The organism is Bosea sp. (in: a-proteobacteria), assembly GCF_023953965.1.
Lineage (GTDB): Bacteria > Pseudomonadota > Alphaproteobacteria > Rhizobiales > Beijerinckiaceae > Allobosea.
In genome coordinates this window covers 1-56255 of the sequence record NZ_JAMLIX010000001.1, presented here as the reverse complement: position 1 = coordinate 56255, position 56255 = coordinate 1, and the positions used below count along the sequence as shown (strand labels likewise).

At 70.0% G+C, this 56255-nt stretch carries 48 protein-coding genes and 1 pseudogene; 27 read left to right on the top strand and 22 right to left on the bottom strand.

Translation table 11 applies throughout. The annotated features are described in order from the left end of the window. Nucleotides 1-229: 229 nt before the first annotated feature. On the top strand, nt 230-826 hold the full coding sequence (locus tag M9917_RS00245) for a CarD family transcriptional regulator (RefSeq protein WP_297250181.1): 597 nt from the start codon (nt 230-232) through the stop codon (nt 824-826). Nucleotides 827-977: 151 nt separating this feature from the next. On the opposite strand, the gene M9917_RS00240 is transcribed toward M9917_RS00245, so the two are convergent. From M9917_RS00240 to M9917_RS00230, 3 genes are all read right to left on the bottom strand, one after another. Continuing rightward, entirely contained in the window at nt 978-1847 is an 870-nt protein-coding gene (locus M9917_RS00240) for a dienelactone hydrolase family protein (protein ID WP_297250179.1), read from the bottom strand. Nucleotides 1848-1944: 97 nt separating this feature from the next. Further along, nucleotides 1945-3372 carry a M48 family metalloprotease gene (locus M9917_RS00235; protein WP_297250177.1) on the bottom strand — a complete coding sequence of 476 codons (1428 nt, stop codon included), beginning with the start codon at nt 3370-3372 and terminating at the stop codon, nt 1945-1947. Between the two features lie 62 nt (nt 3373-3434). Then, complete coding sequence (locus tag M9917_RS00230; RefSeq protein WP_297250175.1) at nt 3435-4181, bottom strand: hypothetical protein; 747 nt, start codon at nt 4179-4181, stop codon at nt 3435-3437. Between the two features lie 184 nt (nt 4182-4365). Here M9917_RS00230 and M9917_RS00225 point away from each other — a divergent pair, with 184 nt between their 5' ends. Genes M9917_RS00225 through M9917_RS00215 form a run of 3 tightly spaced genes read left to right on the top strand, consistent with a single transcriptional unit; the run spans nt 4366 to nt 6860 of the window. Then, a complete protein-coding gene (locus tag M9917_RS00225) occupies nt 4366-5244 on the top strand; it encodes a transglutaminase-like domain-containing protein (RefSeq protein ID WP_297250173.1) in 879 nt (292 codons plus the stop codon). A gap of 22 nt (nt 5245-5266) precedes the next feature. After that, entirely contained in the window at nt 5267-6175 is a 909-nt protein-coding gene (locus M9917_RS00220) for a diacylglycerol/lipid kinase family protein (RefSeq protein ID WP_297250170.1), read from the top strand. A 34-nt stretch (nt 6176-6209) separates the two neighbouring features. Beyond that, the gene (locus M9917_RS00215; RefSeq protein WP_297250168.1) at nt 6210-6860 is read left to right on the top strand and encodes a phosphatase PAP2 family protein; all 651 of its coding nucleotides are present in this window, start codon (nt 6210-6212) and stop codon (nt 6858-6860) included. A 6-nt stretch (nt 6861-6866) separates the two neighbouring features. Here the strand turns inward: M9917_RS00215 and M9917_RS00210 are convergent, their stop codons facing one another. After that, nucleotides 6867-7355 (bottom strand): pyridoxamine 5'-phosphate oxidase family protein, encoded by a 489-nt coding sequence (locus tag M9917_RS00210; protein ID WP_297250166.1) that lies wholly within the window; start codon nt 7353-7355, stop codon nt 6867-6869. A gap of 172 nt (nt 7356-7527) precedes the next feature. Here M9917_RS00210 and M9917_RS00205 point away from each other — a divergent pair, with 172 nt between their 5' ends. The 3 genes from M9917_RS00205 (at nt 7528) to M9917_RS00195 (ending at nt 9596) form a co-directional block, all read left to right on the top strand. Next, the gene (locus M9917_RS00205) at nt 7528-7680 is read left to right on the top strand and encodes a hypothetical protein (RefSeq protein WP_297250164.1); all 153 of its coding nucleotides are present in this window, start codon (nt 7528-7530) and stop codon (nt 7678-7680) included. Between the two features lie 76 nt (nt 7681-7756). Continuing rightward, nucleotides 7757-9202: an aldehyde dehydrogenase family protein gene (locus tag M9917_RS00200; RefSeq protein ID WP_297250162.1), complete on the top strand. Its 1446-nt coding sequence runs from the start codon at nt 7757-7759 to the stop codon at nt 9200-9202. 64 nt (nt 9203-9266) lie between these two features. Further along, a complete protein-coding gene (locus M9917_RS00195) occupies nt 9267-9596 on the top strand; it encodes a four-helix bundle copper-binding protein (protein ID WP_297250160.1) in 330 nt (109 codons plus the stop codon). A gap of 15 nt (nt 9597-9611) precedes the next feature. On the opposite strand, the gene M9917_RS00190 is transcribed toward M9917_RS00195, so the two are convergent. Genes M9917_RS00190 through M9917_RS00180 form a run of 3 tightly spaced genes read right to left on the bottom strand, consistent with a single transcriptional unit; the run spans nt 9612 to nt 16419 of the window. Continuing rightward, nucleotides 9612-10490 carry a transglutaminase family protein gene (locus M9917_RS00190; protein ID WP_297250158.1) on the bottom strand — a complete coding sequence of 293 codons (879 nt, stop codon included), beginning with the start codon at nt 10488-10490 and terminating at the stop codon, nt 9612-9614. Further along, a complete protein-coding gene (locus M9917_RS00185) occupies nt 10487-13009 on the bottom strand; it encodes a circularly permuted type 2 ATP-grasp protein (protein WP_297250157.1) in 2523 nt (840 codons plus the stop codon). The genes M9917_RS00190 and M9917_RS00185 overlap by 4 nt, the downstream gene beginning before the upstream one ends. Nucleotides 13010-13017: 8 nt before the next feature. Beyond that, complete coding sequence (locus M9917_RS00180; protein WP_297250155.1) at nt 13018-16419, bottom strand: transglutaminase family protein; 3402 nt, start codon at nt 16417-16419, stop codon at nt 13018-13020. A gap of 149 nt (nt 16420-16568) precedes the next feature. Between M9917_RS00180 and M9917_RS00175 the strand changes: the two genes are divergently transcribed. After that, the gene (locus tag M9917_RS00175) at nt 16569-17612 is read left to right on the top strand and encodes a histone deacetylase family protein (RefSeq protein ID WP_297250153.1); all 1044 of its coding nucleotides are present in this window, start codon (nt 16569-16571) and stop codon (nt 17610-17612) included. Nucleotides 17613-17618: 6 nt separating this feature from the next. On the opposite strand, the gene M9917_RS00170 is transcribed toward M9917_RS00175, so the two are convergent. Next, a complete protein-coding gene (locus M9917_RS00170) occupies nt 17619-19175 on the bottom strand; it encodes an acetolactate synthase large subunit (RefSeq protein ID WP_297250151.1) in 1557 nt (518 codons plus the stop codon). Between the two features lie 267 nt (nt 19176-19442). On the opposite strand from M9917_RS00170, the gene M9917_RS00165 reads away from it, so the two are divergent. Both M9917_RS00165 and M9917_RS00160 read left to right on the top strand, forming a co-directional pair. Further along, nucleotides 19443-20660 carry an SAM-dependent methyltransferase gene (locus M9917_RS00165; RefSeq protein ID WP_297250149.1) on the top strand — a complete coding sequence of 406 codons (1218 nt, stop codon included), beginning with the start codon at nt 19443-19445 and terminating at the stop codon, nt 20658-20660. A gap of 95 nt (nt 20661-20755) precedes the next feature. Next, nucleotides 20756-20962: a hypothetical protein gene (locus M9917_RS00160; protein ID WP_297250146.1), complete on the top strand. Its 207-nt coding sequence runs from the start codon at nt 20756-20758 to the stop codon at nt 20960-20962. 84 nt (nt 20963-21046) lie between these two features. On the opposite strand, the gene hemC is transcribed toward M9917_RS00160, so the two are convergent. Both hemC and M9917_RS00150 read right to left on the bottom strand, forming a co-directional pair. Beyond that, nucleotides 21047-21985, bottom strand: a complete 939-nt coding sequence (gene hemC / locus M9917_RS00155) for a hydroxymethylbilane synthase (protein ID WP_297250144.1) — start codon at nt 21983-21985, stop codon at nt 21047-21049. 291 nt (nt 21986-22276) lie between these two features. Continuing rightward, complete coding sequence (locus M9917_RS00150) at nt 22277-22660, bottom strand: PRC-barrel domain-containing protein (RefSeq protein WP_297250142.1); 384 nt, start codon at nt 22658-22660, stop codon at nt 22277-22279. 210 nt (nt 22661-22870) lie between these two features. Here M9917_RS00150 and M9917_RS00145 point away from each other — a divergent pair, with 210 nt between their 5' ends. After that, complete coding sequence (locus tag M9917_RS00145; RefSeq protein WP_297250140.1) at nt 22871-23137, top strand: glycine zipper domain-containing protein; 267 nt, start codon at nt 22871-22873, stop codon at nt 23135-23137. A 57-nt stretch (nt 23138-23194) separates the two neighbouring features. On the opposite strand, the gene M9917_RS00140 is transcribed toward M9917_RS00145, so the two are convergent. Further along, entirely contained in the window at nt 23195-23941 is a 747-nt protein-coding gene (locus tag M9917_RS00140) for a UTRA domain-containing protein (protein WP_297250138.1), read from the bottom strand. A gap of 8 nt (nt 23942-23949) precedes the next feature. Continuing rightward, the gene (locus M9917_RS00135) at nt 23950-25317 is read right to left on the bottom strand and encodes a formimidoylglutamate deiminase (protein WP_297250136.1); all 1368 of its coding nucleotides are present in this window, start codon (nt 25315-25317) and stop codon (nt 23950-23952) included. Nucleotides 25318-25496: 179 nt separating this feature from the next. On the opposite strand from M9917_RS00135, the gene hutI reads away from it, so the two are divergent. The 7 genes from hutI to eda all read left to right on the top strand — a co-directional run bounded on the left by hutI (nt 25497) and on the right by eda (nt 33494). Continuing rightward, nucleotides 25497-26663: an imidazolonepropionase gene (gene hutI, locus M9917_RS00130; RefSeq protein ID WP_297254649.1), complete on the top strand. Its 1167-nt coding sequence runs from the start codon at nt 25497-25499 to the stop codon at nt 26661-26663. Next, nucleotides 26660-28189 carry a histidine ammonia-lyase gene (gene hutH, locus M9917_RS00125; protein ID WP_297250134.1) on the top strand — a complete coding sequence of 510 codons (1530 nt, stop codon included), beginning with the start codon at nt 26660-26662 and terminating at the stop codon, nt 28187-28189. Before hutI ends, hutH begins: the two co-directional genes overlap by 4 nt. Nucleotides 28190-28245: 56 nt before the next feature. Next, on the top strand, nt 28246-29913 hold the full coding sequence (hutU, locus tag M9917_RS00120) for a urocanate hydratase (protein ID WP_297250132.1): 1668 nt from the start codon (nt 28246-28248) through the stop codon (nt 29911-29913). A gap of 75 nt (nt 29914-29988) precedes the next feature. Beyond that, a complete protein-coding gene (locus M9917_RS00115; RefSeq protein ID WP_297250130.1) occupies nt 29989-30552 on the top strand; it encodes a HutD/Ves family protein in 564 nt (187 codons plus the stop codon). A gap of 69 nt (nt 30553-30621) precedes the next feature. After that, nucleotides 30622-32124 (top strand): glucose-6-phosphate dehydrogenase, encoded by a 1503-nt coding sequence (zwf, locus tag M9917_RS00110; protein ID WP_297250128.1) that lies wholly within the window; start codon nt 30622-30624, stop codon nt 32122-32124. Then, complete coding sequence (locus M9917_RS00105) at nt 32124-32810, top strand: 6-phosphogluconolactonase (RefSeq protein ID WP_297250126.1); 687 nt, start codon at nt 32124-32126, stop codon at nt 32808-32810. Before zwf ends, M9917_RS00105 begins: the two co-directional genes overlap by 1 nt. A gap of 39 nt (nt 32811-32849) precedes the next feature. Next, complete coding sequence (gene eda / locus M9917_RS00100; RefSeq protein WP_297250124.1) at nt 32850-33494, top strand: bifunctional 4-hydroxy-2-oxoglutarate aldolase/2-dehydro-3-deoxy-phosphogluconate aldolase; 645 nt, start codon at nt 32850-32852, stop codon at nt 33492-33494. A gap of 61 nt (nt 33495-33555) precedes the next feature. Here eda and M9917_RS00095 read toward each other — a convergent pair whose 3' ends face one another. Both M9917_RS00095 and M9917_RS00090 read right to left on the bottom strand, forming a co-directional pair. Then, nucleotides 33556-34659, bottom strand: a complete 1104-nt coding sequence (locus M9917_RS00095; protein ID WP_297250122.1) for an NAD(P)/FAD-dependent oxidoreductase — start codon at nt 34657-34659, stop codon at nt 33556-33558. Between the two features lie 10 nt (nt 34660-34669). Further along, nucleotides 34670-35842, bottom strand: coding sequence for a M20 aminoacylase family protein (locus M9917_RS00090; protein WP_297250119.1), 1173 nt, complete (start codon nt 35840-35842; stop codon nt 34670-34672). A gap of 327 nt (nt 35843-36169) precedes the next feature. On the opposite strand from M9917_RS00090, the gene M9917_RS00085 reads away from it, so the two are divergent. Continuing rightward, nucleotides 36170-36604, top strand: a complete 435-nt coding sequence (locus M9917_RS00085; RefSeq protein ID WP_297250117.1) for a DUF882 domain-containing protein — start codon at nt 36170-36172, stop codon at nt 36602-36604. A gap of 26 nt (nt 36605-36630) precedes the next feature. Here M9917_RS00085 and M9917_RS00080 read toward each other — a convergent pair whose 3' ends face one another. Beyond that, nucleotides 36631-37887 carry a peptide ABC transporter permease gene (locus M9917_RS00080; protein ID WP_297250115.1) on the bottom strand — a complete coding sequence of 419 codons (1257 nt, stop codon included), beginning with the start codon at nt 37885-37887 and terminating at the stop codon, nt 36631-36633. Between the two features lie 172 nt (nt 37888-38059). Between M9917_RS00080 and mobA the strand changes: the two genes are divergently transcribed. Continuing rightward, nucleotides 38060-38686: a molybdenum cofactor guanylyltransferase MobA gene (gene mobA, locus M9917_RS00075; protein WP_465246305.1), complete on the top strand. Its 627-nt coding sequence runs from the start codon at nt 38060-38062 to the stop codon at nt 38684-38686. 115 nt (nt 38687-38801) lie between these two features. Here the strand turns inward: mobA and M9917_RS00070 are convergent, their stop codons facing one another. The 3 genes from M9917_RS00070 to M9917_RS00060 form a co-directional block, all read right to left on the bottom strand. Beyond that, nucleotides 38802-39203 (bottom strand): SRPBCC family protein, encoded by a 402-nt coding sequence (locus M9917_RS00070; RefSeq protein WP_297250113.1) that lies wholly within the window; start codon nt 39201-39203, stop codon nt 38802-38804. Nucleotides 39204-39301: 98 nt separating this feature from the next. Next, nucleotides 39302-40417: an Mrp/NBP35 family ATP-binding protein gene (locus M9917_RS00065; protein ID WP_297250111.1), complete on the bottom strand. Its 1116-nt coding sequence runs from the start codon at nt 40415-40417 to the stop codon at nt 39302-39304. Beyond that, on the bottom strand, nt 40414-40674 hold the full coding sequence (locus M9917_RS00060; RefSeq protein WP_297250109.1) for a sulfurtransferase TusA family protein: 261 nt from the start codon (nt 40672-40674) through the stop codon (nt 40414-40416). The genes M9917_RS00065 and M9917_RS00060 overlap by 4 nt, the downstream gene beginning before the upstream one ends. Nucleotides 40675-40850: 176 nt before the next feature. Here M9917_RS00060 and M9917_RS00055 point away from each other — a divergent pair, with 176 nt between their 5' ends. Further along, nucleotides 40851-42089 (top strand): molybdopterin molybdotransferase MoeA, encoded by a 1239-nt coding sequence (locus M9917_RS00055; RefSeq protein ID WP_297250107.1) that lies wholly within the window; start codon nt 40851-40853, stop codon nt 42087-42089. Between the two features lie 6 nt (nt 42090-42095). Here M9917_RS00055 and M9917_RS00050 read toward each other — a convergent pair whose 3' ends face one another. The 3 genes from M9917_RS00050 to M9917_RS00040 all read right to left on the bottom strand — a co-directional run bounded on the left by M9917_RS00050 (nt 42096) and on the right by M9917_RS00040 (nt 47409). Next, a complete protein-coding gene (locus tag M9917_RS00050; RefSeq protein ID WP_297250105.1) occupies nt 42096-42866 on the bottom strand; it encodes a TIGR02186 family protein in 771 nt (256 codons plus the stop codon). After that, nucleotides 42863-43792 (bottom strand): sulfite exporter TauE/SafE family protein, encoded by a 930-nt coding sequence (locus M9917_RS00045; protein WP_297250103.1) that lies wholly within the window; start codon nt 43790-43792, stop codon nt 42863-42865. Before M9917_RS00045 ends, M9917_RS00050 begins: the two co-directional genes overlap by 4 nt. A 146-nt stretch (nt 43793-43938) precedes the next feature. After that, nucleotides 43939-47409 (bottom strand): hypothetical protein, encoded by a 3471-nt coding sequence (locus M9917_RS00040; RefSeq protein ID WP_297250100.1) that lies wholly within the window; start codon nt 47407-47409, stop codon nt 43939-43941. A 370-nt stretch (nt 47410-47779) separates the two neighbouring features. Here M9917_RS00040 and M9917_RS00035 point away from each other — a divergent pair, with 370 nt between their 5' ends. From M9917_RS00035 to M9917_RS00015, 5 genes are all read left to right on the top strand, one after another. After that, nucleotides 47780-48238 carry a MerR family transcriptional regulator gene (locus M9917_RS00035; protein ID WP_297250098.1) on the top strand — a complete coding sequence of 153 codons (459 nt, stop codon included), beginning with the start codon at nt 47780-47782 and terminating at the stop codon, nt 48236-48238. Between the two features lie 193 nt (nt 48239-48431). After that, nucleotides 48432-50219, top strand: coding sequence for an acyl-CoA dehydrogenase C-terminal domain-containing protein (locus M9917_RS00030; RefSeq protein ID WP_297250096.1), 1788 nt, complete (start codon nt 48432-48434; stop codon nt 50217-50219). A gap of 40 nt (nt 50220-50259) precedes the next feature. Next, entirely contained in the window at nt 50260-51468 is a 1209-nt protein-coding gene (locus M9917_RS00025) for an acetyl-CoA C-acetyltransferase (protein WP_297250094.1), read from the top strand. A 2-nt stretch (nt 51469-51470) separates the two neighbouring features. After that, nucleotides 51471-51929: a cupin domain-containing protein gene (locus tag M9917_RS00020; protein WP_297250092.1), complete on the top strand. Its 459-nt coding sequence runs from the start codon at nt 51471-51473 to the stop codon at nt 51927-51929. A 32-nt stretch (nt 51930-51961) separates the two neighbouring features. Beyond that, nucleotides 51962-54163, top strand: coding sequence for a 3-hydroxyacyl-CoA dehydrogenase NAD-binding domain-containing protein (locus M9917_RS00015; RefSeq protein WP_297250090.1), 2202 nt, complete (start codon nt 51962-51964; stop codon nt 54161-54163). Nucleotides 54164-54170: 7 nt separating this feature from the next. On the opposite strand, the gene aptA is transcribed toward M9917_RS00015, so the two are convergent. Next, nucleotides 54171-55508 (bottom strand): omega-aminotransferase AptA, encoded by a 1338-nt coding sequence (gene aptA / locus M9917_RS00010; protein WP_297250088.1) that lies wholly within the window; start codon nt 55506-55508, stop codon nt 54171-54173. A 188-nt stretch (nt 55509-55696) separates the two neighbouring features. Between aptA and M9917_RS00005 the strand changes: the two are divergent. Beyond that, nucleotides 55697-56255: pseudogene (locus tag M9917_RS00005) on the top strand (hypothetical protein); the annotation flags it as partial.

Genomic DNA, 56255 nt, shown 5'->3' with positions numbered 1-56255 from the left:
GTTCTGCAATCGGGGCGCCCCCAGAGATCGAAGGCGATGAAGAGGCCGGCTTCGGCGCGGGCTTCGATCGTAGTTCTCGGCCGGGGCACAATGAAGCAGTCGACTGAGGGAGCGTGAAGCGGGGCCTTTTGTAGAGCTTCGTGTCAGGCAGACACTCTCCTGCCATCCGGCCGGAGAGGTAGATCATCACGTGCTCGCGTCGAGCGGGCCGGTCAGGAGTCGTAACGGCATGTCCACTGTGAAGAAAGCTGTTGTGCGCCAGGGGTTCAAGACGGGCGAGTACGTCGTCTATCCGTCCCATGGCGTCGGCCAGATCACGGCGATCGAGGAGCAGGAAGTCGCGGGCTTCAAACTCGAGCTGTTCGTGGTCAGCTTCGCCAAGGACAAGATGACGCTGCGCGTCCCCACCGCCAAGGCTGCCAGCGTCGGCCTGCGCAAGCTCGCCGATGCCGATGCCGTGGCCAAGGCGCTGACCACGCTCACCGGCCGCGCCCGGATCAAGCGCACCATGTGGTCGCGCCGCGCGCAGGAATACGAGGCGAAGATCAATTCGGGCGATCTCGTCGCCATCGCCGAGGTGGTGCGCGATCTCTACCGCTCCGAGGCCCAGCCCGAGCAGTCCTATTCCGAGCGTCAGCTCTACGAGGCCGCCCTCGACCGGATGACCCGCGAGATCGCGGTGGTCGACAACGTCACCGAGACCGAGGCCCTCAAGAAGATCGAGGGCCAGCTCGCCAAGTCGCCGCGCCGCGCCGGCAAGGCGGAAGCCGAGGCCGAGGCAGGGCTGGAAGGCGACAACGACGATCTGCAGGAGGAGGCCGCCTGAGCGGCTTTCCCCGCGTTTCTCTCAAGAACCCGGCGGGCGACCGCCGGGTTTTTCGTTGGTGAGCGCGGCGGCTTCGAAAGCACGGCCTCTGTCGTTCCGGGGCGCGTCGCAGGCGCGAACCCCCGGAATGACAATCTGGGGCTCGAAGCCGCTAAGCCGTCCCCGTCTCCGCTTTCAGGAAAGCGACGGTGCGTGCCCATGCCTGTTTCGCCGTCGCGGCATCGTAGCGCTCGGCGCTGGTGTCGTTCATGAAGGCGTGGTCGACATCGGGGTAGACGATCGCCTCGTAGCGGATGCCCGCCGCCTTCAGCGCGGTCTCGTAATCCGGCAGCAAGCCGACGAGACGGGTGTCGCGCGAGGCTTGCTGGATCAGCAGGCGGGCCTTGATCTCGGCCACCTTGGCGAGATCGGGCGGGCGGCCGTAGAAGACGACGCCGGCCGCAAGCTCCGGGGCCGAGACGGCGAGATCGTTGACCGCCCCGCCGCCCCAGCAGAAGCCGACGGCGCCGGTCTTGGCCGTCGCATCCGGCCGCGAGGCCAGGTATTTCAGCGCCGCGCGGCCCTGGGCGACGACCGCCTCGACCGAAAGCTTGGGGAAGAGCGCGCGGGCGGCATCGGGGTCGGCGGGCGTGCCGCCGAGCGGCGTGAGGAAATCGAGCCCGAGCGCCGTGAAGCCTTCCAGCGCCATGCGCCGCGTGATGTCCTCGATATGCGGGTTCAAGCCGCGGTTCTCGTGGATGACGAGGATGCCGCCGCGTTTCGTCTGCGCCTTGGGCGTGACGAGATAGCCCTTAAGCGCCACGCCGTCGACGCTCTGGTCGAGCCGGCTTACGCTGATGCGGGCGTCGTCGGGCTTGACCTGCTGTGCCTGGGCGTAGTTCGGCTCCAGCATGGCGAGCGCCGCCTCGGCGGCGGTGGCCGAGCCGGCGATGGCGACGAGCCGGTTCATGAAGACGCGGCGGTCGAGCGGCTTGTGCGTGTATTCATCGTAGAGTTCGACGATTCGGCGGTCGAGCGCCATGCCTGCCTCCTTTGAGCATCGTGTCGCGCCGATCATAGCGCCGGGCGCAGGCGATGCGGCAGGGACGTGCAAAGCCTCGCGGCCTTGTGAAGGGCCCCTATTCGGCGACGATCTTGTAGCGCTGGCCGGATGTCGGCGTGCCGTTGCGGTCGAGGCCGTTGATCAGCTGGAAGAGCGCCTCCGGCCGGTCCTGCTCCGGCATGCGCGCGGCCATGCTGGCGAGCGTATCGCCGGCCCCGGCCGTAACCAGCCTGAGCTGCATCGGGCGCACCGCCTGCGCTTCCGCCGGCGTCATCACCTGGAAGCTGTCGACGATGCCGCGCATCTGCCGCTCCGGGTCGGCCCCGCCGCGCGCGGCCAGGATGAAGCGGTAGACCCGCTCGCCGGCCTGCACCGCGGCGAGCCTGAAGGTCCAGTCCGAGCCCCTGCCATGGGCGAGGACGGCGGGCAGGCCGCCGATCTCCGTCTTCTCGATGCCGGTGGTGGCGATGCCCTCGATCCAGCCGGCGGCGACATAGGATTCCAGCGTCTGGCCGCTTTTCAGCGTGACGGAATCGAAGCGTAGCGCCTGCGCGCCATTGGCGCTGACGCCGATGACCATGTCCTGGGCGGCCTCCAGGCTGAAGCCCTCCGGCGCGCTGAAGGCGATGCGCAGCGCGCTGTTGAGATAGCGCCGCCCGCGGACGACGCCGTCGCGCGGGTCGTCGCCATAGGCCAGGCCCTCGATCGCGTCGAGCCAGCGCCCCGTGTCGCGCTCCCCGATGCCGGGCGCGGCGATCTGGCGGGCGGTGGCGGTGACGGCGGCGATGCGCTCCGGCGTCTGGGGGTGGCTGGAGAGGATGTCGAGACGCTTGTCGTCGGCGCTCTGGTTCTGGCCGCTGCTGCGGAAGGCGGTGTTGCGGCCGAGCGTGGAGAGGAAACGGCCGGCGCCATAGGGGTCGTAGCCGGCCCGCGCGATGTTGCGGACGCTGATCTGGTCGGCGGTGAGCTCCTGCTGGCGCGAGAACTTCGCCAGCGAGAGCTTCGAGCCGGCGCGCACGGCCTCGCCGCGGCCGGGGTCCTTCAGCACCTGCGAGACGACCTGGCTGACCAGTGCCGATTCCGCCTCCTTCTCGGCACGCTCGACGGCGTGCCGCGCCGTGACATGCGCGATCTCGTGCGCCAGCACGGAGGCGATCTCGGAGGTGTCGTTGGCGAGCGCCAGGAGCCCGCGCGTGACATAGAGCCGGCCGCTGGGCAGGGCGAAGGCGTTGACCACCGGCGAGTTCAGGATGGTGATCTCGTAACGGCCGATCTGGCCCTCGCCGGCCTTGGCGAGGCGCTGGACGACCTCGTCGAGGGCGGCACGCGCGCGGGGTGCGCGGTATTCGCCGCCGAAGGCCGCGAGCAGGCGCTGGTGCTCCTGATCGGAGGCGCGCTGGAGCGTGCTGATGCGCGGCGCGATCTCGCCTTCGGCGGTGGTGCTCGCCGGCAGGAGCGGGCTTTCGCCGCCGAGGCAGCCCGCGAGCAACAGGCCGGGCAGCACCAGGGCCGCTAGCCGCTTCGAATGTCGCGAAAGCGATGCTCGCCAGGGCTTAAGCATGTCCTCTAGTCGATCAGTTCCAGCGCCGCCCGGGAAGCGACCTCGAGCAGGAGGCCGTCGCGCCCGGCGAGGACGCCATAGGCGCGCAGCCGTTTACCGCCGAGACGGCTCGCGGTCCAGCCGGCGCTCTTGAGCTCGCGCCAGAGGCTGCGCGACAGGACGATCGAGGCGGCCTCCTTCGGGCGGCGGGAGAAGTTCAGATAGGTCACCCGGGAGCGTTCGCCGACCGAGGCGATCCGCCCTTCCAGTAAGACATAACGCCCCTCCTGCGCCTTGACCGCGGCGAGATCATGGCCGTCGACCGCTGCCGTGTTCGGAACAATGGCCTTCGGCGGCGCATCGCAGGGGCTTAAGCCCGGCTCGGGCAGGGGCAGCGCCGCGCCCTGCCGTTGCAGCAGGAGCGCGAGATCCTGCGCGGCCTCTCCCGGCGTCGCGGGCGGCAGCGTGAGCCGCGCCGGCAAACGCCCCCAGCGGTCCGGCTCGCCGAGGACGGAAAGGCCGAGCGGGCGGCCGGTGAAGGCGCTGAGCCCGGCGCCGAAGCGGAGAGCCTCCTCGGTGCTCTGCCGCGGCGCGAGGCCGACGAGGCGCAAGCTTCGCCCATCCTCCAGCAGCGGGTCGCCGGCCGGGTCGAGGCCCGAGAGCCGCGCCGCCACGGTGCCGTCCTCTCCGGCCGCGCAGCCGGAGGCGGCCCGCGCCGGCGCGGCCGCGAGAGCGGCGAGGGCGACGATGGACAGGAGGCGCTTCGTCTGCATGGCGACATGCTACACGCAGTCGCGCGCATCCCGGTAGGGCGGCCGGAAACCCGGAGCGATTTCGCCATTTTTGCCGGCTCGCGGAACAGCGGGCGTCTTCGCGCGTCTAGCCGGCGGGGGGCGACGTCCGATCCGCTGCAGCATGCGCCAGGCGGTCCCGGCTCTCACATCAGGAGAAGACGAGATGCGCATCCGCTACGGCTATCGGATCGAACTGGTCTGCGCCCACGACTTGCCCTTGATCACCCTGCTCGACGTGCATCCCTCGCGGCGCCACGATCTGACCACGCCCGACGAGATGAAGGTTAGCGCGCTCGCCGACCCGTCGCGCGCGATCGCGGTGACGCAGGACCTCGACGCTTTCGGCAACATCCGCCGGCGCATGGTCGCCCCGCCCGGCGGCATCCGCCTGGAATCGGAGGGGATCGTCCTCGATTCCGGAGAGCCCGACAGCGTCGACCCCACGGCCCGCGAGGTTTCGCCGGCGCGCCTGCCGGATTCCGCCCTCGTCTATCTCCTGGGCAGCCGCTACTGCGAGACCGACAAGCTCTACGACCGGGCCTGGAGCCTGTTCGGCCAGATCCAGCCGGGCTGGGCGCGGGTACGGGCGATCACCGACTCCGTCCATAACCATCTGAGCTTCGGCTATCATTTCGCCCGCGACACGCGCACGGCCGTCGAGGCGTTCGAGGAGCGGATCGGCGTCTGCCGCGATTTCGCGCATCTGGCCGTCGCGCTCTGCCGCTGCATGAACATCCCGGCGCGCTACTGCAACGGCTATCTCGGCGATATCGGCGTTCCGCCCAATCCGGCGCCGATGGATTTCAACGCCTGGTTCGAGGTCTTTCTCGGCGGGCGCTGGTACACCTTCGACGCGCGCCACAACGAGCCGCGCATCGGCCGCATCGTCATCGCGCGCGGCCGCGACGCCACCGACGTCGCGATGATCTCATCCTTCGGCAACCATGGGCTGCAATGCTTCGAGGTCGTCACCGAGGAGGTCGAGGAGGCGCCGATCGCGCTGATGCCGGCGCGCCCCGGCGCCCGTTCCGCCGCGGCGTGAGGCGCCCTGCCGCATCGCCACCATGCGCTACACCATCGTCGCCAACGCGCGCGCCGGAACGGTGCTGGAAGCCGGGTCCGATACCTTCGCGGCACGGCTGAAGGCGGCCTTCGCCGCGCAGGGCTGCGAGGCCAGGCTGCATCTGGTTCCGCCGCGCGAGATCGATGACGCGCTCTCGCGCGCGATCGACGATCACCAGGCCGTGCCGGTCCTCGCCGGCGGCGACGGTACCGTCAACGGCGCCCTGCCGGTCCTGATCCGGGCCGGGCGCCCTGTCGGCATCCTGCCGATGGGCACGGTGAACGTGCTGGGGCGCGATCTCGGCCTCACCGGCACGCTGGAGCAGCAGGCCGTCGCGCTCTGCGGTGGCGAGGCGGTCGAGATGGATATCGGCCGGGTCGGCGACCGGCTGTTCCATTCGCTGTCAGGCATGGGTTTCTTCAGCCTGATGGCGCGTGAGCGCGAACAGGCGCGCCGGCGCTTCCCCTTCAGCCGCGCGACCGCCTTCGGCGTCGCCGCGATGCGTTCGATCCTGCTCACCCGCCCGGTCCTCCTCGACATCACGGTCGGCGGCGACCATCGCTATGTCGAGGCGGACGCCGTGCTCGTCACCGTCAACTGCTTCGAGGGCGCCGACTGGCGCCGTCCCCGGCTCGACGGCGGCGTCTTCGAGGTGCATGTGCTGAATGCCGGCGGGCTCTATTCGCGGGCTAAGGCGGCGCTTTCGGTGGTCTCGGGGCGTTGGCGCCAATCGCATAACCTGACCTCCTTCACCGGCGAGGCGGTGACGCTGATGCGGCGCGACAAGCATCGCGGGCACATCACCTTCGACGGCGAGGTCGAGCGCAGGGCCGGGCCGCTCGGCTACGGCCTCCTGCCCGGGGCGTTGAGCGTGATCGCGGCCCGTGCGAGACCGGTTGCGGCGGGGTAAGCTCTGCCCGATTTAGTCCCGGAGACCGTCTTCCTTGCTCCAGCCCCGCCTTCTGGTTCCTGTCGTCGCCGCGCTGGTCTTCCTCGGCCTCGTCCTGCTGATTGTCTCGGGATACTCCTTCTCCCTCGACACCCGGCTGATCATGCTGTTCCGCGATGCCGCCGCGCCGGCGGTGCCGCTGGGGCCGGCCTGGCTGCACGAGGCCGTGCGCGACATGACGGCGCTCGGCAGCTTCGTCGTCCTGTTCCTCATGGCGACGGCGGCGACGCTGGCCTTGTGGCTCACCGGTTACCGCCATCTCGCGATCTGGCTCGTGGTCAGCCTCGTCGCCGCCTTCCTGGCGAGCACGGGGCTGAAGCTGGCGATCGCCCGCGAGCGGCCCGATATCGTCGGGCATGCCGCGTTGACCTTCACCGCGAGCTTCCCCAGCGGGCATGCCTTCCTCTCCGCCGCGGCGCTCTTCACCATCGCCGGCTTCGTCGGCCTCGCCTCGCGGCGGCCCGACATCGCCCGCTTCTGCGTCGTCATGGCCGCGGTCGTGGTCGGCCTCGTCGGCTTGAGCCGGATCTATCTCGGCGTGCATTGGCCGACCGACGTGCTGGGCGGCTGGTGCCTGGGAGTGGTCTGGTCGAACGTCGCCACGGCCTGGCTCGGCCGCTGGATGGCGGATTCCGACCCGTCCTGACGAGCTTCAGCGCATGTCGACGGTGGCGTTGACGCCGAGATCGGGCGTGCGGCCGAGGATCTTCGCCGTCGCCAGCTTGAAGGCGACGACGACGCTGCTCGACGGCCCGTCCCAGATTTCGGCGGAAACCGGCGTCAGCGCCATGAGCGCCGCATCCGGATCGTCGGGACCGTTCGGGAACCAGGCATCCGCCATCGGCGTCCAGATCCGCCGCAGCGTCTCGCGGTCCGGGATCTCGGTGGCGGTGCAGGAGATCGCGGTGTAGAAATTGCGGTCCTCATGGCTGATCGCCACTGAGACGGAAGGCGAGCGCAGGGCCGCGCCGATGATGCCGGTATGCCGGCGGGTGACGAAGAGCAGGCGATGCTGCTCGCGGTCGAGATGGCCCGACATCGGCCTCGTCCGGATGCCGCCCTCGGCCACGAAGGAAACCATCCAGACCGGGTGGACGGCGAGCGCGGCCCAGATGCGGTCCTGCAGTTCGGTGTCGGGCATGGCGGCCTCCTGCCGGTGCGATCATCTCATGCGCGGCTGCGTCTGGAAACCGGCCCGTGCGCCATGGCAACGCCGCGCGGGAAGCAACGTTCCCGCGCCATGGCGGAACATCGCGATGCGGCCCGCGTTGGGACGGGGGCCGCGGCCTTGCCGCCCTCATCGGGGATCATCCATGCTCGCTTCGCGTAACCTCCTGGTCGTGCTCGTCCTCGTTCTCGTCGCGGCTCTCGCCGTGATGGGCTACTCGCTCTACCAGGAGAAGAAGCAGCCCGACGGCGTCGAGATCTCGGTCGGCAAGAACGGGCTGTCGATCAAGGAAAAATAGTCTGCCGCCCGGGGCATTGGCCTTGCCGCGCAAAGGCGCTAACACCCTCCACGAGCCTGTTTCGCGGAGAGAAGAGATGAACGCGCCCTTCAAGAACCTGATCGCCGGCGAGTGGACGGGCGGCTCCAGCGCCTCCCGCAACATCAACCCCTCCAACACCGACGACGTCGTCGGCGAGTACGCGCAAGGGACGGCCGCGGACCTCAACGACGCGGTCGCCGCCGCCAAGGCCGCCCTCCCGGCCTGGAGCCGCTCCACCCCGCAGGAGCGCTACGACATCCTGAAGAAGGCCTCCGACGAGATCCTCGCCCGCAAGGACGAGCTCGGCCGCCTGCTCTCACGTGAGGAGGGCAAGACGCTGGCCGAAGGCATCGGCGAGGCGGCCCGCGCCGGCCAGGTCTTCGCCTTCTTCGCCGGTGAAGCCTTGCGTCTTTCCGGCGAGATCGTCCCCTCGGTGCGCCCCGGCGTCGGCGTCGAGATCACCCGCGAGGCGGTCGGCATCGTCGGCATGATCACGCCCTGGAACTTCCCGATCGCGATCCCGGCCTGGAAGATCGCGCCCGCGCTCGCCTGGGGCAATTGCGTCGTGATCAAGCCGGCCGATCTGGTGCCGGGCTCGGCCTGGGCGCTCGTCGACATCCTCCAGCGCGCCGGCCTGCCCAGGGGTGCGCTCAACCTCGTCATGGGCCGCGGCTCGGTCGTCGGCCAGGCGCTGCTCGAGCACAAGGACGTCGCTGCCATCTCCTTCACCGGCTCGGTCCCGACCGGCCGCAAGGTCGCAGCCGCCGCCATCGCGGGGAGCCCGATGAAGAAGGTCCAGCTCGAGATGGGCGGCAAGAACCCGCTCGTCGTGCTCGACGACGCCGACCTCAAGGTCGCGGTCGAATGCGCGGTCAACGGCGCCTTCTTCTCGACCGGCCAGCGCTGCACCGCCTCCTCGCGCCTGATCGTCCAGGCCGGCATCCACGACCGCTTCGTCGAGGCCTGCATCGAGCGGCTGAAGGGACTCATCGTCGACGACGCGCTGAAGGCCGGCACCCATATCGGCCCGGTGGTCGACCAGAGCCAGCTCGACCAGAACCTGAAATACATCCAGATCGCCAAGGACGAGGGCGGCAAGCTGGCCTTCGGCGGCGAGCTGCTGAAGCGCGACACCCCCGGCTTCTACCTCCAGCCGGCGCTGTTCACCGAGACCACCAACGCCATGCGCATTTCGCGCGAGGAGGTCTTCGGCCCGGTCGCCAACATCGTCCGCGTCAAGGACTACGACGAGGCGCTCAGCATCGCCAACGACACCGAGTTCGGCCTGTCCTCGGGCATCTGCACGACCTCGCTGAAGCATGCGACGCATTTCAAGCGCAACAGCGAGGCCGGCATGGTGATGGTCAACCTGCCGACGGCGGGCGTCGACTACCACGTGCCGTTCGGCGGCCGGAAGGGCTCGAGCTACGGCCCGCGCGAGCAGGGCGCCTACGCCAAGGAGTTCTACACCACGGTCAAGACGGCCTACACGCTGGCCTGACCCTCGGAACAGGGTGCCGTCGCGGCGGTTGACCGGGAGAACCCCTCCCGACCGGAGCCGCGACATGCACCATCTCGATCCCAAGACGCGCACCGCAGCCGACCTCGCGCTCGACTGCTACAAGCACTGCCACGGCATGGCGACGACGCATTGCCTCGCCGTCGGCGGCGCCCATGCCGAGCGCGGCCACCTCACCCTGATGCTGGCCTGCGCCGAGATCTGCCGGACGACGGCGCATCTCCTGCTGATGGATTCCATCCATGGCCGCCACATGGCGCGCGAATGCGTCGAGGTCTGCAAGGCCTGCGCCGCCGATTGCGAGCGGCTCGACGGCATGGAGCCCTGCGTCGCCGCCTGCCGCGCCTGCGCGAAAGCCTGCGCGGCGCTCGTGTGAGGCGAGGCGGTTTGCTCACCCCACCGGGATCACATCCACCGCGATGCCGATCTTCTGCGTGCCGGGGCCGACCACCACCCCGTCGAGCGGGGCGACATCGGCATAGTCGCGGCCGAAGGCGGTGACGATGTGATCGTCCGCGACGATCAGGTCGTTGGTCGGGTCGAGCCCGATCCAGCCGGTCTCCGGCCCGCACCACAGCATCGCCCAGGCGTGGCTTGCATCGGCGCCTTCCAGCCGCTCCTGCCCCGGCGGCGGGATGGTGCGGATATAGCCGGAGACATAGGCCGCCGGCAGCCCGAGGCCCCTGAGGCCCGCGATCATGATATGCGCGAAATCCTGGCAGACGCCGTGGCGCCGGGCAAAGGCGTCGGCCAGCGGCGTCGAGACCTCCGTCGCCTCCGGATCGTAGACGAAGTCGCGCCGGATCCGGGCCATCAGCTCGCAGGCCGCCTCCAGGACGGGGCGCGCGGCCCCGAAGCTCTCCCGCGCATAGCCGATCACCGCCGGGACATGCGGCACGAGCCGGCTCGGATAGAGATGATGGGCGGGTGAATCCGGCGCGAGACTCCTGGAGGCGAGCGCGAGCCTGGCGACCTCCTCCCAGTTCCGGGTCAGCCCGGCATGGGGCGGCGGCTCCCGCGCGACCTCGATCCGCGCCCGCATCTCGAGCTTCAGCTCGCGATGGGGCCTGGCGATGGTGATCGTGGTCATGTGGTTGCCGAAGAAGCAGAGGCCGTCGCTGCGCTCGGCCGGGCGCGGCGTGATCGTAAGTTCGCTCCTGCGCACGCGCTGGCCGCCGCCCTCGCGCGGCAAGAGCCGCAGGATGCAGCGCGAGAACGGCACCGACCGGCTGTAGCCGTAGGTGGTGAGGTGGCGCAGCTCGTAGATCACGCGATGCTCGTCATCCGCGAGCCTTCGGGGCCGCTGTTCTGCAGGAAGTAGCGATCGGCGATGGCGCCGGAGAGCCCCATCAGCAATTGCTCGAACAGGAGGATGCTGGCGCGGTCGAGGCGGCTTGCCTCCATCGTCCGGCAATCGGCGGAAAGCCTGAGCACCAGCCGGCGCGGCGCCTCCAGCATGCCGTCGTCGGCGAGCGTCGGCAGGCCGGCGATCTCGGCATCGAGCCGCTCGACCTGGAAGGCGACCGAGCGCGGGTTGTAGGGGTCGAGCATGACGAGGTCCAGCACCGGCTGGAGGCTCGCGCCGATGAGGTAGCGCGAGCGGTAGGTGATCTGCGAATCGGTCAGGTCGAGCAGGGCGTCGAGGCTCTCGCCCGAGGCGTTGGCGTCGGCGAACTGCCGGGCGAAGCGGCAGGTCGCGATGCCGCGTTCCAGCCGCCGGCCGATGTCGAGGAAGCGCCAGCCGGAGCCGCGCACCATGTTCTCCTGGCCGAGGCCGGAGAAGGCGGCGAGCGATTTCAGCGCCCGGTCGGCGATCTCATAGGCCTCGCCCTCGCTCGGCTTGCGCCCGTCCTCGGGATCGAGTTGGCGCTGGAGATCGCCGAACAGCCGCCAGGCATCGACCGAGAGCCGCTCGCGGATGACGGAAGCGGTGCGCCGCGCCTCGCGGATCGCGGCGGCGGCCGAGCCGTAATCGTCGAGGCTGTAGAGCGCGGCATAGGCTTGCGCCGCGGGCACCCTGCGTTGCTGCCCGCCCGGTGCCGCGCCCCAGGCGACCAGCATGCCCGCGAGCTGGCGCACCGTCTCGGTGCGCCCCGGCGCCGGATCGGCGTCGATCAGCCGGCCGAGCAGGGCGCGCACCAGCCGCAGGATCGCCTCGCCGCGCTCCAGATAGCGCCCGAGCCAGAACAGATTGTCGGCGGCGCGGCTCGGCAGCGTGCCGGTGACGCGGCGGATGCTGATGCGGTCGGGCGTAGGCAGCAGGCTGACCTGCGCCACCGGCTCCGTCGAGGTGACCCAGACGTCGCTGGAGCGCACGCCGTTGCGCATGCTGACCGCGCGCGCGTCGGGCTCGTCGGAGATCCGGCAGAAGCCGCCGGGCATCACCTTCCAGCCGTCGGGCGTCGCGGCGGCGAAGACGCGCAGCGTCATCGGATGCGGCTCGAGCCGGCCGTTCTGGAAGACCGGCATGGTCGAGAGCCGCACCACCTCCTGCCCGACATAATCCATGCCGCGGGCCTCGATGCGGGCGCGCAGCGCCGCCCGCTCCGCCTGCGGCAGCTCGCCGGCGAGGACCGGCGCATCGTCGAGGCCGTCGGCCGTGCCGCGGAAGGCCGGCGCGACGCTCATCTCCTCCAGCCGGTCGAGCACGGCCGCGCGCTCCTGCTGCTGGCCGCACCACCAGGTCGCGATATTGGGCAGGATCAGGTCCTTGCCGAGCAGTTGCCGCGCCACCGCCGGCAGGAAGCCCATCAGGGCGCGCGCCTCGACGACGCCGGAACCGGGCCCGTTGGCGACATGGACGTGGCCCTGCCGGATCGCCTCGACCAGCCCGGCGACGCCGAGCGCCGATCGGGAGTTGAGCTCGAGCGGGTCGGCGAAATCGCCATCGATGCGCCGCCAGATCACGTCGGCGCGCTTCAGGCCGGCGATGGTGCGTACATGCACCCGGCCCTCGCTCATCAGGAGGTCGCCGCCCTCGACGAGGAGGAAGCCGAGATAGCGGGCGAGATAGGCCTGCTCGAAATAGCTCTCGTTGAGCGGGCCGGGCGTCAGCAGGCAGATGCGCGGGTCGACGCGCTTCGAGCGCGCGACGAGCCCGGCCCGGAAGCCCTGGAAGAAGGCGGCCAGCCGCTCAATGTTCATCGTGCGGAACATGTCGGGGAAGGCGCGCGCCAGCCCCAGCCGGTTCTCCAGCGCATAGCCGGTGCCCGACGGCGCCTGCGTCCGGTCCTGCAGCACCCACCAGCGCCCGTCCGGGCCGCGGCCGAGATCGGCGGCATAGAGCTGGAGCGCGCCGCCGCCCTTGATCCCGTGCAGCGGGCGCAGATAATCCGGGCTGCCGGTGACGACGGCCGCCGGCAGCAGGCCGTCCGCGACCAGTTCGCCCGGCCCATAGACATCGTCGATCAGCGTCGAGAGCAGCTCGGCGCGCTGGGTGACGCCCGCCGCGATCACCCGCCATTCGGCTTCCGGGATGACGAGCGGCACATGCGACAGCGGCCAGGCCCGCTCGCCGACCCCGGGGTCGCGCTCGTCGATATCGCCATGGACGCGATAGGAGACGCCGGTGTCGCGGACATGCCGGTCGGCAAGCCCGAAGCGCTGGGTGAGCTCCGAGGGCGAGAGCGCGCACCAGGCCGAGAGGAAGGGCTCCCAATGCGGGCGCACGTTCCCATCGCCGTCGATGAACTCGTCGAAGACGCCCGGCAGCGGGCGGTAGCCGGCGATGAGCGCGGCGCGACGCTCCGCCTTGCTGCGTCCCGATCGGATGCGGCCCTGCGCAGGCATTCTTCTGATCAGATCCCTGTCGGGCGTCGCAAATCCAGCGTGAGCGGGAATTCGGCGCTGCGTTCCTCCGGCGGAATCGCCAGAGGGCCGGGACTATGACCGATCGCCTCGAAACGCGCGAGCCGTCTCGCCTCCGCCTCGTAGGAATTGACCGGAGGTGTCTCGTAATTGCGACCGCCGGGATGGGCGACATGGTAGACGCAGCCGCCGAGCGAGCGGCCGGACCAGAGGTCGACGATGTCGAAGGTCAGCGGCGCATGCACGCGGATCGTCGGATGCAGGCCCGACGCCGGCTGCCACGCCTTGAAGCGCACCGCCGCCACCGCCTCGCCCGAAACGCCGGTTCCCGTCATCGGCAGCCGCCGGCCGTTGCAGGTGACGAGATGGCGGCCGGGTATAAGCCCCGTCGCCTTGACCTGCAGGCGCTCGACCGAGGAATCGACATAGCGCACCGTGCCGCCGATCGCGCCTTCCTCGCCCATGACGTGCCAGGGTTCGAGCGCCTGCCGGATCTCGATTGCGACGCCGCCATGCGCGATTCTGCCGAAGAAGGGGAAGCGGAACTCGGCCTGCGCCTCGAACCAGGTCGGATCGAACGCATAACCCGCCCTCTCGAGGTCGCCGAGCACATCCTTGAAATCCTGCCAGACCATCGCGGGCAGCATGAAGCGGTCGTGCAGGGCCGTGCCCCACCTGACCAGCTTGCCCTCCTGCGGCTCGCGCCAGAACCAGGCGATCAGCGCGCGTAAAAGTAGTTGCTGCGCGAGCGACATGCGCGCATCCGGCGGCATCTCGAAGCCGCGGAACTCGACGAGGCCGAGCCGCCCGGTCGGCCCGTCCGGCGAATAGAGCTTGTCGATGCAGATCTCGGTGCGGTGCGTGTTGCCGCAGACATCGACCAGGAGGTTGCGGAACAGCCGGTCGACCAGCCAGAGCGGGATCGGCTTCTCGCCGGGCTTCGGCACCTGCGCCAGCGCGATCTCCAGCTCGTAGAGCTGATCCTGCCGCGCCTCGTCGATGCGCGGCGCCTGGCTGGTCGGGCCGATGAACAGCCCCGAGAACAGGTAGGACAGGGAAGGGTGGCGGTTCCAGTAGAGGATGATGCTCTTGATCAGGTCCGGCCGGCGCAGGAAGGGGGAGTCGGCCGGTGTCACGCCGCCGAGCACGACATGGTTGCCGCCGCCCGTGCCGGTATGGCGGCCGTCGACCATGAACTTCTCGGCGCACAGCCGCGCCAGCCGCGCCTCCTCGTAGACCCCTAGCGTGATCGCCGCCGCCTCGCGCCAGTTCGCCGCCGGGTGGATGTTGACCTCGATCACGCCGGGATCGGGCGTGACCTTGATGACGTCGAGACGCGGATCGAATGGCGGCGCATAGCCCTCGATATGCACCGGCTGGCCGAGCTCCTCGGCCACGGTTTCGACCGAGGCGACGAGGTCGAGATAATCCTCCAGCCGCTCGACCGGGGGCAGGAAGACGCAGAGCACGTTGTCGCGGATCTCGAGGCTGAGCGCCGTGCGGACATGTTCTCCGCCGATCTCCTGCTCGCGCCTGTCCTGGACGGGGCCGGACGCCGCTTGCCCCCCGATGCTCATCTGCGCTGGGCCGGGCCGTTCCTGCGGAGCCTCGGGCTCCCCCGGCCGAGCCTCGGGATGCTCGGCCCAGCTCGCGCCGGCCGGTCCCGCCGCCGCCAGCGGCGGGCGTGGCTCCAGCGGGTCCTGCGGGTGGATATGCGGGTATTCGGCCTTGGGCACGACCGGCAGCGAGCCCAGCGGCAGCCGGTAGCCGACCGGCGAATCGCCCGGCACCAAAAAGAGCTTGCCGCGGCGCAGGCGCCATTTCTCCGAGCGCCAGCGCCGGTCGTCGCCTTGCGCCTGCCAGCGCTGCACGGGAATGACATAGCCGCGCGGATTGCCGAGGCCGAGCTCGAAGACGCGCGCCATCCGCATCCGTTCCTCCGGATCGGAGAGGTGCGAATCGAGCGGATCGACATTGTCCGGGAGCTGCGCCTCCTTGAGCAGCCAGACGCCGGTGTCCTCATAGGCCGGTACGACATAATCGGCGCCGAGGCCGAGCTTTTCGGAGAGCCCCTGCGCCAGCGCCTCGGCTTCGCGGATGGTGGCAGCGATCTCGTGCTCGCGGTCGCCGCCGGTCTGCGCGCCGGGCTCGCGCGCGATCAGGTCGGCATTGCGCCAGATCGGCTCGCCGTCGCGGCGCCAGTAGAGCGCGAAGGCCCAGCGCGGCAGGGTTTCGCCCGGATACCATTTGCCCTGGCCGTAATGCAGCATCCCGCCCGGCGCGAAGCGCTGGCGCAGGCGCCGGATCAGCGTGTCGGCGCGCTGGCGCTTGGTCGGGCCGACGGCGGCGATGTTCCATTCCTCGCCGGTCTGGTCGTCGATCGAGACGAAGGTCGGCTCGCCGCCCATGGTCAGGCGCACGTCCTGCGCCTCGAGATCGGCCTCGACCTTCTCGCCGAGCGCGTCGAGCTCGGCCCAGGAGGCGTTGGAGAAGGGAAGCGTGATGCGGGGCACCTCGTGCACGCGCGTCACGCTCATCTGGAAGTCGAAGCTGGTCTCGGCATAGCTCGCGACCCCTGAGACCGGCGCCGCCGAGCGGTAATGCGCGGTGGCCGCCAGCGGCAGGTGGCCCTCGCCGGTGAGCAGCCCCGAGGTCGGATCGAGCCCGACCCAGCCGGCGCCGGGGATATAGACCTCGGCCCAGGCGTGCAGGTCGGTGAAGTCCTTGTCGGTCCCGCGCGGGCCTTCGAGCGGATCGATATCCGCCTTCATCTGGATCAGGTAGCCGGAGACGAAGCGGGCAGCCAGCCCCAGATGCCTGAGCGCCTGGACCAGGAGCCAGCTCGTGTCGCGGCAGGAGCCCGAGCCGATCGAGAGCGTATGCTCCGGCTCCTGCACGCCGGGCTGCATGCGGATGCCGTAGGCGATCCGCCGTTGCAGGCGGGCGTTGAGATCGACGATGAAGGTGACGGTGTTCACCGGCTCGCGCGGCAATTCGCCGAGGAAGGCCGACAGCAGCGGCCCGGCCGGCTCCTTCGCCAGATAGGGGGAGAGCTCCTCGGTCTGTTCCGGGCTGTAGGCGAAGGGAAAGGTCTCGGCCGCGGCCTCGACGAAGAAATCGAAGGGATTGACGACCGAAAGCTCCGTCACCACGTCGACCTCGATCCGGAACTCCGTCACGGCTTCAGGGAAGACGTAGCGTGCGAGCCAGTTGCCGGCGGGATCCTGCTGCCAGTTCACGAAATGCTGCGCCGGCGTGACCTTCAGCGAATAGCTCTCGATTCCCGCGCGGCAATGTGGCGCCGGCCGCAGGCGCACGATCTGCGGCCCGAGCGTGACCGGTCGGTCGTAGCGATAATGCGTGACATGGTTCAGCGCGGCGATGATGGCCAAATGTCGGTCCCCCGGGCGCGTCAGGTTAGCGGGGCGGCGGACGGGCGCAAGACGCATGCTCGGACATCCTGCGCCTGCGCTGACGGTTCAACGGAATCGAAAATGCTCTAGCATCGGGCGGCTTTCTGCCCGACGAGGATCCTTCCCCGATGCGTGCCTTCTATCACCCCGATCAAGCCCTCCACGATCCCCGGCAATACATGCGCTTCGGCAAGGTCGTGGCGCCCAAGGACCTGCCGGAACGGACCGAACGACTGCTCGGCGCGCTCGAGCGGCACGCCATCGCGCCCGAACTGCCGGCGGCGCACGGAACCGCCCCGATCCTCGCGGTCCATGATGCGGGCTTCGTGACCTTTCTCGAAACCGCCTGGGCGCGCTGGCAGGAGCTGCCGCCCGAGCGCGGGCCGGAGGTCTGGCCGAGCACCTTCCCCTATTGGAGCGGGCGCCCGGACGAGGATGTCCGTCCGCCTTGCCGGCCGACCGGCTTCATCGGCCAGCTCGGCTGGTATCTCGGCGATCTCTCGGTGCCGATCGGCGCGCATTGCTGGCATTCGACGCTGCGCTCGGCGGAAACCGCGGTTTCCGCCGCCGAGGCGATCCTGGCCGGGGAGCGCGCGGTCTATGCGCTGTGCCGCCCCTCCGGCCATCATGCCCGCGCCGACCGCGCCACCGGCTTCTGCTATCTCAACAACACCGCGATCGCCGCCCAGCGCCTGCGCTCGGCCTTCGGCAAGGTCGCGATCCTCGATGTCGACGCCCATCACGGCGACGGCACGCAGCAGATCTTCTATCGCCGCGACGACGTGCTGACGGTCTCGGTCCATGCCGATCCGGCGAACTACTACCCCTTCTACACCGGCTATGCCGACGAGCGCGGAAACGGGCCGGGCGAGGGTTTCAACCTCAACCTGCCCCTGGCGCATGGCGCGGGGGGGGCCGAGATGCAGGCGGCCGTCGACCGGGCCGGCCGGGCGATCCGCGATTTCGGGGCACAGGCTCTGGTGGTCGCGCTCGGCTACGACGCCCACAAGGACGATCCGATCGGCGTGCTGAAGCTGGAGGCTTCCGATTTCGGCACGATCGGCCGGCAGGCGAAGGCGCTCGGCCTGCCGACGCTCGTCGTGCAGGAGGGCGGCTATGCGATCGAGGCGATCGGCGACTGCCTCGATGCGTTTCTGGGCGGGTTCGGATAACGCCTTTCAGATTGCCGCCTCGATCAGGAACGGACCCTTCCTGGCCAGCGCCGCCTTGAACAGGCTCACGAATTCCTCGGCGGTGGTGGCGCGCGCGGCCTCCACACCCATGCCCCTCGCCATCATCACCCAATCCAGCACCGGCTCGTCGATATTGAGCATCAGCGTGGCGTTGCGGCCGAAATCATTGACGCCGACATTGCGCATCTCGCCGTGCAGGATCTGGTAGGTCCGGTTGGCGAGGACGACGGTGACGATGTCGAGCTTCTCGCGCGCCTGCGTCCACAAGCCCTGCACCGTGTACATGCCCGAGCCGTCGGCCTGCATGCCGATGACCTTGCGGCCGGGGCAGGCGACGGCAGCCCCGATGGCGAGCGGGATGCCCTCGCCGATCGCGCCGCCGGTGAGCTGGATGTGGTCGTGCTGCGGCGCGCTGTGGCAATCCTGGTAGAAGCCGCGGGCCGACGAGCCCGACTCCTCGCAGACGATGCAGTTCTCCGGCAGCAGCGCTGCGACGATGGCGCAGACCTTGTCGCCGTCGAGCGGCCCGGTCGGCAGGGCGGGCTTCTCCTGGCGCGGCGGGGCGATGAAGGCCGGCGCCGTCTTCGTCGCGCCGATTTCTTCGGCGAGCGCGCCGATCGCGGCGGGCAGGTCGTCGCCGGGGCCCGCCAGCGTGACGATCTCGCAGCCGTCATGGGTCATACGGCCGGGCTTGCCCGGATAGGCGAAGAAGCCGACCGGGGCCTGCGCGCCGACGAGCACGAGGTAATCGACGTCCTTGAGCTGATCGAGCGCCTTGTCGACGGGGTAGAACACCCTCGGCATGGCGACACGGCCGGCGCCGCGCTCGGTGCGCCCGTTGGAGGTCTGGCTGAAGATCCTGGCGCCGGTCGCCGCGCAGATGCGGGCCGCCGTCTCCATCGGCTTCTGGCGCAGTGCGAGCCCCGTCAGCATGATCGCGGCACGCCTGCCATGCTTGCGCAAGCCGGCGGCGGCCGCGCGGAGCGTGGCGGAATCGACGCCTTTCAGCGTCGGCACCCTTACCGGCTTCAGCGCGGCGGGCTCGACGCTGTTCCAGGCGCAGTCGGCCGGCAGGATCACGGTGGCGACGCCGGGCGCGGTCAGCGCGGCGACATAGGCTTCCTCGATCGCCGGGCCGACATCCTCAGCCGAGGCGATGCGCCGCACGAATTGCGACATCGGCCGCGCCAGGCTCTCGATGTCGCTGGTCAGCGGAGCGTCATGCTTGAGGTGATAGGTCGCGTGGTCGCCGACGACGTTGATCATCGGCGTGCGGGCGCGCCGCGCATTGTGCATGTTGGCGAGCGCATTGGCCATGCCCGGCCCGCAATGCAGCAGCGTCGCCGCCGGCTTGTCGGCCATGCGGGCATAGCCGTCGGCGGCACCGGTCACCACCCCCTCGAACAGGCCGAGCACGCAGCGCATCTGCGGCTTGCGGTCGAGCGCCGCGACGAAATGCATCTCCGACGTGCCGGGATTGGCGAAACAGACATCGACAGCGTTGGTCAGCAGCGTGTCGCAAAGGCGGTCGGCGCCGTTCATCGTTGAACCTCGGACTTGCGAAGGCGCCCCGCGCCGGTGGCGGGAGATGGAGTCAATTCCCTCTGCCATGTCAAACGAGATAATCTGATGGCTTGCCCGAGCGGCGCTGATCCGCCGCCCGGCGGTCATGCTTCCATCGCGGAAGCGACCGACTCCGCCTGCGTTGTCATGTCGCAGGCGAGGGGCTGCCTTGCGTCGAAGGGCGGTTACGGCGATGTGCCGACTTGCCATCTTCGAGGGACGGGGGCACTGCCGAAGGTGGGGCCGATGCATGCGCTGATCGCCAGGATGTTGGCCCGGCTCGCGATCGAGCCGCGTATCGACGTGGTTTTTCCCGATGGGACGCTGCGCTCTGTCGGGCATGGCGCCGCGCCGCGGCTGCGCATGCGCATCCTCGACGCGCCGACCGAGCTCAAGCTCGCGCTCGATCCCGAGCTTGCCCTGGGCGAGGCGGTGATGGACGGGCGCGTCGTGGTCGAGCAGGGCTCGCTCTACGATCTGCTCGATGCGCTGGTCGCGGCCGTGCACAGGGCGCGCCCGCAAGGCTGGGGCAGGATGCTGGAGAGCCTGCGCACGGCGCTGCGCCGCTTCCAGCAGCACAACACGCTGGCGCTGGCGCGGCGCAACGTCGCCCACCACTACGATCTGAAAAGCGATTTCTTCCGGCTCTTCCTCGATCCGGACATGCAGTATTCCTGCGCTTATTTCGCCGATCCGGGGATGACGCTGGCGCAGGCGCAAGCCGCCAAGAAGCGCCACATCATGGCCAAGCTCGACCTCAAGCCCGGCCAGCGCGTGCTCGACATCGGCTGCGGCTGGGGCGGCATGGCGCTCTCGATCGCCGGGGAGACCGGGGCCAGCGTCACCGGCATCACGCTGTCCGAGGAGCAGCTCGCCATCGCCGAGCAGCGCGGCGCGGGATCCGGCCTGCCGGTCGCGTTCCGCCTGCAGGATTACCGCCAGCTCACCGAAACCTTCGACCGCGTCGTCTCCGTCGGCATGTTCGAGCACGTCGGCGTCGCCTATTACCGCGATTATTTCCGCAAGCTCCGCGAGCTCATGACCGAGGACGGCGTCGCGCTGATCCACACCATCGGCCGCTCGACGCCGCCGGGCGCGACGAACCCCTTCATCGCCAAATACATCTTTCCGGGCGGCTACATCCCCGCCATGTCGGAGGTCGCGGCGGCGATCGAGCAGGAGGGGCTCATCGTCACCGACGTCGAGGTGCTGCGTCTGCATTATGCCGAGACGCTGAAGGCATGGCGCGAGAACTTCCTCGCCCGGCGCGACGAGGCGGTGAGGATGTATGACGAGCGCTTCGCGCGGATGTGGGAATTCTACCTCGCGGCCTCCGAGGCGACGTTCCGGCACGACGATCTCGTGGTGTTCCAGTTCCAGCTCGCCCGCAGGCTCGACGGCCTGCCGATCACGCGTGACTATGCCGCGGCGCGTGAAACGGAGCTGGCGCACGCAGCCGGCTAGCCACTATCGCGGCCTGCCCGCTTTTTCATCGCCCCGCCGGAACCGGCCGGCCCGATTCGACGTTCCGTCGCCGCTGGGTCTTGGCGGAGGCGGATATGGACGAAGAGAGGATCACGCGGATCGCCCGGGCGATGTGCCGGGCGGCGCGGATCGACCCCGACAAGCCGGCCGGCGATGGCGACCCTGCCGCGGCGGCGATGCGCGAGCCGGGCCAGGGCGAGGCGCAGCCGGCCTGGATGCTGTTCCGTCGCGAGGCGATGCTGTTCGCGCTGCGCCACCATGACGTCGCCATCCGGCTCTAGGCATCGGATGCGAAAAAGTGGAATCCGTTTTTCGGAAAAATCCGATGCTCCTACGACGCGCGATGATCTGGCGTCGGACGGCCCCTACAGCGATTTGAAGCTCGGATAATGGCTGCGATAGCTCTTTTCGAGGATCGCGACGCCGCCGAGCTCCTTCAGGATCCGCGCCACCGCGAGGCCGAGCGCGGCCGCCTCCTCCGGCGCCGTGCTCTCGGCGGCGACGACGCGCTCCGTACCCTCGATCGAGGTCACCTGCGCATGCAGCGTCAGCCGGCCGTCCTGCCAGCTGGCAGAGGCGCCGACCGGCAGGCTGCACCCGGCCCCGAGCGCATGCATCATCGCCCGTTCCGCCTCGGCTTCGGCGCGGGCCTTCGGGCATTCGATCGCCTTCAGCACCGCGATCACATCCCCGTCCCCGGCGCGGGCCTCGAGCCCGAGCGCGCCCTGGCCGACCGCATAGGGGAAGAGCGCGGGTGCGAGCGCCTCCGAGGAGGCGTCGTCCATGCCAAGGCGCTTGAGGCCCGCCTGCGCCAGGATGACCGCGTCGAGCGCATCCGCTCCGCCGATCTTGGCAAGCCGCGGGCCGACATTGCCGCGGATCGGCACGACGGTGACGTCCGGCCGGAGGTTCAGGATCTGGGCGCGGCGCCTGAGCGAGCCCGTGCCCACCCGCGCGCCCTGGCGGAGATTCGCCATGGTCGCGCCGCAAAGCGCGTCGCGCGGGTCCTCGCGCGGCGGCACCGCCGCGAGGACGAGGCCCTCATGCAGCGTGGTGGGCAGATCCTTCAGCGAATGGACGACGAAGTCGACCTCGCCCTTCACCAGCTGCTGCTCATGCTCGACGGCGAATACGCCGACCATGCCGAACTGGTGGAATTCGGAGACGCGGTCGCGATCGGCGATGGTGGCGATCTGGCAGAGGCTGAATTCAACCTGCGGAACCTTGGCACGGATCAGGTCCATGACATGGTTGGTCTGTGCCATCGCCAGGGGGCTGCGGCGCGTGCCGATCCTCAAATGCATGATATCGCGCTTTCGGTGCTGTCCGGCCCGGCCGGTCGCGGCGCTCTATAACAGGGCGGCACCGGGCTGACGAGTGCGGCGCGATCGCGCGTGTCCCCCAAAAAGAGGATGCGGGCCTTTCGGCCCGCATCCCGCCGCCACGACGGTTCGGCTGGGGGGATAGCAACCGCCGCGACCTGCATCCGACGCATGCCCGCGCTTCCAGCGGGCGGACATGGTCCAAATCTTCGATCGATCGCGTGATCTTCAGGCGAATCGACAGCCGATCCGCGCGAAGATGCCCCGATCTCGCTACATCATCCAGTAGGGCATGGTGCCATAATAATCGTGCACGCGTTTGCCGTAGGCCTGGTCCTCCCAGTCGGGCTCGCCCTCGCTGTCGTACATCGGCGCCGCCTCGAGCTGTTCCTTGGTGAGCGGCACGACATAGCCCCCGCGCCCGGTATCGTAATCGAGGACGCTCCACGGGATCGGATGGTATTTCTCCCCGAGCCCGAGAAAGCCGCCGAACGACATGATCGCATAGGCGACCTTGCCTGTCAGCTTGTCGAGCATCACGTCGTAGATCTCGCCGAGATGATCACCGGCGGCGTTGTAGACATCCGTTCCGGCGACGCGGGCGCCAGCGATGAGCGGGTTGGCGGTCGTGCCGGCGGGCGTTGAAACGTCGGACATCGTCTTCCCCTTGCTTCGCGAATGGAAAGCCGGGGGCGTCACCCCCCGGCGGGACTTGGTCCTTCAACCGGTGCTGCGCCGATAGGTTCCGGCCGGTCGCGCATTTTTCGCGGGGTTCGGGCCGCCCGCCATCCCGGCGGGAACCTTGGCCATCCGCTGCCGTTGGGTATTGCGAACGACGCCGTCCCGGAAACCCAAGGAGAAGAGATCATGATCATCAGGAAGCTGCTGCTCGTCGCTGCCGTCGGTGCCGCGCTCGGCGCCTGTACGGCCCGCGAGCAGAACGCCGGCACGGGTGCGCTGATCGGTGCCGGTGCCGGCGCGATCATCGGCGGCGCGGCCACGGGGCGCGCGGGCGGGGCGCTGGCGGGTGCCGCCATCGGCGGCGCCAGCGGCGCGATCATCGGCGGGGCGGCGACGCCGCAGACCTGCTATGGCCGCGACGAATGGGGCCGGCGCGTGCGCTACGCCTGCTGAGGCGGCATCGCTGCAGCAAGGGCTCGCCGGGTCGGCGGGCCTTCTCTTTTGGGCGCCTCAGGCGCGACCGTAGGGCCCGAAGCGTCCGACGAAGCGGTGGCGCGATCCCGGATAGGTGAGGCGCACCGCCGTCACGGGCCGCGACTGGTTCCAGGTCCGTCGCTCGACGAGGAGGCAGGGCTCGCCGGCCGTGATGTCGAGCAGGGCGGCCTCATCCTTGCCCGCCCCGATGGCGCTGATCGCGTGCTCGGCCTGCGACCACAGGCTGTGCCGCAGCAGCCAGTCGCCCGGCGGGGTCGCGGCGAACGTCTCCTCCGCCAGTCCCGGCACGCCGGCATGGATGACGCGCTCCTCCAGCACATGCGGCTCGCCGCCGGCCCGGTGCAGGACGGTCAGATGCGTCACCTCGTCCGTGCGCTTCAGGCCGAACAGCCCGGCGAGCGCCGAAGTGGGCCGGCCGTCCCTGCGCGAGAGGACCTCATGGGTATAAGCCTGGCCGAGCCGGCGCACCTCCTCCGGGATCGAGGGGATGTCGAGCATGGCGTGGCTCGCCGGCGGGGCGGCGACGACGGTGCCGGAGCGGCGGCGGCGCACGATCAGCCCCTCGCGGGCGAGCTGGGTGAGAGCGCGGTGCACCGTCATGCGCGAGGCGCCGAGCTCTTCCATCAGGGCGTGCTCGGGCGGCACGTTCGTTCCCGGTGGCCATTCCCCGCTGACGACGAGGTCATGGATCGCGCGCCGGATCTGGTCGTAGACCGGCCCGGCACCGTCCAGCTTCACCGCGCCGGGTCGGGTTTCGCTCATGGCGTGTCCTATGCTGCCGCGAGCAGGCGTCGCATGACGCCGGCGAAGCGCCTGCGCACCGAATCGCGGGCGACATGGCGCCCTTCGGCCACCACCCTCCTGCCACCGACGACGACCTCGCGCAAAGGCAGGGCATTGGCGGCGAAGATCGCGCTGTCGAGCGCCTCGGCCCCGGACCGGCCGACGAGGGCCGGGTGGTCGGCGTCGAGCGTGACGAAATCGGCGCGGTGGCCCGGCGCGAGCGCGCCGATGGCGCGCCCGCAGGCGCGTGCCCCGCCGGCTGCGGCAGCCCGCCAGAGCGCAAGCCCCGTCGAGGCATCTTCCTGCGCGAAGAGCGCGCGGCGGCGGTCGCGCAGGCGTTGCGAATATTCGAGCTGGCGCAGTTCGGCGCCGGCATCGATCTGGATGTTGGAATCGCTGCCGACGCCATAGGCGCCGCCGGCCTGGACATAACGGATGCCGTCGAAGATGCCGTCGCCGAGGCTGGATTCGGTGATCGGGCACAGGCCCGCCACCGCGCCGCTTAGCGCAATGCCGTCACGCTCGGCGTCGGTCAGATGCGTCGCATGGATCAGGCACCAGCGCCGGTCGAGCGCGACCGTGTCCATCAAGAGCTCGACCGGGCGCTTGCCGGTGATCTTCAGGCTGGCCTCGACTTCGGGCACCTGCTCGGCGACATGGATATGCACGGGATCGTCCGGCCGCAGCGACGAGACCCAGCCGAGATCGTCGAGCGCGACCGCGCGCAGCGAATGCGGCGCGACGCCGAGCCTGGCATCGGGCAGGTCGCGGATCGCCGCGGCGCTGCCTTCCAGCAGGCGCTGATAGGCGTCGCGCGCATTGACGAAGCGGCGCTGGCCATGGACCGAGGGCGCCTCACCGAAATTGCCGAAGCGGTAGAGCACCGGCAGCAAGGTCAGGCCGAGCCCGGTTTCCTGCGCCGCCGCCGCGATCGCCTGCCCCATCGTCGCGATGTTCGCATAGGCGCGCCCATCCTTGTCGTGATGCAGGTAGTGGAACTCGGCGAGCGCGGTGAAGCCGCCCTCCAGCATCTCGACGAAGGCTTGCGCCGCGATGGCCTGAACGTCCTCGGGGTCGAGCCGGTCGAGGAAGCGGTACATCACCTCACGCCAGGTCCAGAACGAATCCTCCGGCGCGCCGCGCCGCTCCGAAAGCCCCGCCATGCCGCGCTGGAAGGCATGGCTGTGCAGGTTCGGCATGCCCGGCAGCGCGAGGCCGGAAAAGCGTCGGGCCTCAGCGGCCGGCTTCACCCCCGTCTCGACGGAGACGATCACGCCCTCGCTGACGGTCAGCGCCACGTCGCGGGCAAAGCCGCCGGGCAAAAGCGCCTCGGCCAGATGCAGGGTCTCGCTCACCGTTTCGCTCCGTCGTTCGCTGGCGTTGAATTGCATATGCAAATCGTGCTTGCCAATTGCATATGCAATTGGATATCATACCTCCATACATTAGGGTAGCGGGAGGATGCGTGGTGGCGAAAGCGCCCGGTGAGCCGCTTGTCTGCGACAGGCTGTGGACGAATGCGCGGCTGGCGACGATGTCGCCCGCGCTCGGCGTGCCCTATGGCGCCATCGCCGACGGCGTGATCGCCGCCCGCGCCGGACGCATCCTCCATGTCGGCCCACGCGCCGGGGCGCCTGCCTTTGCGGCTGCCGAGATCATCGATTGCGAAGGCCGCTGGATAACGCCCGGCCTGATCGACTGCCACACCCATCTCGTCCATGGCGGCGACCGGGCGCATGAGTTCGAGCTGCGCCTCGAGGGTGCGACCTATGAGGAGATCGCGCGGGCCGGCGGCGGCATCCTCTCCACCGTCAAGGCGACGCGCGCGGCGAGCGAGGACGCGCTCTTCGCCTCGGCCGGCCGGCGCCTCGCCGCGCTGACGGCGGAAGGCGTCACCACCGTCGAGATCAAATCCGGCTACGGGCTGGAGCAGGAGGCGGAACTGAAGCAGTTGCGCGTCGCGCGCCGCCTCGGCCGCGAGCGGCCCGTCACCGTCCGCACCAGCTTTCTGGGCGCGCACGCCGTGCCGCCGGAATATCAGGGCCGCTCGGGAGATTACGCCGCGCTCGTCGCCGGCCCGATGCTCGATGCCGTCGTGGCCGAAGGGCTCGCCGACGCGGTCGACGCCTTCTGCGAGGGCATCGCCTTCTCGCCCGAGGAGACCCGCCAGGTCTTCGAGGCCGCCAGGGCCAGGGGGCTGGCGATCAAGCTCCATGCCGAGCAGCTCTCCAACCTGCATGGTGCGGCGCTCGCCGCCGAAATGGGCGCGCTCTCCGCCGACCATCTCGAATATCTCGACGAGGCCGGCGTCGTCGCCATGGCGAGGGCCGGCACGGTCGCGGTGGTGCTGCCCGGCGCCTTCTACTTCCTGCGCGAGACGAAAGTGCCGCCGATCGATCTGATGCGCCGGCACGGCGTCGCGATCGCGCTCGCGACCGATGCCAATCCCGGCTCCTCGCCGCTGACCTCGCCGCTGCTGGTGCTCAACATGGCCTGCACGCTCTTCCGCATGACGCCGGAGGAGGCGCTGGCCGGGCTCACCCGCAATGCCGCGAGCGCGCTCGGCCTCCAGGACGAGACCGGTACGCTCGAAGCCGGCAAAAGCTGCGACCTCGCGATCTGGGAGATCGAGCGCCCGGCCGAGCTTTCCTACCGCATCGGCTTCAACCCGCTTCACACCCGCATCTGGAACGGACAATGACCCCTGTTTCGCTGAATCCGGGCGCCGCCCGCCTCACCGACTGGCGCGCGATCCTCGACGGCGCCGCGGCTGCGCTCGCCGGCGACAGCGCCGGGCGCATCGCCTCCGGCCGGGCGATCGTCGAGGAGATCGTCGCCGCCGGCACCGTGACCTATGGCGTCAACACCGGCTTCGGCAAGCTCGCCAGCGTGCGCATCGCCGATGCCGATCTCGCCACGCTCCAGCGCAACCTCATCCTGTCGCATGCGGTCGGCACCGGCCCGGCCTTGCCGGACGCCGTGGTGCGCCTGCTGCTGGCGATGAAGGCGGCAAGCCTCGCGCGCGGCGCCTCCGGTGTGCGGCCCGTGGTGATTGCGGCGCTGACCGGCGCGCTTCAGGCCGATGCGCTGCCCGTCATCCCGGCCAAGGGCTCGGTCGGCGCCTCCGGCGACCTCGCGCCGCTCGCCCATATGACCGCAGCCCTGATGGGCTTCGGCGAGATCCGCCTGAAGGGCGAGACCCTGCCGGCGGCCGAGGCGCTGAAGCGCATCGGTCAGGCTCCGCTCGCCCTCGTCGCCAAGGAAGGGCTCGCGCTGATCAACGGCACGCAGGTCTCGACCACGCTCGCGCTGACCGGCCTGGCCGCGATCGCCCGCGTCTTCGACGCCGCGCTCGTCGCCGGCGCGCTCTCGGTCGATGCGCTGAAAGGTTCCGACACGCCCTTCGACCCGCGCATCCAGGCGCTTCGCGGCCAGCCCGGCCAGATCAAGGTCGCGAAGGTCCTGCTCGACCTCATCGCCGGCAGCGCCATCCGCGAGAGCCACCGCCACGGCGATTCGAAGGTGCAGGACCCCTATTCGCTGCGCTGCCAGCCGCAGGTGATGGGCGCGGTCGGCGACCTGATCGGCAACGCCGCCGTGACGCTTGCCATCGAGGCCAACGCCGTCACCGACAACCCGCTGGTGCTGGGCGTAGGCGAGATCGTCTCGGGCGGGAATTTCCATGCCGAGCCGGTCGCCTTCGCCGCCGATACGCTGGCGCTGGCGGTCTGCGAGATCGGCAACCTCTCCGAACGGCGCATGGCGCTGCTCGTCGATCCGGTGATGAGCGGGCTGCCGCCCTTCCTCGCCCGCGACGCCGGGCTGAACTCCGGCTTCATGATCGCGCAGGTCACGGCCGCCGCGCTCGCCTCCGAGAACAAGCAGAAGGCCTACCCCGCCTCGGTCGACACCATCCCGACCTCGGCCAACCAGGAAGACCATGTCTCGATGGCGACGCATGGCGCCTTCCGCCTGATCGAGATGGCGCGCAACGCGGCGAGCATCATCGGCGTCGAGCTGATGGCGGCGGCGGAGGCGATCGAGCATCACCGCCCGCTGAAGACGGGCCCGCGGCTGGAGCGGGTGCTGGCGCTGCTGCGGGAGAGGATCGCGCCCCTGACCGAGGACCGCTACCTCGCCCCCGACCTCGCGGCGGCGACCGAATGCGTGCTTTCCGGCGCGGTCGGTCAGGCCGCCGGCCTCGACTATTTCGCAGCCCTGACCTGACCGCCATCACCGCCGCCGCCCCCGGCACGGCCCACGACCCTCGAACGGAGCCGCCCATGACCCGCCTCGACAACACCCGCGTCATCCGCCCCGCGACCGGCACGGAGCTTTCCGCCAGGAGCTGGCTGACGGAAGCGCCGCTGCGCATGCTGATGAACAACCTCCACCCGGACGTCGCCGAGAACCCGCAGGAGCTCGTGGTCTATGGCGGCATCGGCCGCGCCGCGCGCTCCTGGGAGGATTTCGACCGCATCGTCGCGACGCTGCGCCGGCTCGAGGCCGACGAGACGCTGCTCGTCCAGTCCGGCAAGCCGGTCGGCGTGTTCCGCACCCACAAGGACGCCCCGCGCGTGCTGATCGCCAATTCCAACCTCGTGCCGCACTGGGCGAACTGGGACCATTTCAACGAGCTCGACCGCAAGGGGCTCGCCATGTACGGCCAGATGACGGCCGGCTCCTGGATTTATATCGGCTCGCAGGGCATCGTGCAGGGCACCTACGAGACCTTCGTCGAGGCCGGGCGCCAGCACTATGGCGGCAACCTCAAGGGCAAATGGGTCCTGACCGGCGGCCTGGGCGGCATGGGCGGCGCCCAGCCCCTGGCGGCGGTGATGGCCGGCGCCTCCTGCCTCACGGTCGAGTGCAACCCCGACTCGATCGATTTCCGCCTGCGCACCCGCTATGTCGACGAGAAGGCCGAGACGCTGGACGAGGCGATGGAGATGATCGCCCATTGGACGAAGCACGGTGAGGCGAAGTCGGTCGGCCTGCTCGGCAACTGCGCCGAGATCCTGCCCGAGATGGTCCGCCGCGGCATCCGCCCCGACATGGTGACGGACCAGACCTCGGCTCATGACCCGGTCAACGGCTATCTGCCCAAGGGCTGGACCATGGGCGAGTGGAAGCAGCGCCGCGAGGGCGATCCGAAGGCGGTGGAGAAGGCGGCGCGCGCCTCGATGCGCGAGCATGTCGCGGCGATGATCGCCTTCCAGGAGATGGGCGTCCCGACCTTCGACTACGGCAACAACATCCGCCAGATGGCCAAGGAGGAGGGGCTCACGAATGCCTTCGCCTTCCCCGGCTTCGTGCCGGCGTATATCCGCCCGCTGTTCTGCCGCGGCGTCGGCCCGTTCCGCTGGGCGGCGCTCTCGGGCGATCCGGAGGACATCTACAGGACCGATGCAAAGGTGAAGGAGCTTACGCCCGGCAACACGCATCTGCACAACTGGCTCGACATGGCGCGCGAGCGCATCGCCTTCCAGGGTCTGCCGGCGCGCATCTGCTGGGTCGGCCTCGGCGACCGTCATCGGCTCGGCCTCGCCTTCAACGAGATGGTGAAGAACGGCGAGCTGAAGGCGCCGGTCGTGATCGGCCGCGACCATCTCGATTCAGGCTCCGTCGCCTCGCCGAACCGCGAGACCGAGGCGATGCGCGACGGCTCGGACGCGGTCTCCGACTGGCCGCTGCTGAACGCGCTGCTCAACACGGCGTCCGGCGCGACCTGGGTCTCGCTGCATCATGGCGGCGGCGTCGGCATGGGCTTCTCGCAGCATGCGGGCGTGGTGATCTGCGCCGACGGCACCGAAGATGCGGCTGCCCGCCTCGAGCGCGTGCTCTGGAACGACCCGGCGACCGGCGTGATGCGCCATGCCGATGCCGGCTACGAGATCGCGCTGGACTGCGCCCGCGAAAAGGGGCTCGATCTGCCGGGGATCCTGGGCTGATCATCCGTCATTCCGGGCGCCCGAAGGGCGAACCCGGAATGACGAAGGGGGCAGCACATCCTGAAGGAAGCCGCCATGCGCATCATCCGCGCCGCCGATTGCAAGGTCATGCCGTGGAAGAACGGCGGCGGCACCACGACCGAGATCGCGGTTTCGCCCGAGGGCGCGCCCTTGAGCGATTTCGACTGGCGCATCTCGATGGCCCATGTCGGGCAGGACGGCCCGTTCTCGTCCTTTCCCGGCATCGATCGGACGCTCTCGGTCCTGACCGGCAACGGCATCCGCCTCGCCTTCGGCGACGGCGAGACGGTGGCGCTCGATCGCGCGGCCGCGCCGTTCTTCTTCGCCGCCGACCGGGCGGTGACGGGCGTGCTGGTCGACGGCGGAATCGATGACCTCAACGTGATGAGCCGGCGCCGGGCCTGGCGCCACGAGGTCGAACGGTTGGGCGGCGGCGGCCCCTGCGAGGTCGCGGCCGGGCGCGGGCTCCTGGTTCTGGTGGCGCGCCGTGGCAACTGGCAGGTGAACGGGGTGGTGCTGGCGGCCGGGGACAATGCGATCCTGCCGGCGCCCGCCACCGTCGCCTTGCACGCCGAAAGCGGCGGCGAGCTCTTCGCCATCCGGCTGCAACCTGTCTAGGCTCGCGCTTGAACCGTAAAGCTTCCGCGAGTATCGCGAACCCGGCACCGCTTACGGAGTTGTGAGCCCATGGACGCCGTCATCGACACCGCGCTTCGGCCCGAGACCATCCCCGAGCGGACGCCGGTCCCGCCCTTCGACCTGGTGATCTTCGGCGCCGGCGGCGATCTCGCCTTGCGCAAGCTCTTTCCGGCGCTGGCCCAGCGCAGCCGCGAAGGCGTCCTGCCGCAGGAGAGCCGCATCCTCGCCGTCGTCCGCAAGCCTGAGGATGTCGAGGGGCTGCCGAAGCAGATCGCCTCGCGCCTGGGCGAAGAGGGCATCCCGCAAGGCGATGTCGAGCCCTTCCTGCGCCGGCTGACCATGGTGCTGCTCGATGCGCTGAAGCCCGAAACCTACGGCGCGCTGAAAGAGGCGCTGGGCGAAAGCGTGCGCGTGCGCTCCTTCTATCTCTCGACGCCGCCCGACCTCTTCATCCCCATCTGCGAGAACCTCGCCGGAGCCGATATCCTGACACCGACCTCGCGCGTCATCCTGGAGAAGCCGCTCGGGCGCGACCTCGCCTCGGCACGCGCGATCAACGATGCGGTGGCGCGCATCCTGCCGGAAAGCCGCACCTACCGGATCGACCATTACCTCGGCAAGGAGACGGTGCAGAACCTGCTGGTCCTGCGCTTCGCCAACACGCTGTTCGAGCGCTCCTGGTCGAGCCGCGACATCGACCATGTCCAGATCACGGTCGCCGAGACGGTCGGGCTGGAGAGCCGCGCCGGCTATTACGACAAGTCCGGCCATATGCGCGACATGGTGCAGAACCATCTCATGCAGCTCCTCACCCTGTTCGCCATCGAGCCGCCGAACATGCTCGAGGCCGGGGCGGTGCGCGAGGAGAAGATCAAGGTCCTGAAGGCGCTGCGTCCCATCGTCGGGCCGGACGTCCAGCGCTACACCGTGCGCGGCCAGTACGGGCCGGGCCAGATCGACGGCGGGCGCGTGCGCGGCTATGCCGAGGAGCTCGGCCACGGCTCGACGACCGAGACCTTCGTCGCCATCCGCTGCGAGGTCGACAACTGGCGCTGGGCCGGCGTGCCGATCTATTTGCGTACGGGCAAGCGCATGGCGCAGCGCTATTCCGAGATCGCCGTCACCTTCAAGCCGGTGCCGCATTCGATCTTCGGCAATGGCGGCGGCGACCGGCTCGACGCCAACCGCCTGTTCATCCGCCTCCAGCCGAACGACGGCGTCCAGCTCCAGCTGATGATGAAGGTGCCCGGCTCCGGCCGGCTCAAGATCGTGCCGCGCCAGCTCGACCTGCGCTATTCGACCGCCTTCGACGAGCGCACGCCCGATGCCTATGAGCGCCTGCTGACCGATGTGATCCGCGGCGACCAGACGCTGTTCATGCATCGCGACGAGGTCGAGCAGGCCTGGGCCTGGGTCGATCCGATCATCGCCGGCTGGCAGGATTATTATCCGCATCCGCATCGCTATGCCGCCGGCTCCTGGGGGCCGTCGCAGGCGATCGGCCTGATCGAGCGCGACGGCCGCTCCTGGGCCGATCCGGATCTGGTCTGATGACCGGCCCGCTCGCCTGGCATCGCTTCGCCACGCTCGCCGATGCTTCCGAGGCGCTGGCGGAGGCGGTCTCGGTGCGGCTGAAGGATCTGCTGGCGGGGCAGGGCAGCGCGCTTCTCGCCGTGCCCGGCGGCACGACGCCGGCCGGCTTCCTCGCCGCGCTCGGGCGCCATCAGCTGCCCTGGGAGCGGGTGACGCTCCTGCCGACCGACGAGCGCTTCGTGGCGGCCGATGATCCGGCCTCGAACGAGCGGATGATCCGGGCCGCTTTTGCGCCGCTCGCCGGGGGGCGGGCCGGCTTCCTCTCCTTCCACGGCCATGGCAGCGACATCGAGGCCGCCGCCGCGCTCATCGGCGCGAAGCTCGCCGAGCTGCCGCCGCTCGACCTGCTGGTCGGTGGCATGGGTGCGGACGGGCACATCGCCTCGCTGTTTCCGGGCGCCGAGGCGACCTTCGCGGCGGTGCCCGACAGCGGCATCGTCGTCGCCCGTCCGCCGGGCCTGCCGCCGCGGCTCTCGCTCTCTCCCGCCCGCCTGCTCGGGGCCGGCTGGGCGAGCCTGCTCGTCGCCGGGGCCGCCAAGGAGGCGGTGCTCCGGGCCGCGCCGGAGCGCCTGTCGCAGCCGCTGCCGGTCGATCTGCTGCTCGGGAGCGCGCGAGGGCTCGACGTCTACTGGGCGAAGGAGTAGAGCCGGACTTCCCGCCCGGATCGGTCGAAGGACGAGGCCATGGACGAGACTGCCGCGATTGCCTGGCTGAAAAGCTGCGGCGTGATCCCCGTGGTCGTGATCGAGGATGCCTCGCGGGCCGCCGATCTCGCCCATGCGCTGGTCGCCGGCGGCATCGATGTGGTCGAGGTCACGCTGCGCCGCCCGGCGGCGCTGGCGGCGCTCGCGGCCATCGCGAAATCCGTGCCGAAGGCGCTGGCCGTCGCCGGCACGGTGGTAACGCCGTCCCAGGTTCCGCAGGTCAGGGATGCCGGTGCGCAGGTCGTGGTCAGCCCGGGCTTCAGCGAGAGCGTCGACGAGGCTTTGCGCAAGGCGGGCCTGCCCTGGTTGCCGGGCGTCGCGACCGCGTCCGACTGCATGCGCGCCGTTGCCGCCGGGCGCATCGTCGCGAAATTCTTCCCGGCCGAGCAGGCCGGCGGCCCGCCGGCGCTGAAGGCGCTCTCCGGCCCGTTCCCGCAGATGAGCTTCTGTCCGACCGGCGGCGTCGGCCTGAAGAATCTCGACGATTATCTCAGCCTCCCGCAGGTGATCTGCGTCGGCGGGTCCTGGCTGGTCCCGCCCGATGCGATCGCCGCCGGTGACTGGGGGCGGATCACCACGCTCGCCCGCGAGGCGAAGGAAGCCTTCGCCAAGGCGCGAGGCTGAGGCGCGCGCGAGCGGGTCATCCCGGGCTTGACCCGGGATGACGGTGTGTTTCCGCGCAAAGTCAGCCTAGCTTCTCGCGCACCATCTCGGCGATCGCGAGCGCGCTGGTTAGCCCCGGGCTTTCGATGCCGAGCAGGTTGACCAGCCCCGGCACGCCATGGAGCGCGGGCCCGTCGACGCGGAAATCCGGCATCGGCTCGCCCGGTCCGTGCAGCTTCGGCCGGATGCCGGCGTAGTCAGCGACCAGCGCCCCGTCCGGCAGCGCCGGCCAATAGGTGCGGACCGCCGCATAGAACTTCTCCGCCCGCGCCGGATCGACCACGAGGTCCTGGTCGTGGCCGACCCACTCGACGTCCGGGCCGAACTTGACCCGCCCGCCCATGTCGATCGTGGCGTGGATGCCGAGGCCCGCCGCCTCCGGCACCGGATAGACCAGGCGGCTGAAAGGCTGCCGGCCTGTCAGCGCGAAGTAATTGCCCTTGGCGTAATGCTGCACCGGCACATGCTGCGCCGGGAAGCCTTCGAGACTGCCGAGCAGCTTCGGCGCGCCATGGCCGGCCGCGTTGACCACGCTGCGCACGCTGTAGGTCGCCGGATCGGCGCCGCCGAAATCGACGCTGAAGCCTTCCGCCTCGCGCCGCCAGCCGGTGATCGGCGTGTTGAGCGCGAGCGAGCCGCCCGCCGCCTCGCACTCGCCGAGAAGCGAGAGCATCAGCGCGTGGCTGTCGACCACGCCGGTCTCGGGCGAGAGCAGGGCGAGCTCGCAGCGGACTTCCGGCTCCATCGCCCTGGCCTCGGCGCCCGCAAGCCAGCGCAGCGTCTCGACGCCCGAGGCTTGCGCGCGCGCCATGATCGTCTCCAGCGCCGGCTTCTGGCTTTCGGAGGTGGCGACGATCAGCTTGCCGCAGGCCTTGTGCGGCAGGCCGCGCTCGGCGAGGTAGCGGTAGAGCATTGCGCGGCCGGCGACGCACAGACGCGCCTTCAGCGAGCCCGGCGCATAGTAGATCCCGGCATGGATGACCTCGGAGTTGCGTGCCGAGGTCTGGGTGCCGATGCCCTCGGCCGCCTCGACGACGACGACCTCGCGCCCGGCGAGCGCGAGCCCGCGGGCAACCGCGAGGCCGACGACGCCGGCCCCGATCACCAAACAGTCGATATCGCTCATCGGCCCGCCATCAGCCCCGCTGCGGCATGGCGATCTCGATCAGGCTCGCCCAGTAGTTCACGCCGACGGGGATAGCCGCGTCGTTGAACTCGTAGGCCGGGTTGTGCAGGCCCGCCGAATCGCCGTTGCCGATATTGATGAAGGCGCCGGGGCGCTCCTCCAGCATATAGGAGAAATCCTCCGAGCCCATGGTCGGCGGCACCTCGGTCTCGATCGCATCCGAGCCGAAGGCTTCCTTGGTCACGCTGGTGACGAAATCGGTCTGGCCGGCATGGTTGAAGGTGACCGGATAGCCGAGACGGTATTCCATCTCGTATTTCATCCCGAACGCCTTCATCACCCCCTCGACGATCTCGGTGATGCGCTTCTGCGCCAGCGCGCGCGTCTCAGGCGTCAGCGAGCGCACCGTGCCCTTGATCTCGGCGCTCTGGGGAATGACGTTGAAGGCCTCCCCGGCATTGAGCGCGGTCACCGAGACGACGACCGACTCCAGCGGATCGGCATTGCGCGAGGCGACCGTCTGCAGCGCCGTGACCAGCGCGCAGGAGGCGACGATCGGATCGTTGACGCGGTGCGGCGCCGCCGCGTGCCCGCCCAGCCCCTCGATCTTGATGTGGATGCGGTCGGCCGCCGCCATGGCCGGCCCCTTGCGGATCTCGAACTTGCCGATCGCCACGCCCGGCTTGTTGTGCATGCCGTAGATTTCCTGGATGCCGAAGCGGCTGATCAGCCCGTCGTCGATCATCGCCTTGGCGCCGGCGCCGCCTTCCTCGGCCGGCTGGAAGATCAGCACGGCGGTGCCGTCGAAGTCGCGGGTCTGGGTCAGGTAGCGGGCTGCGCCGAGTAGCATCGCGGTATGCCCGTCATGGCCGCAGGCGTGCATCTTGCCCGGCGCGGTCGAACGATGCTCGAGATTGGTCTCCTCCTGGATCGGCAGCGCGTCCATGTCGGCCCTGAGCGCGATGACCCGGCCGGAATTCTGCTGCCTGCCCCTGATGATGCCGACGACGCCGGTTTGGCCGAGGCCCGTCACCACCTCGTCGACGCCCCATTCCTCGAGCTTCCCGGCGACGAGCCCGGCGGTCCTGTGCTCCTCGTACATCAGCTCGGGATGGCGATGGATGTCGCGGCGGATCGCGGTGATTTCGGGAGTGAGCGCCGCGATGATCTCGGTCTTGGGCATCGTATCCTCTGGGATGGCATGGGGCGACCGCGCGGGAAACGGGTGCCGTCGCGACAGGCTAGCGCAGCTTTGCACCGCCTGTCCAAGCCGGACGCACGCGGGTGCCGGGCCTGGGAGGCATGGCGGGAGCGCGCGAAAGAAAAAAAGGACTTCCGGATGCTTTCCGATAAGCATGTTGAATCATGGAAAATACTAAAAAATTAACTTAGCCTTGATTTTGCCTTTTACGGTCAATAGCGAAGCCGCCGCTTCGTTACGATCCTGCGTATCTTCAGGATTGTCTTACATCCATTCCATCTTATCGTTTGGTCAGTCATGCGTCGATCGATGTTGCTTGCGTTCGTGCCCTTGCTCTTGCCTGCGGCCGCCTCGGCCGATGGCCTCTCCGACAAGGTTTCCTTCCAGCCGCAGGTCAAGGGGCTGCGCTGCCTGAAGCCCGACACGGTGACGGTGCTTTCCGAACTCGTCGCGAAGATCGGCCCCGTCGAGATCACCTCGACCTGCGGCGGCCGTCATGCCCGCCGGTCGCAGCATTATCTCGGCCGTGCGATCGATTTCCGGCCGCTCGCCACCTCGCCGCGCAAGGCTGCGGCCGCGGCGCGTTCGCTCGCGGGCGTCGGTGGCGTCGGCACCTATTCCAACGGCCTCGTCCACGCCGATGTCGGAGAGCTCGAGATTTCCTGGCATGGCCACGGGCGCAGCCGCCGCGCCTCCGCTTCCAGGTACAGCCATTATGCGCGGCTGGCCCGCGACAGCCGCTGAGCCGGCGTGCCGGAACCGCTGCCGGTCTAGCCGACGGGCGGCCTTGCGGCCTTGGGCCGCGTCTGGCCGACCGGGCGCGCCGGCAGCGGCACGGCGGGGCGGTCGGTCCGGTACTGGCCGCGCGCGACGGCGCCGAAGAGCAGCATCACGGCGGTGAGCGTCATCAGCCACCACGGCAAGAGCGGCGCGAAGCCGAAGACGCTGAGCGCGAAGGCGGTGGTGAAGGCGGCGACGCCGCCGGCCGCGAGCGCCCCGGTCATGCGCCCGGCGGCACGGATCGCGAAATAGAGGCAGGCAGCGCCGGCCGCTGCGCCCACCAGCCCGAGCTCGTACCAGGTCTCGAACAGCAGCGTCGCCGGGGCGGGCTGCGGCAGGGTTCCGCTCATCTGCCCGCGCACCACGGTATCGAGGCCGTGGCCGGTGATCAGCTCGACCGGCGATTGCCGGATCACGTCGGCCCAGATCGACAGCATCTGCGCGAAGCCGTCGGCGCTGTCGGGCAGCACCTGCACGAGCGGCGCCAGCAGGAAGGGCAGGACCGGCGCGAACAGCATCAGCCCGGCGACGATCGTCGCGATCACCCGCGTCGCGCGCCTCGGGTTGACGGTGACGGCGCCGAAGGCGGCCGCCCCGAAGATCATCGCCAGCGTTTCCCCGTCCTCGAACCGCGTCAGCGCGAGCAGCGTGACGACGAGGGCGAGGCCGAGCGCGCTCAGGCCCCGCTCGCGCGAGAGCAGCCAGGCCAGCGCCGGCCAGGCCATGATCAGGATGATCGAGACGCCGCGCTCGACGGCGCCCGGCACCGTCTCGGCATGGCGCAGCGCCGAAACCGCGATCAGCCCGAGCGCGAAGAGGCCGGCGCTGCCGGTGCCGAGCGCGACGAGGTTGAGGTTCGACGAGCGCATCCGCTCGGGCAGCGCCGACAGGCCGACGAAGCCGAGCACGACCGCCAGCATCAGGTTGCCGGCCTTCTCGGCGGCGGTGACCGGGAAGGGGCTCCAGACCAGCGACAGGAAGGCCCAGCCGATCAGGCCGATCAGGATCACGCCGGGGCGGCTCAGCACGAGGTCGCGTAGCGTCGCGACGAATTTGCGCGGCTCCTCGATCAGCATCGCGATGATCAGCAGCGCGACGCCGATCGGCACCAGCACGACGGCGGCCCGGCGCGACACCAGCGCCGCCAGCGGCAGGACGAGCGCCAGCGTGCCGAAGCCGATGCGCCTGAGCAGCAGCGCCGCGTCGGTGGCCGGGTGGAGCGGGGCTTGGGCGTTGTTTCGGATCATGCGTTCCGGCAAGGTCACGGGCCTCGATGCCCGCACCGGCCGTCCGGGGTGAGCCGGCGCCAACCCTAGCGGCTGCCGGCCCGCCCGGCTGTAGGTGCGGCGCAACACTCAGCCGGCATCTTGGCCGTCGGCCGCCTCTGGCGCGGCGGTGCCGTCCATGGCAGAAACCGGCATGACCGGAATGGCAGAGGCGCCGATCATCGGCCTGATCCTCGCGGGTGGCCGCGCCCTGCGGATGGGCGGCGGCGACAAGGCCCTGATGCCGCTCGCCGGCCGGCCGATCCTCGCCCATGTCGTCGAGCGCCTGCGGGGCCAGTGCGACGGCCTCCTCATCAGCGCCAACGGTGACCCCGCGCGGCTCATGGGCTTCGGCCTGCCGGTCGTCGCCGATGCCGTGCCGGATTTCGCCGGTCCGCTCGCGGGCGTCCTCTCGGGGCTCGACTGGGCCGCCGCGCACCGGCCCGATGCCGGCAGCCTGCTCAGCGTCGCGGCCGACACGCCCTTCATTCCGGGCGATCTCGCCCGGCGGCTGCGGCAGGCGCGTGCCGCCGCGGGCCTGCCGCTCGCCTGCGCCGCATCGGCCGGGCGCCGGCACTATGCCGTCTGCCTCTGGCCGGTGGGGCTGCGGGACGAGCTGCGCCGCGCCCTGGCCGCAGGGGAACGCAGGCTCGGCCGCCTGATCGAGGGGCAGGGCGTCGCCGTCGCGGACTGGCCGGCAAAGCCGCTCGATCCCTTCTTCAACGTCAACACGCCGGAGGACCTCGTTGAGGCCGAGCGGCTGGCGGCGGAGGCGGTGTAGGCAGTGTGGACGCTTGCGGATTGTTCCCGATCAGAACCACCCCTGTCATTCCGGGTTCACGCCTGCGGCGCGCCCCGGAATGACAGCGTGGTTCCTGATCGGCCCGGCTGCCGCCTCAGCCTTCCAGCAGCGCCTTCAGCGCCGCGAGATCGCGGGCGACCATGGCTGCATCGCGCGCCATCGCATCGTCGGACATGTCCTCGCGCTGGAACAGCGTGAAGACGACCTCCGCCCCCTCGCCATTGGCGACGACGCGCATCGGGTTGTGCATGGCCGGGCCGTGCTCGGGGATGACCGCATGGTCGAGCACGCCATGGTTGTTCGGCTCGCTGAACAGGATGCGCATCGGCCCCATCGGCGTCTCGGCCCGCCAGGTCATGCCCTCCACCGGCACGAAGCTGTGGCCGAGCCCCTCGGCCCAGCGCGGAAAATTCGCCGGATCGGCGAGGAAGGCATAGACCTCCTCGACCGGGCGCTCGATGCCGATGCCGATATGGCGGGCGCGATGGATGGGCATGGCCTTCCCCTATGCGGATCATCCCAGGTCGATATCAAGAACAAAAACAGAACAAATTTCCGTGTATGTCAAGCCGCCGATGCCGTGCGGGGCCGGCGCTATTCGATGACGATGCGCGGCGCCGCCCGCATGGCGCCGCCGAGCCCGGCCTGCACCTGCCGCGCCAGCGCGACATAGGCCTGGGCATGGGCGCTCTCAGGGTCGCTGGCGACGATCGGGCGCCCGCTGTCGGAGGTTTCGCGGATCGGCATGGCGAGCGGGATCTCGCCGAGGAAGGGGATCGAAAGCCGTTCCGCCTCGTGCCGTGCGCCGCCATGGGCGAAGATGTCGGAGCGGTGCCCACAGGCGGGGCAGGTGAAATAGCTCATGTTCTCGACGAGGCCGAGGATCGGCACCGCGACCTTGCGGAACATCGCGACGCCGCGGCGCGCGTCGAGCAGGGCGAGGTCCTGCGGCGTCGAGACGATGACGGCCCCGGCGAGCGGCACCTGCTGGGCCATGGTGAGCTGGGCGTCGCCGGTGCCCGGAGGCATGTCGACGACGAGCACGTCGAGCTCGCCCCAGGCGACCTCGCGCAGCATCTGCGTGATCGCCGAGATCACCATCGGCCCGCGCCAGATCATCGGCGTCTCCTCGTCGACGAGGAAGCCGATCGACATCACCTTGAGGCCATAGGCCTCCATCGGCGCCAGCGTACGGCCCGAGACGACCTGCGGCTTGCCCTTGACGCCGAGGACCTTCGGCATCGACGGGCCGTAGATGTCGGCATCGAGCACGCCGACCTTCAGTCCGAGCCCGGCGAGCGCCACGGCGAGATTGGCGGCGGTGGTCGATTTGCCGACGCCGCCCTTGCCGCTGGCGACGGCGATGATCTGCTTGACGCCGGGCACGCCGGCCGGCCGGGGCGGGCCGCCAGGCGCGGGGCGCTGCGCCTCCCGGCGCGCCTGCATGCCGGCCGAGGGCGCCGCCTTGTCGGCGGTCAGCCCGACCAGCACCTGCGTCACGCCCGGCAGGCCGCCGACCGCGCTTTCGGCCGCCTTGCGCACCGGCTCCATCGCCGCCGCTTCGGTCGCGTCGATGCCGATGGCGAAGATCACCTTGCCGCCGTCGACCAGGATATCCCCGACGCGGCCGGAAGCCGCGAGCGATTGCCCGCTCGCCGGCAGCTTCACCAGTTCGAGCGCCCTCAGGACATCGGCTCGGGAGAGGGTCATGTCGCTGGACTCCGTTCGCTGGCGCGGCCCCGGGCCGCCTTGCGGATATGGAAGACGATGGCGCCGTCCGCGTCGCCTTGCCGCTCGATCAGGCTTCCCGTCTCGCGTGCCAGGTTCGGCAGGTCGATCGCCGCCATCGGATCGGTGCAGTGCACGACGAGCACGCTCCCGGCCGGCGCGGCGCGAAGCGCCTTGCGCACGCGCAGCGCGGGAAGCGGGCATTTCAGGCCGCGCAGGTCGAGCGGTATCGAATCCATGGTCGCGCCGAGCCGTTGTCGTCAGGCTGCTTCATAGGACGGCGGTCCCGGCCGGGGCAACCGACGCCATGCCGCAGGCCGCTTGACCGGACCTGCCGCGGCGACGATGAAGGGGCGGTGATCAGGAGGGAGCAGGCGGCGATGCGGTCGGGAGGCCGAGGCAGGCGGGGGCCGCGATGACGCGGCTGGGCGGCGGCCGGCACGGGTCGGGGCTCGTCACGCTCGACGAGGCTGCGGCCAGGGCGGTCGCGCGCGCCGTCCCGCTCCCGGGCACCGCGGCGCTGCCCCTCGCCGAAGCCGATGGCCATGTGCTGGCGCAGGCGGTCATCGCGCCGCGCGACCTGCCGCCTTTCGCCAATGCCGCGGTGGACGGCTACGCGGTCCGCTTCGCCGATCTCGCGGCCGGGGCCGAGACCTGCCTGCCGGTGCTGGGCCGGACGTTTGCCGGCGAGGCGCCCGCGATGCTCGCGCACGGCGCCTGGCGCATCTTCACCGGCGCCGCCGTTCCGGACGGGGCCGATACCGTGGTGATGCAGGAGGATGTCGCCGCGGCCGACGGCGCGGTCGTCCTGCCGGCGGGCATCCGGCGCGGGGCGCATCTGCGGCTGGCGGGGGAGGACGTCGCCTGCGGGCAGGAGGTGCTGCCGGCCGGGCGGCGCCTGCGTCCGCAGGATCTAGGCCTCGTCGCCGCGCTCGGGCTGGCGCGGGTTACGGTGCGCGCCCGTCCGCGCGTCGCGCTGTTCTCGACCGGCGACGAGCTCGTCGAGCCGGGGCGCCCGCTTCCGCCGGCGGCGATCTACGACGCCAACCGGGTGATGCTGCGCGCGATGCTCAGGCGCGCCGGCGCCGATGTCGCCGATCTCGGCATCCTGCGCGACGGGGCCGCGGGGCTGGAGCGGCGCCTGCGCGAGGCGGCGGCGGTGAGCGATCTCGTCCTCACCTCCGGCGGCGTCTCGGTCGGCGAGGCCGATCATGTCCGGGACGCGGTCCTGGCCTCAGGCCGGCTCGATCTCTGGCAGGTGGCGATCAAGCCGGGCAAGCCGATCGCGCTCGGCTCCGTCGCCGGCACGCCCTTCCTCGGGCTGCCGGGCAATCCCGTGGCGGTCTTCGTCGGCTTCGCCTTCCTCGCCCGGCCCTTGCTCGCCCGGATGGCGGGGGAGGCTTATCTCCCGCCGCCCGCCCGCCCGGTCAGGCTCGGCTTCGCCCATGGCAAGAAGCCCGGCCGGCGCGAATTCCTCCGCGTTTCGCTGGAGCCGTCCGGGGATGGCTGGGTGGCGCGCCGGCATCCGGGCGAGGGGGCGGGCTCGCTCGCCTCGCTTGCGCAATCGGACGGGCTTATCGTGCTGGCCGAGGACGTCGTCGCGGTGGAGGCGGGCGACGAGGCGCCCTTCCTGCCCTATGCTGAGCTGTTTTAGCGCGTTTCAGTCGCGCCGGAAGACCACGCTCGCGCCCCAGCCGAGGAACAGCGCCAGCAGCACCGTCATCAGCCCGTAGAGCAGCGACCAGTCATAGGCGCCGGAGGCGAGGCGCTGCTCGATGCCGGTCTTGATCACCTCGAAATTGGTCTGCTGCCGCGCCAGCGGCACGCCGCCGGAATAGAGCACGATGTCGACGGTATAGGAGCCGGTCGGCGCGGTCGCCGGAATGTCGACCGGCGCGCTGAACAGCGCGCTCGACAGGAAGGTGACGCCGCGCTCCTCATAGCCGTAGAGGCCCTTGCCCTGCATGATCCGCACGAGGCTCTCGCGGAAGCGCCGCGCGTCGGGATCGAGATCGATCCAGTCGTCGGACGGCCGCTCGGCATTGGTCAGGCCGATCCGGTCGCGCTGTGCCGCCTCCGGGCCCATCATCTCCGTGATCGGCCGGCTGCTGGCGACGTGCAGGAAAACCGGGTTGTCGGGGAAGCGCCGCTGCGTCCGGTTGATCCAGATCGGGCCGAGCCGTTCCTTCTTGCGCACCAGCAGCATCCGCCTTGGGCCGCGCACGGTGACGATGATGTCGTAGGGGTCGCCGCGCGCGACCGTGCGCCCGTCGCGCTCGACCTGCCCGAACACGGTGAGCTGGCTGCCGGTATAGTTCGAGGTGATCTGGATCTGGTGGCTCGACATCGCCGCGATCAGGGTCTCGGCGCGGGCCGCGGCAGCTGAAAGCCCGATCGTAAGCGCGATGAGGAGTGCGGCCGCCCACCTCATCGCGCGCTCTCCGGCACGACGACGGAGAAAGGCTCGCTCGGCGGGATGAACAGCTCGATCGCGAAGCGCAGGCCCACCGACAGGATCAGCAGCGCGAGCAGCAGCCGGAACGATTCGACGTTGAGGTTGCGCGCCGCGCGCCCGCCGAACTGGGCGCCGACCACGCCGCCGACGAGCAGCAGCACCGCCAGCACGATGTCGACAGACTGGTTGGTGACGGCGTGCAGCACGGTGGCGCCGGTCATCGTCACCAGGATCTGGAACAGCGAGGTGCCGACGACGACCGCCGGCGGGATCCGGAAGAAGTAGATCAGCCCCGGCACCAGGATGAAGCCGCCGCCGACGCCGAGCACGGCGCCGATGAAGCCGATGACGATGGCGAGCAGCGCGATCGGCAGCACGCTGCAATAGAGGCCGGAGCGATAGAAGCGCTGGCGCAGCGGAAGGCCCATCCACCAGGGATGCATGCCGCCGCGCCGCTTCAGCCGCGCGGGCTTGCCGGCCCGCACGCGCAGCATCGCCCTCAGCGCGTCGTAGAGCATCAGCCCGCCGATGATCGAGAACAGCGTGACGTAAGCCAGCGTGATCACGAGTTCGAGCTGGCCGAGCCGCTTCATCGCGTTGAAGAAGCTGACGCCGAGGATGGTGCCGAGGATGCCGCCGCTGACCAGGACGCCGCCGAGCTTGAGGTCGAGCGCCCGGCGCCGGAGATAGGTGAGGACGCCGGTCATCGAGGAGCCGGCGACCTGCGCGGCCACCGTCGCGACGGCGACCGCCGGCGGAATGTCGAGGAAGATCAGGAGCGGCGTCAGCAGGAAGCCGCCGCCGACGCCGAACAGGCCGGAGATGAAGCCCACCGCCCCACTCAGGCCGAGCACCATCAGGACGCTGATGGGAAGCTCGGCGATCGGCAGGTAGATCTGCACGCTTACCCCTCGCAAGGCGGGCGCGGGACGTTTGCCTGCGCCGATGTGTCCGGATCGGATCCTGGACCGTCCGGGTTAAGATGGTTCCCGAAAAGGAGCCGCTCCGTCCGCCTGCCGCCTCAACACGTCGAAAGCATGGCGAGGCTTCAGATCCGGGACGCCTTGGCCGGCTTGGCCGCGGCGGCGGTCGGCGCGGCGTCCCAGCCCTTGGCGGGGGGCGTCACCTCGTTGGCGGCGGCGTCGAGCGTCTTCGGCTTCCAGCTCGCGGCCATCGTCTTGGCGGCGGCGAGCTCCTCCGGCTTCAGGCGCTGGGCGACCTCGTCGCGCTTGCGCGCGGCATCCTCGTCGCCCTGGCCGGCGGCGACCGAGAACCAGACGAAGGACTGGGAGAGGTCGATCGGCGCGCCGAGGCCGCGTCCGAGCAGCACGGCGAGATTGTACTGGCTGTCGCGGACGCCGTGTTCGGCCGCGCGGCGGAACCACTCCGTCGCCGTCGCATAATCCGGCTTGCCCGAGGCGCCCTCGGCATGGAGCACGGCGAGGTTGTGCATCGCCTTGGCGTTGCCGCGCTCGGCGGCGCGCTGGTACCAGATCCGGGCGAGCGCGAGGTCGCGCTGCGTCCCGATGCCCTTCTCGAACATGTTGCCGACGCGGAACTGGGCAGGCGCGAGGCCCGCCGCCGCCGCCCGCTCGAACAGGCGCAGCGCGAGCTTGGCGTCGCGCTGGGCGGCCGGGCCGTCGGCGGCCTTGCTCGCGAGCTCGTAGACGGCGCGCGCATCGCCGTCCAGCGCCGCCTTGCGCAGCCCGGCGCTGCCGAAGCCGGCCGGCAGCTCGCCGATCCCGGTGACGGGCTGGACCTGTTCGGCCGGCGCGGGCGCCGCCACGGGGGCGCTCTCCGCGACCGTTGCGGCGGGCGCGGCGGCCGCCTGGGTCGCAGGCTGTTCCGGCTGGGCCTCGTTCTGCGCCGCCTGGGCGATGCTCTCCTGCGGCTGGGCGGGCAGGGCCGAGGCCTGGTCCTTGGCCGGAAGCTGCGCGGGCTCGGCCGGGGCCTCCGGCGGGGCGATCACGCTGCGGGCCTCGCTGCCGGCGGTCCTGGCGTCGTCGCCGCGCAGCGAGTTGGTGACGAGATGGGCGGTGCCCATGGCGAGGATCAGCGCGGCGAGGCCGAGCAGCAGGGGCCGCTTGCGCTTCTCGAGGATCTCCTTGAACCGGCCGGGACCCTTGGCCGCGGGCTCCGCGCCGGCGGCGGGCGCCGCGGCGGCCGCCTCGCTCGCGGCCCTGGCGGAGCGGCGCGCCGCCGCGATCAGGCTCTGGCGGACGGATTGCGGGTCCTGGGCCGCACTGGCAGCCGGCTCCGGGCGCGGGCGTCCGGAGCCGGGCTCCAGCGGGATGTCGAAGGCGCTGCTCGCCGGCAGCACGGGCTCGGCGCGGACGGCGGCGACGGCCGGCGCGGCGAGGCGCTCCTGCGGCGCCGCGCTGACCGGCGGGGGCGGGGCCGGCTCGGCCCGGACGGGCATGTCCTCGGCGCGCATCGCCGCGGCCAGGCGGCCGGGCGTGCGCCGGTCGTTCTGCAGCTCCGTCTCGAGGTTCGCCAGCCGCGACATGATCGCCTCGAGCGAGCCGTGGACGGCGCCGAGCGCATCGCGGGTCTCGCGGTCGGAGGAGACATGGGTGTCGCGCAGGCCGCTGACCAGGCTCGACAATTCGGCGAGGTGCTGGCCGGGCGCGGCCTTGGTCGCCGCCTGCACCAGGGCCGCGCGGTCGGCGGCGGTTTCCTCGCGCATCGAGCGCAGGTGCACGACGAGGTCCTGCAGCGTGCGCTCGATGCCGTTCTCGGCCGAGCGGGTCGCGGCCGCTTCGTCGAGGCGGCTGGCGATGCCGGAGATCTGCTGTTCGAGCGCATCGAAGACGTCGGCGTTCGCGCCGGGCGCGCCGGCCTCGTCGATCTTGTCGGCGAGACGGGCCAGCATCTGCTCGATGCCGGTCTCGGCCGGGCGGGTCGCGGCCACGGCGTCGAGGCGGCTGGCGATGCCGGAGATCTGCTGTTCGAGCGCGTCGAAGGAGCCGGCGCTCACGCCGGGCGCGGCGACGGTGTCGATCTTCTCGGCGAGGCGGCTCAGCATCTGCTCGATCGGATTGAGGTCGACCGCGGTTGCGCCCTCGCCGACCACACGCGCGAGCTGGCTTGCCGCCGCCAGGCTCTCGATCCGGCCCGAAAGCCCCTCGATCTGGCGCATCACGGCCGACGGCCCCTGCTCGGAGAGGGTCTCGAGCCGCTGCTGCAGCGAATCGATGCGGCTGGTGAGATAGTCGCTCTGCCGCTGGAAGCTCGCCTCGTCGAGCTTGTGGGAGGAGATCTCGTCGAATTTGCGCGACAGCGCCTCGACCTGGCCCGAAAGCGAGGTCAGGAGGCCGGCGCCGGGAACCTGCCCGCGCTGCGCCAGCACGGCGCTGCGCACGTCGTCGATCGCGTTCGACAGGCTGCGCAATTCGCTCATGTCGGGCTGGACGTCGCGCAGCCGCCCGACCTCGAAGCCGAGCGTCGAGACCTGCCGGGCGAGGTCGTCCAGCTTGTGCTCCTGCCCGCCGGAAGCGACGAGATCGCGCAGATCGGCGATGTCGCGCAGCACGGGGTCGAAATTGGTGGCGGGGGCGCCGCGGACGGCCAGCGCATCGACCTTGGCGGCCAGATGCGCGATCTCGAGCTGGAAGCGCTGGTAGCTCTCGCCCGGCCGCTCCTGCGCCAGCCGCGACACTTCCGCCTCGATCCGGGTGAGCGGCCTCAGCAGGGGCTCGAACTGGTCGCGCCGGTCGAGCGTCTCGAGGCGCTCGGCCAGCATTCCGATCTTGGCCTCGATGGCGCTGGTGTCGATTCGGACCGGGGCGGCCGGCCGCTGTGGTGCCGCCGGCCGGCGCCCCTCGGAGGAGAGCCGGGAACCGATGTCGCGCAGGTCCTCGCGCAGGGCCGAAATGCGCTCCGGCGCGACCGCGGCCGGATGCGGGGCCGCCGGCTCGTCATGGTCGAGGGCGCGCTGGCGCGTGCGGATGTCGGTGACGGCGGCGGCGAGCCCCTCGCGGCTGAAGCTGGCGCGGGGCGCGGGCTCCGGGCGGCTGTGCCGCGCTTCGAGGCTGCGGCGCTCGATCTCGGCGATGCGCTCGCCCATCGTCTTGATCGCCTCGGCGATGACGCTGGTGGCGCGTTCCTGCCGCTCGGCTGAGCCGCGCTCGCTCGACGACAGCCGGCTCTCGGTCTTCTCGATCCAGCGGGTGATCGATTCGAGCGCGCCGGCGGTGCGGGCATTGGCCTCGCGGGTCATGCTCTCGAGCGCGGCCGCCTGGTCGACGAGGCTGTCCATCGTCTGGCGCGAGGGCGCCGGGCTTCCGCGGCGCGGGGCCGTGTCCGTCCGGCTCAGCGACAGCCGCGACAGCCGCTCGGAGAGGGCTGCGATGTCGTGCTGCTCGGGTGCGGGCTCGGCGGGGGCCTCGCCGCTTTCCTCGCGGATCCTCTGGTCGAGCCATTCGCCCAGCGTCATGCCCGCCCGGCGGGCCGCCGCCTTTGCCGCATCGCGTGTCCGAGGATCGACGCCCTTCACGCTCCAGGGCAAGCTGTTGGCCATGATCTTGCTCGCCAGAGGGGAACCCCGGTCTGCGGTGCGCGCGGCCCCCTGATGCCGTCGCCCGCCGCGCGATCCCGGACAATCGTGAAGATGAGGTTGACGAAGCCACGATGCCGATGCGCGTTCCCGACATTTCTCCGGCATGGTAAACAGGTGGTTAAGAATCGCGCCGCGATCGTTAATTTTTCGCGAATGGGCGCCGGACGGCTCGTCCGATGCGCCGAGATAACGGTAATTTACCCCGCTTCGACGCCGTATTACCTGACCTAACGGGAATGGCGTCTCTATCTTCCGAACTCACGGTCGCTGCCGCCATATGGGCCGGCGATTCGCTATCACTCGCAAGTCACGCGCAAGGATTGCAGCTTTCATGTCACGCCGCAGCATGGCTATGGCGGGTTCCTCGATTCATGAAACCCGCTCTGCCGACGTCTCCCCCGCCGCCGATGAGGCCGGCGAATTCACCATTGGCGATCTCGCTCGCGATTTCGGCGTGACGTTGCGCACGCTGCGGTTCTACGAATCGCGGGGCCTGATCACGCCGACCCGCTCCGGCATGACGCGCATCTATTCGCCGCGCGACCGGGCGCGCCTCGCCCTGATCCTGAAGGGCAAGCAGCTCGGCTTCACGCTCGTCGAGATCCGCGCCATGCTCGCCAGCGAGGACAGCAAGGGCGCCGCTGGCGGCGAGGCCGCCGCCGTCGGCGGCCTCCAGCTCAGCCGCGAGCAGATCGTCGAGCAGCTCGAGCTGTTGCGCCGCCAGCGCACCGAAATCGAGGACGCGATCGCCGAGCTCGAGGCCTCGCTCTCCCGCCTGCCGGAAGCCTGAATACCCCCGCTCGCCATCCGGCTCCCGCTTTTGCGGGATCGCGGACGGATCGGCTTGCGCTCCCGCAACGCATCGCGCGACAAGATCGCCCGTGCCATATTGCATCATCGCCAAGGTAGTTTATATGTGAACTATCTTGCTGCGTCGCATGCAGTGGCATGAAGCGCGGCCGCGCGAAGCGAGGGAGGTTGAGATGCCGGTCTACAAGGCACCCGTCGGCGACACGCTTTTCCTGCTGAACGACGTCTTCGCGATCGGGCGCCATGCCAACCTGCCGGGCTTCGCTGACGCGAGCGCCGATGTGATCGAGGCGATCCTCGGCGAGGGCGCGAGGCTCTGCGAGGAGGTTCTCCAGCCGCTCAACGCCTCCGGCGACCGGGAGGGCTGCAGCCGCCATCCCGACGGCCGCGTGACGACCCCGAAGGGCTTCAAGGAAGCCTACCAGGCTTATGCCGGGGGCGGCTGGATCGGCCTCGCCATGGACCCGGACCATGGCGGCCAGGGCCTGCCCTATACGCTCGGCGCCGTGATGAACGAATACGCCTCCTCGGCGAACATGGCCTTCGCCATGTATCCGGGCCTGACGATGGGCGCGATCGCGGCGCTCTACGTCCATGGCTCCGACGCGCAGAAGCGGACCTGGCTGCCGAAGATGATCGACGGCACCTGGTCGGGCACGATGAACCTGACCGAGCCGCATTGCGGCACCGATCTCGGCCTCCTCAAGACGAAGGCCGTGCCGAACGGCGACGGCTCCTACGCCGTCACCGGCACCAAGATCTTCATCTCGGCCGGCGAGCAGGACATCACCGAGAACATCATCCACCTCGTGCTCGCCCGCATCGAGGGCGCGCCGGCCGGCACCAAGGGCATCTCGCTCTTCGTCGTGCCGCGGAACAAGCTGCGCGAAGATGGCTCCGTCGCCGAGAACAACCACGTGTCCTGCGGCTCGATCGAGCACAAGATGGGCATCCACGGCAACGCGACCTGCGTGATGAACTATGACGGCGCTGAGGGTTGGCTGGTCGGTGAGGAAAATCGCGGCCTCAACGCCATGTTCGTGATGATGAACGAGGCGCGCCTCGGCGTCGCGATCCAGGGGCTCAGCCAGTCCGAGGTCGCCTATCAGAACGCCGTGGCCTATGCGAAGGAGCGCCTGCAGGGCCGCGCGCTGACGGGGCCCAAGGAGCCGGACAAGCCGGCCGATCCGATCATCGTCCACCCCGACGTGCGCCGGACGCTGATGTCGATCAAGGCGTTCAACGAGGCGGCGCGCGCCTTCGTGCTCTGGAACGCGCTCAAATCCGACATCTCCCATCGCTCCGGCGATTCCGCCGAGCGCCAGGCGGCGGACGACCAGCTCGGCCTGATGACACCGGTGCTCAAGGGCGTGCTCACCGATATCGGCTTCGACAATGCCGTGAAGGCGCAGCAGATCTTCGGCGGCCACGGCTACATCGCCGAGACCGGCATGGAGCAGTTCGTGCGCGATGCCCGCATCGCTATGATCTACGAGGGCGCCAACGGCGTGCAGGCGATGGACCTCGTCGGCCGCAAGCTCGGCCGCGACGGCGGGCGCGCCATCATGGCCTTCTTCAACGAGGTCGGCGGCTTCCTGAAGGAGAATGCCGGGGACGAGGGGCTGAAACCCCTGCTCGGGCCGCTCCAGCTCTCGCTCGGCCATCTCCAGCAGGCGGCGATGTGGTTCATGAACAACGCGCTCGCCAAGCCCGACAATGCCGGCGCCAGCGCGAGCGACTTCATGCACCTGCTGGGGCTCGTCTCGCTCGGCTACATGTGGGCGCGGATGGCCAAGGCGGCGCAGGAGAAGCTGAAGGCCGGCGCCGACCCTCGGATGAGCGCCAAACTGGTGACCGCCCGCTTCTTCATGGAGCGCGCCCTGCCGGAGACCGCAGCCCATCTGGCGCGGATCACGGCCGGGGCGGATACGACCATGGCGCTGGCGCCCGAGCAGTTCTGACGGCTAGGCTCGACACAAAACAACGAGACCGGAGGCCCCGATGGCAGACGCATTCATCTACGACCACGTCCGCACGCCGCGCGGCAAGGGCAAGGCCGACGGCGCGCTGCACGAGGTCACCGCGATCGAGCTCGGCACCCAGGCGCTGCGCGCGATCAAGGACCGCAACGGCCTCGACCCGCTCCTCGTCGAGGATGTGGTGATGGGCTGCGTCGATCCGGTCGGCGAGGCCGCCGCCGACATCGCCCGCACCGTCGCGCTCAAGGCCGGCTACGGTGAGGCAGTGCCGGGCGTGCAGATCAACCGCTTCTGCGCGTCGGGCCTCGATGCGGTGAACCTCGCCGCGGCCCAGGTCATGTCCGGTCAGAAGGAGATGGCGATCGGGGGCGGCGTCGAATCGATGTCGCGCATCGGCATGGGCGCCTCCGGCTTCGGCATCGCGGTCGATCCGAGCGTCGCCATCGACACCTGGTTCATGCCGCAGGGCGTCTCGGCCGACCTGATCGCGACGAAATACGGCTTCTCGCGCGACGATGTCGACGCCTTCGCGGTGCGCTCGCACCAGCGCGCGGCGCAGGCCTGGAAGGAGGGCCGCTTCAGGCGCTCGGTGATCCCGGTCACCGACGTCAACGGCTTGACCCTGCTCGACCATGACGAGACCATCCGCCCCGACGCCAACATGCAGGCGCTGGCCGCGCTGAAGCCCTCCTTCGTCCAGATGGGCGAAATGGGCGGCTTCGATGCGGTCGCGACCGCAGCCCATCCGGATGTCGAGTTCATCGATCACGTCCACCATGCCGGCAATTCCTCGGGCATCGTCGACGGGGCGGCGGCCGTCCTCGTCGGCTCGAAGAAGGCGGGCCGCGCCGCGGGCCTGAAGCCGCGCGCCCGGATCAGGGCTTTCGCCACGGTCGGCTCCGATCTCGCGCTGATGCTGACCGGCCCGGTCGACGTGACCGGGCGCGTGCTGAAGAAGGCCGGCATGACCACCAGGGACATCGACCTCTTCGAGCTGAACGAAGCCTTCTCCTCGGTGGTGCTGCGCTACCAGCAGGCGCTCGACATCGACGACGCGATCCTCAACGTCAACGGCGGCGCCATCGCCATGGGCCATCCGCTCGGCGCGACCGGGGCGATGGTGCTCGGCACCGTGCTCGACGAGCTGGAGCGGCAGGACAAGCAGACCGCCCTGGTGACGCTGTGCGTCGCGGTCGGCATGGGCGTCGCCACCATCATCGAGCGGGTGTGATCATGCCGAAACTCGACATCGAGAGCATTCCCGTCCGTGGTGGCAGCTCCTACCCGGCGCAATATGCCGGGCAGGTCGAGGGCCGCAGTTCGCGCAGCCTCGGCGATGCCGCGGGCTTGAGCCAATATGGCGTTCGCATCTGTTACCTCGACCCCGGCGCCTGGTCCTCGCAGCGTCATTGGCACGAGCGGGAGGACGAATTCGTCATGGTCCTGACCGGCGCGTTGGTGCTGATCGACGATGCCGGCGAACAGCCGATGCGGCCGGGCGATTGTGCCGGCTTCAAGGCCGGTGACGGCAATGGCCATCATTTCGTCAATCGCTCTTCCGCCCCGGCTTCCTTTCTCGTCGTCGGCTCGCGGTCGCCCGGCGAGACGGCGCATTACCCGGATATCGACCTCGTCATGACAAGGAACGCCGAGGGTTCCCGCTACATCCGCAAAGACGGAACGTCCTACTGACGCGTTGTCGCGAAGGCGCAGGGAGAGAGACCATGAACCTCACCAATTTCCGCTTCGAGACCGACGCCGACGGCATCGCGCTGGCGATATGGGACATGCCCGGCCGCTCGATGAACGTCATCACCCCTGAGGTGATGGAAGAGCTGAACGGAATCGTCGACAAAGTCGCTTCCGACGAGGCGATCAAGGGCTGCGTCGTCACCTCCGGCAAGGAGAGCTTTTCCGGCGGCGCCGACCTCACCATGCTCCAGGGCCTGCGCGATCTCTATGTGCGGCTCGCGAAGGAGAAGGGCGAGGCCGCCGCGATGCAAAGCTTCTTCGAGGAGAGCCGCAAGCTCAGCCGGCTCTACCGCAAGCTCGAGACCTGCGGGAAACCCTTCGCCGCCGCGATCCACGGGGTCTGCCTCGGCGGCGCCTTCGAGCTCTCGCTCGCCTGCCAGTACCGCGTCGTCTCCGACGATGCCGTAACCCGCCTCGGCCTGCCCGAGATCAAGGTCGGGCTCTTTCCGGGTGCCGGCGGCACCCAGCGCGTGTCGCGCCTGATGCAGACCGGCGACGCGCTCCAGATGATGTTCAAGGGTGAGCAGCTGAAGCCGCTGCCGGCCCGCAACATCGGCCTCGTCCATGCGGTCGTGCCGCGCGCCGATCTCGTCCAGAACGCCAGGGACTGGCTCAAGGCCAACCCGCAGGCGACGGCGCCCTGGGACCAGAAGGGCTACAAGCTGCCCTCCGGCAAGGTGCATTCGCCGGCCGGCATGCAGATCTGGCCGCCGGCCAACGCGATCTACCGCCGCGAGACCAACGACAACTACCCGGCCGCCCGCGCCATCCTCTCGGCGGTCTATGAGGGCTTGCAACTGCCGATCGACCTCGCCTTGCAGGTCGAGAGCCGCTACTTCGCCAAGATCCTGCGGACGAAGGAGGCGGCCTCGATGATCCGCTCGCTCTTCGTCTCGATGCAGGAATTGAACAAGGGCGCCCGCCGCCCGGCCGATCTGCCGCCCTCGAAGCTGAAGAAGGTCGGCGTCGTCGGCGCCGGCTTCATGGGCGCCGGCATCGCCTATGTCACGGCGCTGGCCGGGCTCGACGTCGTGCTGGTCGACCGCGACATCGAGGCGGCCGAGAAGGGCAAGGCCTATTCGCGCAAGCTGGTCTCCGACCAGATCATGAAGGGCCGCGCCAGGACCGCCGATCGCGACGCGCTGCTTTCCCGCATCAACACCAGCGCCGACTATGCCGATCTCAAGGGCTGCGACCTGATCGTCGAGGCCGTCTTCGAGGACCCCAAGGTCAAGGCCGAGGTGATCGGCAAGGTCGAGGCCGTGGTCGGCCCGCGCACGATCTTCGGCTCCAACACCTCGACCTTGCCGATCACGGGGCTCGCCGCGCATTCCGGGCGGCCGAAGAACTTCATCGGCATCCATTTCTTCTCGCCGGTCGAGAAGATGCTGCTGGTCGAGGTCATCATGGCGAAGAAGACCGGCGACAAGGCGCTCGCCATGGCGCTGGACTATGTCCGCGCGATCAGGAAGACGCCGATCGTCGTCAACGACAGGCGCGGCTTCTACGCCAATCGCTGCGTCGGAAACTATCTGCGCGAAGGCCATCTGATGCTGATGGAGGGCGTGCCGCCGGCGATGATCGAGGCGGCGGGGAAGCAGGCCGGCATGCCGGTCGGCCCGCTCTCGCTCAACGACGAGGTCGCGCTCGACCTCGCGCTGAAGATCGTCAAGGCGACGAAGGCTGAACTCGGCGAGGCCGCCGTCGATCCGCTGCAGGAGAAGCTCCTGATCGCCATGGTCGAGACCAATGGCCGGCTCGGCCGCAAGAACCGCAAGGGCTTCTACGATTATCCGGAGGCCGGGCCGAAGCGGCTCTGGCCGGGCCTCGCCGGTCTCGTCGGCAGGCGGCGCGACCCCGAGAGCGTCGACATGGAGGAGCTGAAGCAGCGTCTCCTGGTGACGCAGGCCCTCGAAGCGGCAAGAACCTATGAGGAAGGCGTCGTCACCGATCCGCGCGAGGCCGATGTCGGCTCGATCATCGGCTTCGGCTTCGCGCCGTTCACGGGCGGCACGCTCTCCTACATCGACAATATGGGCGCCGCCGCTTTCGTGAAGCTCTGCGAGAAGCTGGCCAAGGCCCATGGCGAGCGCTTCAGGCCGAACCGGCTCCTGAAGCGCATGGCCAGGACCGGCGAGAGCTTCTACGGCGCGGCGGGAAAGGCGGCGGCCTGAGCGGTCCTCAGTTCGCCACGGCCCGGATCGTCCGGCGCAGCTTGCCGACCAGTTCCTCCACCTGCGCTTCGCTGATGATCAGCGGCGGCGAGAAGGCGACGGTGTCGGCGGCAGTGCGGATCATCAGCCCCTCCTCGTGGAAGGCGCGCTCGATGAATTCGTAGCCGCGCTTGCCGGCCCCCTCCGCGCGCGGGGCGAGGTCGAAGGCGCCGACCATGCCGAGCGTGCGGATATCGACGACGTTCGGCTCCCCCTTCAGGCTCATCACCGCATCGGCGAAGGCGCCCTCCATGCTCAGCGCCCGCTCGAACAGCCCCTCGTCGCGGTAGATGTCGAGCGAGGCGAGCGCGGCGGCCGCCGCCAGCGGGTGGCCGGAATAGGTATAGCCGTGGAACAGCTCGATGACGTTGTCCGGCCCGCCCATGAAGGCGTCGTAGATGGGCTTGCGCACGATCACGCCCCCCATCGGCACGGCGCCGGAGGTGACGCCCTTGGCGAAGGTGATCATGTCGGGGACGACGCCGTAGCGCTCGGCCGCGAAGGCGAAGCCCAGCCGCCCGAAGCCGGTGATGACCTCGTCGAAGATCAGGAGGATGCCGTGCTTGTCGCAGAGCTCGCGCAGGCGCTTGAGATAGCCCTTCGGCGGCGGCAGCGCACCGGTCGAGCCCGCCATCGGCTCGACGATCACCGCGGCGATGGTCGAGGCGTCGTGCAGCGCGACGATGCGCTCGAGATCGTCGGCGAAATGCGCGCCGTAGTCCGGCTCGCCCTTGCTGAACGCCTGTTTCTCCCGGTCATAGGTATGGGGCAGGTGGTCGACGCCGGCGAGCAGCGAGCCGAAGAACTTGCGGTTGTTCGACATGCCGCCGACGGAGATGCCGCCGAAGCCGACGCCGTGATAGCCGCGCTCGCGGCCGATCAGCCGGGTCTTGGTCGCCTTGCCGGTGACGTTCCAGTAGGCGAGCGCGATCTTAAGCGCTGAATCCGCCGCTTCCGAGCCGGAGCCGGCGAAGAAGACATGGTCGAGATCGCCCGGCGCCAGCGCCGCGATGCGGGCGGCGGCGGCGAACACCTTGGGATGGCCGTACTGGAAGGAGGGGGCGTAGTCGAGGTCGCGGGCCTGGGCCTGGATCGCCTGGACGATCGGTTCGCGCGCATGGCCGGCGTTGCAGCACCACAGGCCCGCGGTGCCATCCATGATTGGCCTGTTGTCAGGCGTGTAGTAGAACATGCCCTCGGCGCGGGCGATCATCCGCGGGTTCTTCTTGAACGCCCGGTTCGACGTGAACGGCATCCAATAGGCTTCGAGGTCGTTCGGCGCGGCGGCGGCGGTGGTCGCAGACATAATCGCATCCTGTGGATTAACCTTAGTTCAACCCTAGCAGGAGCTGCCGGCCTGTAAATCGCCATCATGGCCGTCATGGCGGCGTTCGGCGGATGGCGGCCAGATCAAAACCACGGCATGTGGGCAGACCCCGGCTCGCCGATGGCGTAAAATCTTTTTGGGGCGAGCATGGAACTGAACGGACCCCGATGGCGGAAGGCGACGATGATCCTGGACGGCTGGACGAACGGGCCGCGGCGATCATTCGCGCGGAGCTCGACCACGTGCTCGCCTCCGACGCCTTTCGGGCCGCTCCCCAGCTTTCGGCATTCCTGAGCTTCGTCGTCGGGCGCACGCTTGCGGGCCGGGCGGCGGAGCTGAAGGGCTATACCATCGCCGTCGAAGGGCTCGGCCGGCCGGCCGACTTCAATCCGCAGCTCGATCCGATCGTGCGCGTCGAGGCCGGGCGGCTGCGGCGGGCGCTGGCGCAGTATTATGCCGGCGACGGAGATGGCGACGCCGTGCGGATCTCGATGCCGGTCGGCGGCTATGTCCCGGTCTTCACCTGGTTCGGCGCCGAGGCCGGCCGCATCGTGGAGGAGCCTGCCGATGACGCGCCGGAGCCCGATCGGGGCCTCGTTCGGCGCTGGACCTGCCTGATCCTCGTGGTGCCGGCAATGATCCTCGTCATGCTCGCCTGCTGGTATCTGTCGCCGATGCGCCGGGCGGCCCGCTCGGCCGCGGGGGGGGGGGGGGGGGGGGCGGCGG

Excerpts from the sequence above, each read along its gene's own strand:
- M9917_RS00245 (WP_297250181.1), top strand. The coding sequence starts at position 230 with ATGTCCACTGTGAAGAAAGCTGTTGTGCGCCAGGGGTTCAAGACGGGC.
- M9917_RS00240 (WP_297250179.1), bottom strand. The coding sequence starts at position 1,847 with ATGGCGCTCGACCGCCGAATCGTCGAACTCTACGATGAATACACGCAC.
- M9917_RS00230 (WP_297250175.1), bottom strand. The coding sequence starts at position 4,181 with ATGCAGACGAAGCGCCTCCTGTCCATCGTCGCCCTCGCCGCTCTCGCG.
- M9917_RS00225 (WP_297250173.1), top strand. The coding sequence starts at position 4,366 with ATGCGCATCCGCTACGGCTATCGGATCGAACTGGTCTGCGCCCACGAC.
- M9917_RS00220 (WP_297250170.1), top strand. The coding sequence starts at position 5,267 with ATGCGCTACACCATCGTCGCCAACGCGCGCGCCGGAACGGTGCTGGAA.
- M9917_RS00210 (WP_297250166.1), bottom strand. The coding sequence starts at position 7,355 with ATGCCCGACACCGAACTGCAGGACCGCATCTGGGCCGCGCTCGCCGTC.
- M9917_RS00205 (WP_297250164.1), top strand. The coding sequence starts at position 7,528 with ATGCTCGCTTCGCGTAACCTCCTGGTCGTGCTCGTCCTCGTTCTCGTC.
- M9917_RS00200 (WP_297250162.1), top strand. The coding sequence starts at position 7,757 with ATGAACGCGCCCTTCAAGAACCTGATCGCCGGCGAGTGGACGGGCGGC.
- M9917_RS00195 (WP_297250160.1), top strand. The coding sequence starts at position 9,267 with ATGCACCATCTCGATCCCAAGACGCGCACCGCAGCCGACCTCGCGCTC.
- M9917_RS00185 (WP_297250157.1), bottom strand. The coding sequence starts at position 13,009 with ATGCCTGCGCAGGGCCGCATCCGATCGGGACGCAGCAAGGCGGAGCGT.
- M9917_RS00175 (WP_297250153.1), top strand. The coding sequence starts at position 16,569 with ATGCGTGCCTTCTATCACCCCGATCAAGCCCTCCACGATCCCCGGCAA.
- M9917_RS00170 (WP_297250151.1), bottom strand. The coding sequence starts at position 19,175 with ATGAACGGCGCCGACCGCCTTTGCGACACGCTGCTGACCAACGCTGTC.
- M9917_RS00165 (WP_297250149.1), top strand. The coding sequence starts at position 19,443 with ATGCATGCGCTGATCGCCAGGATGTTGGCCCGGCTCGCGATCGAGCCG.
- M9917_RS00160 (WP_297250146.1), top strand. The coding sequence starts at position 20,756 with ATGGACGAAGAGAGGATCACGCGGATCGCCCGGGCGATGTGCCGGGCG.
- hemC (WP_297250144.1), bottom strand. The coding sequence starts at position 21,985 with ATGCATTTGAGGATCGGCACGCGCCGCAGCCCCCTGGCGATGGCACAG.
- M9917_RS00150 (WP_297250142.1), bottom strand. The coding sequence starts at position 22,660 with ATGTCCGACGTTTCAACGCCCGCCGGCACGACCGCCAACCCGCTCATC.
- M9917_RS00145 (WP_297250140.1), top strand. The coding sequence starts at position 22,871 with ATGATCATCAGGAAGCTGCTGCTCGTCGCTGCCGTCGGTGCCGCGCTC.
- M9917_RS00140 (WP_297250138.1), bottom strand. The coding sequence starts at position 23,941 with ATGAGCGAAACCCGACCCGGCGCGGTGAAGCTGGACGGTGCCGGGCCG.
- hutI (WP_297254649.1), top strand. The coding sequence starts at position 25,497 with ATGTCGCCCGCGCTCGGCGTGCCCTATGGCGCCATCGCCGACGGCGTG.
- hutH (WP_297250134.1), top strand. The coding sequence starts at position 26,660 with ATGACCCCTGTTTCGCTGAATCCGGGCGCCGCCCGCCTCACCGACTGG.
- hutU (WP_297250132.1), top strand. The coding sequence starts at position 28,246 with ATGACCCGCCTCGACAACACCCGCGTCATCCGCCCCGCGACCGGCACG.
- M9917_RS00115 (WP_297250130.1), top strand. The coding sequence starts at position 29,989 with ATGCGCATCATCCGCGCCGCCGATTGCAAGGTCATGCCGTGGAAGAAC.
- zwf (WP_297250128.1), top strand. The coding sequence starts at position 30,622 with ATGGACGCCGTCATCGACACCGCGCTTCGGCCCGAGACCATCCCCGAG.
- M9917_RS00105 (WP_297250126.1), top strand. The coding sequence starts at position 32,124 with ATGACCGGCCCGCTCGCCTGGCATCGCTTCGCCACGCTCGCCGATGCT.
- eda (WP_297250124.1), top strand. The coding sequence starts at position 32,850 with ATGGACGAGACTGCCGCGATTGCCTGGCTGAAAAGCTGCGGCGTGATC.
- M9917_RS00095 (WP_297250122.1), bottom strand. The coding sequence starts at position 34,659 with ATGAGCGATATCGACTGTTTGGTGATCGGGGCCGGCGTCGTCGGCCTC.
- M9917_RS00090 (WP_297250119.1), bottom strand. The coding sequence starts at position 35,842 with ATGCCCAAGACCGAGATCATCGCGGCGCTCACTCCCGAAATCACCGCG.
- M9917_RS00085 (WP_297250117.1), top strand. The coding sequence starts at position 36,170 with ATGTTGCTTGCGTTCGTGCCCTTGCTCTTGCCTGCGGCCGCCTCGGCC.
- M9917_RS00080 (WP_297250115.1), bottom strand. The coding sequence starts at position 37,887 with ATGATCCGAAACAACGCCCAAGCCCCGCTCCACCCGGCCACCGACGCG.
- mobA (WP_465246305.1), top strand. The coding sequence starts at position 38,060 with ATGACCGGAATGGCAGAGGCGCCGATCATCGGCCTGATCCTCGCGGGT.
- M9917_RS00070 (WP_297250113.1), bottom strand. The coding sequence starts at position 39,203 with ATGCCCATCCATCGCGCCCGCCATATCGGCATCGGCATCGAGCGCCCG.
- M9917_RS00065 (WP_297250111.1), bottom strand. The coding sequence starts at position 40,417 with ATGACCCTCTCCCGAGCCGATGTCCTGAGGGCGCTCGAACTGGTGAAG.
- M9917_RS00060 (WP_297250109.1), bottom strand. The coding sequence starts at position 40,674 with ATGGATTCGATACCGCTCGACCTGCGCGGCCTGAAATGCCCGCTTCCC.
- M9917_RS00055 (WP_297250107.1), top strand. The coding sequence starts at position 40,851 with ATGACGCGGCTGGGCGGCGGCCGGCACGGGTCGGGGCTCGTCACGCTC.
- M9917_RS00050 (WP_297250105.1), bottom strand. The coding sequence starts at position 42,866 with ATGAGGTGGGCGGCCGCACTCCTCATCGCGCTTACGATCGGGCTTTCA.
- M9917_RS00040 (WP_297250100.1), bottom strand. The coding sequence starts at position 47,409 with ATGGCCAACAGCTTGCCCTGGAGCGTGAAGGGCGTCGATCCTCGGACA.
- M9917_RS00035 (WP_297250098.1), top strand. The coding sequence starts at position 47,780 with ATGTCACGCCGCAGCATGGCTATGGCGGGTTCCTCGATTCATGAAACC.
- M9917_RS00030 (WP_297250096.1), top strand. The coding sequence starts at position 48,432 with ATGCCGGTCTACAAGGCACCCGTCGGCGACACGCTTTTCCTGCTGAAC.
- M9917_RS00025 (WP_297250094.1), top strand. The coding sequence starts at position 50,260 with ATGGCAGACGCATTCATCTACGACCACGTCCGCACGCCGCGCGGCAAG.
- M9917_RS00020 (WP_297250092.1), top strand. The coding sequence starts at position 51,471 with ATGCCGAAACTCGACATCGAGAGCATTCCCGTCCGTGGTGGCAGCTCC.
- M9917_RS00015 (WP_297250090.1), top strand. The coding sequence starts at position 51,962 with ATGAACCTCACCAATTTCCGCTTCGAGACCGACGCCGACGGCATCGCG.
- aptA (WP_297250088.1), bottom strand. The coding sequence starts at position 55,508 with ATGTCTGCGACCACCGCCGCCGCCGCGCCGAACGACCTCGAAGCCTAT.